The 42,729-nt window shown below is 54.9% G+C and carries 43 protein-coding genes and 1 pseudogene (1 of these 44 cut by a window edge); 15 read left to right on the forward strand and 29 right to left on the reverse strand.

From position 1 onward, the window contains the following. The 5 genes from glgB to EL26_RS01380 form a co-directional block, all read left to right on the forward strand. A protein-coding gene (gene glgB, locus EL26_RS01360; protein WP_038083570.1) for a 1,4-alpha-glucan branching protein GlgB crosses the window boundary here: on the forward strand, positions 1-144 show its 3' end. 1,779 nt of this gene lie to the left of the window's left edge; the window shows 144 of its 1,923 coding nt (coding positions 1,780-1,923); its start codon lies off the left edge, out of view; the stop codon is at positions 142-144. Beyond that, positions 144-1,301, forward strand: coding sequence for a glucose-1-phosphate adenylyltransferase (locus EL26_RS01365; RefSeq protein ID WP_038083571.1), 1,158 nt, complete (start codon positions 144-146; stop codon positions 1,299-1,301). Before glgB ends, EL26_RS01365 begins: the two co-directional genes overlap by 1 nt. Before the next feature lie 28 nt (positions 1,302-1,329). Then, positions 1,330-2,436 (forward strand): glucose-1-phosphate adenylyltransferase subunit GlgD, encoded by a 1,107-nt coding sequence (gene glgD / locus EL26_RS01370; RefSeq protein WP_038083573.1) that lies wholly within the window; start codon positions 1,330-1,332, stop codon positions 2,434-2,436. Positions 2,437-2,452: 16 nt separating this feature from the next. After that, entirely contained in the window at positions 2,453-3,898 is a 1,446-nt protein-coding gene (gene glgA, locus EL26_RS01375) for a glycogen synthase GlgA (RefSeq protein ID WP_038083576.1), read from the forward strand. Between the two features lie 143 nt (positions 3,899-4,041). Further along, entirely contained in the window at positions 4,042-5,040 is a 999-nt protein-coding gene (locus EL26_RS01380) for a glycoside hydrolase family 15 protein (RefSeq protein ID WP_038083581.1), read from the forward strand. A gap of 43 nt (positions 5,041-5,083) precedes the next feature. On the opposite strand, the gene EL26_RS01385 is transcribed toward EL26_RS01380, so the two are convergent. From EL26_RS01385 to EL26_RS26600, 11 genes and pseudogenes are all read right to left on the reverse strand, one after another. After that, positions 5,084-5,755, reverse strand: coding sequence for a nucleotidyltransferase family protein (locus EL26_RS01385; RefSeq protein WP_038083582.1), 672 nt, complete (start codon positions 5,753-5,755; stop codon positions 5,084-5,086). Beyond that, complete coding sequence (locus EL26_RS01390; protein WP_038083583.1) at positions 5,752-6,636, reverse strand: XdhC family protein; 885 nt, start codon at positions 6,634-6,636, stop codon at positions 5,752-5,754. Before EL26_RS01390 ends, EL26_RS01385 begins: the two co-directional genes overlap by 4 nt. A gap of 1 nt (position 6,637) precedes the next feature. Further along, a complete protein-coding gene (locus EL26_RS01395; RefSeq protein WP_038083584.1) occupies positions 6,638-7,129 on the reverse strand; it encodes a (2Fe-2S)-binding protein in 492 nt (163 codons plus the stop codon). Further along, positions 7,126-7,950, reverse strand: a complete 825-nt coding sequence (locus EL26_RS01400; RefSeq protein WP_038083585.1) for an FAD binding domain-containing protein — start codon at positions 7,948-7,950, stop codon at positions 7,126-7,128. The genes EL26_RS01395 and EL26_RS01400 overlap by 4 nt, the downstream gene beginning before the upstream one ends. Further along, positions 7,937-10,270 (reverse strand): xanthine dehydrogenase family protein molybdopterin-binding subunit, encoded by a 2,334-nt coding sequence (locus EL26_RS01405; protein WP_038083587.1) that lies wholly within the window; start codon positions 10,268-10,270, stop codon positions 7,937-7,939. Before EL26_RS01405 ends, EL26_RS01400 begins: the two co-directional genes overlap by 14 nt. 129 nt (positions 10,271-10,399) lie before the next feature. Next, positions 10,400-11,833 carry a GntP family permease gene (locus EL26_RS01410; RefSeq protein ID WP_038083589.1) on the reverse strand — a complete coding sequence of 478 codons (1,434 nt, stop codon included), beginning with the start codon at positions 11,831-11,833 and terminating at the stop codon, positions 10,400-10,402. Between the two features lie 119 nt (positions 11,834-11,952). After that, positions 11,953-12,390: a universal stress protein gene (locus EL26_RS01415; RefSeq protein WP_038083590.1), complete on the reverse strand. Its 438-nt coding sequence runs from the start codon at positions 12,388-12,390 to the stop codon at positions 11,953-11,955. Positions 12,391-12,504: 114 nt separating this feature from the next. Next, positions 12,505-13,779 carry an ATP-binding protein gene (locus EL26_RS01420; RefSeq protein WP_052035846.1) on the reverse strand — a complete coding sequence of 425 codons (1,275 nt, stop codon included), beginning with the start codon at positions 13,777-13,779 and terminating at the stop codon, positions 12,505-12,507. A 126-nt stretch (positions 13,780-13,905) separates the two neighbouring features. Next, entirely contained in the window at positions 13,906-14,385 is a 480-nt protein-coding gene (locus tag EL26_RS01425; protein ID WP_038083592.1) for a DUF6884 domain-containing protein, read from the reverse strand. A gap of 72 nt (positions 14,386-14,457) precedes the next feature. Continuing rightward, positions 14,458-15,240 (reverse strand): methyl-accepting chemotaxis protein, encoded by a 783-nt coding sequence (locus EL26_RS26595; RefSeq protein ID WP_420802046.1) that lies wholly within the window; start codon positions 15,238-15,240, stop codon positions 14,458-14,460. Further along, positions 15,217-15,756, reverse strand: a pseudogene (locus EL26_RS26600) (protoglobin domain-containing protein); the annotation flags it as partial. The pseudogene EL26_RS26600 and the gene EL26_RS26595, both read right to left, overlap by 24 nt. A gap of 154 nt (positions 15,757-15,910) precedes the next feature. On the opposite strand from EL26_RS26600, the gene EL26_RS01435 reads away from it, so the two are divergent. The 3 genes from EL26_RS01435 to EL26_RS01445 all read left to right on the forward strand — a co-directional run bounded on the left by EL26_RS01435 (position 15,911) and on the right by EL26_RS01445 (position 19,458). Then, the gene (locus EL26_RS01435) at positions 15,911-16,996 is read left to right on the forward strand and encodes a GGDEF domain-containing protein (protein WP_161780636.1); all 1,086 of its coding nucleotides are present in this window, start codon (positions 15,911-15,913) and stop codon (positions 16,994-16,996) included. A 121-nt stretch (positions 16,997-17,117) separates the two neighbouring features. Next, positions 17,118-18,596, forward strand: coding sequence for an amidase (locus EL26_RS01440; RefSeq protein WP_038083594.1), 1,479 nt, complete (start codon positions 17,118-17,120; stop codon positions 18,594-18,596). A 241-nt stretch (positions 18,597-18,837) separates the two neighbouring features. Continuing rightward, positions 18,838-19,458, forward strand: coding sequence for a Yip1 family protein (locus EL26_RS01445; protein WP_038083596.1), 621 nt, complete (start codon positions 18,838-18,840; stop codon positions 19,456-19,458). 58 nt (positions 19,459-19,516) lie between these two features. Here EL26_RS01445 and EL26_RS23265 read toward each other — a convergent pair whose 3' ends face one another. From EL26_RS23265 to EL26_RS26380, 3 genes are all read right to left on the reverse strand, one after another. Then, complete coding sequence (locus EL26_RS23265; protein WP_052035849.1) at positions 19,517-20,149, reverse strand: DUF4004 family protein; 633 nt, start codon at positions 20,147-20,149, stop codon at positions 19,517-19,519. A gap of 72 nt (positions 20,150-20,221) precedes the next feature. Further along, complete coding sequence (gene proC / locus EL26_RS01455) at positions 20,222-21,076, reverse strand: pyrroline-5-carboxylate reductase (RefSeq protein WP_052035850.1); 855 nt, start codon at positions 21,074-21,076, stop codon at positions 20,222-20,224. A 498-nt stretch (positions 21,077-21,574) separates the two neighbouring features. Further along, entirely contained in the window at positions 21,575-22,354 is a 780-nt protein-coding gene (locus tag EL26_RS26380) for a M23 family metallopeptidase (protein WP_038083598.1), read from the reverse strand. 123 nt (positions 22,355-22,477) lie between these two features. Here EL26_RS26380 and EL26_RS01465 point away from each other — a divergent pair, with 123 nt between their 5' ends. Next, on the forward strand, positions 22,478-23,707 hold the full coding sequence (locus EL26_RS01465) for an MFS transporter (RefSeq protein WP_038083600.1): 1,230 nt from the start codon (positions 22,478-22,480) through the stop codon (positions 23,705-23,707). Between the two features lie 50 nt (positions 23,708-23,757). On the opposite strand, the gene EL26_RS23270 is transcribed toward EL26_RS01465, so the two are convergent. Next, positions 23,758-24,432 (reverse strand): hypothetical protein, encoded by a 675-nt coding sequence (locus EL26_RS23270; RefSeq protein WP_052035851.1) that lies wholly within the window; start codon positions 24,430-24,432, stop codon positions 23,758-23,760. A 301-nt stretch (positions 24,433-24,733) separates the two neighbouring features. On the opposite strand from EL26_RS23270, the gene EL26_RS01475 reads away from it, so the two are divergent. Then, positions 24,734-26,491, forward strand: coding sequence for a methyl-accepting chemotaxis protein (locus EL26_RS01475; RefSeq protein ID WP_038083602.1), 1,758 nt, complete (start codon positions 24,734-24,736; stop codon positions 26,489-26,491). A gap of 149 nt (positions 26,492-26,640) precedes the next feature. Here the strand turns inward: EL26_RS01475 and rarD are convergent, their stop codons facing one another. The 9 genes from rarD to EL26_RS25980 all read right to left on the reverse strand — a co-directional run bounded on the left by rarD (position 26,641) and on the right by EL26_RS25980 (position 35,765). Continuing rightward, the gene (rarD, locus tag EL26_RS01480; protein WP_038083605.1) at positions 26,641-27,537 is read right to left on the reverse strand and encodes an EamA family transporter RarD; all 897 of its coding nucleotides are present in this window, start codon (positions 27,535-27,537) and stop codon (positions 26,641-26,643) included. A gap of 28 nt (positions 27,538-27,565) precedes the next feature. Continuing rightward, positions 27,566-28,990 (reverse strand): DUF4832 domain-containing protein, encoded by a 1,425-nt coding sequence (locus EL26_RS01485; protein ID WP_052035852.1) that lies wholly within the window; start codon positions 28,988-28,990, stop codon positions 27,566-27,568. Positions 28,991-29,173: 183 nt separating this feature from the next. After that, positions 29,174-29,713: a hypothetical protein gene (locus tag EL26_RS01490; RefSeq protein WP_038083607.1), complete on the reverse strand. Its 540-nt coding sequence runs from the start codon at positions 29,711-29,713 to the stop codon at positions 29,174-29,176. A 12-nt stretch (positions 29,714-29,725) separates the two neighbouring features. Then, the gene (locus EL26_RS23275) at positions 29,726-30,679 is read right to left on the reverse strand and encodes a S8 family serine peptidase (protein ID WP_052035853.1); all 954 of its coding nucleotides are present in this window, start codon (positions 30,677-30,679) and stop codon (positions 29,726-29,728) included. Between the two features lie 10 nt (positions 30,680-30,689). Then, positions 30,690-32,486 (reverse strand): hypothetical protein, encoded by a 1,797-nt coding sequence (locus EL26_RS01500; RefSeq protein WP_038083611.1) that lies wholly within the window; start codon positions 32,484-32,486, stop codon positions 30,690-30,692. Positions 32,487-32,557: 71 nt separating this feature from the next. Then, entirely contained in the window at positions 32,558-33,346 is a 789-nt protein-coding gene (locus EL26_RS01505) for a hypothetical protein (protein ID WP_152559134.1), read from the reverse strand. Positions 33,347-33,577: 231 nt separating this feature from the next. Beyond that, positions 33,578-34,300: an amino acid ABC transporter ATP-binding protein gene (locus EL26_RS01510; RefSeq protein ID WP_038083615.1), complete on the reverse strand. Its 723-nt coding sequence runs from the start codon at positions 34,298-34,300 to the stop codon at positions 33,578-33,580. Continuing rightward, positions 34,293-34,952, reverse strand: coding sequence for an amino acid ABC transporter permease (locus tag EL26_RS25975; protein WP_038083617.1), 660 nt, complete (start codon positions 34,950-34,952; stop codon positions 34,293-34,295). The genes EL26_RS01510 and EL26_RS25975 overlap by 8 nt, the downstream gene beginning before the upstream one ends. A gap of 18 nt (positions 34,953-34,970) precedes the next feature. After that, a complete protein-coding gene (locus EL26_RS25980) occupies positions 34,971-35,765 on the reverse strand; it encodes a transporter substrate-binding domain-containing protein (protein ID WP_202962836.1) in 795 nt (264 codons plus the stop codon). A 406-nt stretch (positions 35,766-36,171) separates the two neighbouring features. On the opposite strand from EL26_RS25980, the gene EL26_RS01525 reads away from it, so the two are divergent. Then, the gene (locus tag EL26_RS01525; protein WP_052035854.1) at positions 36,172-36,723 is read left to right on the forward strand and encodes a DoxX family membrane protein; all 552 of its coding nucleotides are present in this window, start codon (positions 36,172-36,174) and stop codon (positions 36,721-36,723) included. Positions 36,724-36,829: 106 nt separating this feature from the next. Here EL26_RS01525 and EL26_RS01530 read toward each other — a convergent pair whose 3' ends face one another. The 3 genes from EL26_RS01530 to EL26_RS01540 form a co-directional block, all read right to left on the reverse strand. Next, complete coding sequence (locus EL26_RS01530) at positions 36,830-38,233, reverse strand: DHA2 family efflux MFS transporter permease subunit (protein WP_038083620.1); 1,404 nt, start codon at positions 38,231-38,233, stop codon at positions 36,830-36,832. 4 nt (positions 38,234-38,237) lie between these two features. After that, positions 38,238-38,798, reverse strand: a complete 561-nt coding sequence (locus EL26_RS01535) for a TetR/AcrR family transcriptional regulator (protein WP_038083621.1) — start codon at positions 38,796-38,798, stop codon at positions 38,238-38,240. A 220-nt stretch (positions 38,799-39,018) separates the two neighbouring features. Continuing rightward, on the reverse strand, positions 39,019-39,393 hold the full coding sequence (locus EL26_RS01540; RefSeq protein WP_038083622.1) for a DUF4180 domain-containing protein: 375 nt from the start codon (positions 39,391-39,393) through the stop codon (positions 39,019-39,021). A gap of 255 nt (positions 39,394-39,648) precedes the next feature. On the opposite strand from EL26_RS01540, the gene EL26_RS01545 reads away from it, so the two are divergent. Continuing rightward, entirely contained in the window at positions 39,649-40,386 is a 738-nt protein-coding gene (locus EL26_RS01545; RefSeq protein WP_038083623.1) for a hypothetical protein, read from the forward strand. A 36-nt stretch (positions 40,387-40,422) separates the two neighbouring features. After that, positions 40,423-41,082 carry a hypothetical protein gene (locus EL26_RS01550; RefSeq protein WP_038083625.1) on the forward strand — a complete coding sequence of 220 codons (660 nt, stop codon included), beginning with the start codon at positions 40,423-40,425 and terminating at the stop codon, positions 41,080-41,082. Positions 41,083-41,304: 222 nt separating this feature from the next. On the opposite strand, the gene EL26_RS26605 is transcribed toward EL26_RS01550, so the two are convergent. Both EL26_RS26605 and EL26_RS25240 read right to left on the reverse strand, forming a co-directional pair. Beyond that, a complete protein-coding gene (locus tag EL26_RS26605; RefSeq protein WP_420802044.1) occupies positions 41,305-41,427 on the reverse strand; it encodes a CDI toxin immunity protein in 123 nt (40 codons plus the stop codon). A gap of 100 nt (positions 41,428-41,527) precedes the next feature. Continuing rightward, a complete protein-coding gene (locus tag EL26_RS25240) occupies positions 41,528-41,842 on the reverse strand; it encodes a hypothetical protein (protein WP_161780637.1) in 315 nt (104 codons plus the stop codon). A 211-nt stretch (positions 41,843-42,053) separates the two neighbouring features. Between EL26_RS25240 and tnpA the strand changes: the two genes are divergently transcribed. Together tnpA and tnpB are read left to right on the forward strand one after the other, a co-directional pair. After that, positions 42,054-42,359 carry an IS66 family insertion sequence element accessory protein TnpA gene (gene tnpA, locus EL26_RS01555; protein ID WP_038083628.1) on the forward strand — a complete coding sequence of 102 codons (306 nt, stop codon included), beginning with the start codon at positions 42,054-42,056 and terminating at the stop codon, positions 42,357-42,359. Further along, a partial coding sequence (gene tnpB / locus EL26_RS26610) for an IS66 family insertion sequence element accessory protein TnpB (protein WP_152559135.1) occupies positions 42,353-42,729 on the forward strand: 377 nt, incomplete at its 3' end. The genes tnpA and tnpB, both read left to right, overlap by 7 nt.

The following is a 42,729-nucleotide window of genomic DNA, read 5'->3' on the forward strand; positions in this document are numbered from 1 at the left end:
GGTTCGGGCGTGCAAAACCCCGGCGTGTTGACGGCGGTGAAACGCCCGATGCACAACCAGCCGTACTCGCTTTGCATCAACGTCCCTCCGCTTGGAGTGGTCGTGCTCAAGAAGCAGAAAGCACAACGAAAGGGGAAATCGTAATGCAACGCAAGGAAATCATCGCAATGCTGCTCGCCGGCGGCGAAGGCCGCCGCCTCGGGGCCCTCACGAAACATTTGGCCAAGCCGGCCGTTCCCTTTGGCGGGAAATACCGCATTATCGATTTCACCCTCAGCAACTGCTCCAATTCCGGCATCGACACGGTCGGCGTGCTCACGCAATACCAGCCGCTGATCTTGAACTCCTACCTCGGCATCGGCACTTCGTGGGACCTCGACCGCGCCAACGGCGGCGTGACCGTCCTCCCGCCCTACGTCCAGCAAAAGGGCGGCAACTGGTACAAGGGCACCGCCAACGCGATCACCCAAAACATCTACTACATCGAGCGCTACAACCCGCAATACGTGCTCGTCATCTCCGGCGACCACATCTACAAAATGGACTACGACAAGATGCTCCAAGAGCACAAAAAGCGCGGGGCCGAAGCGACGATCGCCCTGATCGAAGTGCCGTGGGAAGAAGCCAGCCGCTTCGGCGTCATGAACGTGGACGAGCGCGACCGGATCACCCAATTCGAAGAAAAACCGAAAAACCCCAAAACCAACCTCGCGTCGATGGGTATTTATATTTTTAACTGGGACGTGCTGAAAAGTTACTTGCTGCGCGACGAAGAGAACCCGTACTCCTCCAACGACTTCGGCAAAGACATCATCCCGCGCATGCTCCAAGAAGAGCGCGACCTCTACGCGCACCGCTTCCAAGGCTATTGGAAGGACGTCGGCACGATCGAATCGCTGTGGGAAGCGAACATGGACTTGCTCGAAGCCTTCCCGACGCTCAACCTGCATGACAACGAGTGGCGCATCTACTCCGTCAACCCGAACCAGCCGCCGCAATACATCGCGCCGCACGCGACCGTCAAACAGTCGCTCGTCAACGAAGGCTGCATGGTGTTTGGCCACGTCGAGCACTCCGTGCTGTTTTACGGCGTGCACGTCGGCGAGCAAGCGGTGGTCCAAGATTCGATCATCATGCCCAACGTCCGCATCGGGCAGAACGTGAAAATCTACAAATCGATCGTGGCGGAAGGCACAGTGATCGGCGACAACTGCGTCATCGGCGTCGAAGGCGAGAACGCACCGATCACGCTGATCGGGGAAGACTCGTTCATCCCCGCCAATGCGCGGATCAAGAACTAGATTTCGGGACAGGGGAGGAACCTTTTTCATGAAAAACGTGATCGGTGTCATCAACCTCGGCAAGCCGCACTCCATGCTCAACGACCTGACCCGCAACCGCTCGATTGCGTCGGTGCCGTTTGGCGGGCGTTACCGCTTGATCGACTTTACGCTCTCCAACATGGCGAACACCGGGATTTCCAAAGTCGCCGTGTTCACGCTGAACAAATCCCGCTCGCTGATGGACCATCTCGGCTCCGGCAAGGAATGGCAGTTGGACCGCAAGATCGGCGGTCTGTTCATACTGCCTCCCGCCATCGACTTCCCGACCCAACAGTATCGCGGCGACCTGCAAAACTTCCACGGCCATATCGACTATTTCAACCGTTCCAAGGAAGAGTATGTGATCGTCTGCCGCAGCCACATGGTCTGCAACCTCAACTACAAAGAAGCGCTGCAGTTCCACATGGACTCCGAAGCGGACATCACGTTGCTCTACAACAGCATCGACCCGGACACGATCGATCTCTCAAACTGCTACCAACTCGACATCGACTCGCACCGACGCGTGCGCGGGATGTCGGGGGACACGCAGACCGGCAACGTCTACATGGAGACGTTCATCATCAACAAATCCCTGCTCGTCGAGATGATCGAACACTGTGTCGAGCAAGAGCAGTACGACTTGACGGAAGACTTGATCGCGCAACACATCGACAAGTTCTCCGTGCACGCGTTCCAGCACAAAGGCCACCTCTCAATCATCAACTGCACGGCGTCGTACTACGAGCAGAGCATGCGCCTGTTGAACCCGGACGTTTGGAAAGAGCTGTTCTTCCAACCGGGGCTCGTCTACACCAAGATCAAGGACGAACCGCCGGCGAAGTACATTGAAACGGCCGACGTGCACAACTCGCTGATCGCCAACGGTTGCATCGTGCAGGGCAACGTGGAGAACTCGATTCTGTTTCGCGGCGTCAAAGTCGCCAAGGGCGCGAAGATCCGCAACTCGATCATCATGCAAGAGTGCGAGATCGGCGAAGACGCGGTCGTGGAGAACATGATTCTCGACAAGGAAGTCTGCATCAAGCGCGGACAATCGCTGGTCGGCAACGCCGCCGAACCGATCGTGATCAACAAGCGCAGCATCATCTGATGCAGGAGGTGACGACATGAACGTGTTGCATGTGGCTTCGGAAGGAGCCCCTTTTATCAAAACAGGCGGGCTGGCCGACGTGATCGGCGCCCTGCCGCATGAACTCGCCCGCCAAGACCTCGACGTGCGGGTGATCTTGCCGAAGTATTCGAAGATCCCGGAACACTACCGCAACCGCATGGTCTTGCACTACGTCCTCACCGTTTCGGTGGGATGGCGCAACCAGTACTGCGGCATCGAAGTCCTGCGCGACAACGGGATTACGTACTACTTCCTCGACAACGAATACTACTTCAAGCGCGACGGCGCGATCTACGGGCACTTGGATGAAGCGGAGCGGTTTGCGTTTTTTGCCCGCGCCGTGTTGATGGCGCTTCCGCACCTCGACGGGTTCCGCCCCGACGTGCTGCACTGCCATGACTGGCAGGCGGGACTCGTGCCGTTTCTCTTGAAAGTCGACTTCCAGCACGACCCGTTCTACCACGGGATCAAGACGGTCTACACCATTCACAACCTGCTCTACCAAGGCGTGTTCCCCCGCTCTGTGCTCGGCGATGTGATCGGGCTTGGCGACGACCACTTGGGCGAGGACGGGCTCGGCTATTACGATTCGCTGAACTACATGAAGGGCGGACTGAACTACGCGGACAAGATCACGACGGTGTCGCAAACGTACGCCCAAGAGATTCAAACCGAGTATTACGGCGCGACGCTCGACGGGCTGCTGCGCAAGCGAAGTCACGACCTCGTCGGGATCGTCAACGGCATCGACTACAACAGCTACAACCCGGAGACGGATGAGAGTCTGCCGGTGAACTACTCGATGAGCGGGACGATTCAAGACGTGCTGCGCGCCAAGGAGCAAAACAAAGTTCGCTTGCAAGAGGAACTCGGCCTGCCGATTCGCGAAGACGCGCCGATGATCGCCGTGATTTCGCGCTTCGTCGAGCAGAAGGGCTTCGATTTGATTTTGGGCGTGCTGCCGGAGTTGCTGGGGATCGACGCGCAATTGATCATCCTCGGCACGGGCGACGCGCACTATGAGCAAGCGTTCCGCGAAGCGGCGTGGTACACGCCGTACCGCGTCTCGGCGCAGATCAAATTTGACGAAGGGTTCGCCCGCCGCCTCTACGCCGCGTCCGACCTGTTCCTCATGCCGTCGAAGTTCGAACCCTGCGGTCTCTCCCAACTGCTGTCGTTGCGCTACGGGTCGGTGCCGATCGTGCGCGAAACCGGCGGGTTGGCGGACACCGTGCAGTCCTACAACGAAGAGACGGGTGAGGGCAACGGTTTCTCCTTCACAAACTACAACGCGCACGACATGCTGTTTACCGTACAGCGCGCCGTCTCGCTCTGGCACGACCGGGATCGCTTTGCGCACCTCGTCGAAAACGGCCGCCGCCGCGATTTCTCCTGGACGGAGTCGGCGAAGCAGTACCGCCATCTCTACCTGCATCTGTAAAAAGACAACCATCGCCGCCTCGGGTGCGGAGATGGTTCTTTTTTTACCGTCGTGTAAGCGTTTGCAATTTAATTCGATTTTACTTTTCCGAATTTCGTGGTAAATTAAAAGACAAGAGCCTGATTCGAGAGGTGAGAGTGACCATGAAAACTCTGCATTCCGTGTTGGAGACGATGAGACTGGACAACGGCGCGTACACCGCATCCACCTCTGAAGAGTACAGCTATGTGTGGATTCGCGACGTGGTCTACTGCGTGCTGCCTTATCTGCAAACGAACTGCACCCGCTACACCGACGCGTTTTATGCGTTGTTCGACTTGTTCCGCCGCTACGAGTGGAAGCTGGACATCCATACACAGCAAAAGCCTGCGTACTTGTACGAACATATCCACGCCCGCTACAACAAAGACCTGACGGAGCGCATGGAGCCGTGGGGCCATGCGCAGAACGACTCGATCGGACTGTTCCTGTGGGGCGTCGGCGAAGGCGTGCGCGTCGGCAAGCGGATGTTCCGCGACGCGGTGGATCGGGCGATCTTGCAGAAGCTGGTCAACTATCTGCAGACGCTCGAGTATTGGGAAGCGTACGACAACGGGATGTGGGAAGAGAACATGGAAGTGCACGCGTCCTCCGTCGGCGCCTGCGTCGCCGGGCTTCGCGCCGTGAAGATGCTGGCGTACGTGCCGGATTGGCTGATCGAGAACGGCGAGCGCACGCTGCGCCAGCTCTTGCCGCGAGAGAGCGTCACCAAGGAATCCGACCTCGCGCTGCTCTCCCTGATCTACCCCTACCAACTGGTCGATCGCAACATGGCGAAGCGCATCCTCTCGAACATCACCGGGCAGTTGGAGCGCACGTTTGGCGTGATTCGGTATAAGCATGACCTGTACTACCGCGACGAGCAAGAAGCGGAGTGGTGTTTCGGCTTCCCGTGGCTTGGCATGTGTTATGCCGTGCTCGGCGAAGACGAGATGGCGCGCGCGTACTGGACCAAGACACAGCGGGTTCTGCCGGAAGACGGCCGCGTGCCGGAGTTGTACATCGGCGGCAAGACCCCGAACGGCAACACCCCGCTGGCGTGGTCGGTGGCGATGACGATGCTGTTAAAGCGCCAGATCACCAAGGAAGAGATTCCGGTTTGACACAGAACGGTTTCAAAAACGAGTCTGACTCGCGTTGGCGGGGTCAGACTCGTTTTGTTTGGTGGAGGAGAGAGTGGTAGTCCTCCGCCGTGTCGACGTCGAAGAACGGCAGCGGGTCGTCGAAGGGCAGCCGCAACCCCTCGCCGGCGCGCAGAAGTTTGCGCGCGCCTTGATCGCCCGAGAGGGCGAGCAGTTCGGGGAAGAGGGTCTGAGAAATGATGCAAGGCGGGCGGGCGATGCCTTCGCAGGAGGCAGCCGCAAACGGGGGCGTCGGGTCGGCGGATTGATAGGCGTCCAGCAGGCGGTTGATCATCTCCACGGTGACCAAGGGCTGGTCGGCGAGCAGGAGGAGGACGGCGGAAGCTCCCCGCGCTTGCGCGGCCCGCACGCCGGCGATGACGGAATGCGATTGGCCGAGGTGGGAGTTCGGGCTGGGTAAGCAGGTGAGCCGGGGACTGGGAGTGGACGCGTGCGGTGCGTTCGATGCGTTCGGTGCGTGCGGTGCGTGAGACATATGAGTCGCGTGCGTTTCAAACTCACTCATCCAGTCGGGAATCCCTTCCTCCCGCGTCACGACCACGATCTCCTCCACCCGCGACTTCATCGCCGCTTGCAACGCCCAACTGCCAAGCGGCTTCCCCTCGAAGGGGAGCAAGAGTTTGCGCCCTTGCAACCGTGTGCTGAGCCCCGCTGCCAAGTACACGCAGACAATCACGCTTCTCCCCTCCCGCGCCCGGCACGGCGCACTTTGATCAACTCCGCCACGATGCTCGCCGCGATCTCCTCCGGCCCTTGCGCGCCGATCGCAAGCCCGACCGGGTTGTGCAGATGCTCCGGAACGTCCTCTCCTTCCAACAGCCTCGACGTGCGGGCGCGCGGCCCCAGTACCCCGAGATACCGCACCTCCTGCCGCAACAACTCCCTCAACAACAGCCGGTCCTGTTGAAAATGGTGCGTCATCAACACCGCATAATCTTGCGACTTCACGTCCGCCCTCCCCACGAGTTCTTCCGCCCGGCCCACGATCAGCCGCTCGGCTTGCGGGAAGTGTTCTTTTTTACAGAAGCCCTCGCGCCAATCGGCGACCGTCACGGAAAAATGGACCTGTGCCGCCGCAATCGCCAACGGGCGGGCGTCGGGTGCCGCGCCGAACAGGAGCAATCGAGGGCGGGGCTCATACACCTGCACATGCTGCCCTCCGTCGTACTCCTTGCAGAGAGTGACCGCAACCCCCTGTTCCAACCTCATGCGCACGTTCGCCAGCTCTCTCCTGCGCGACTCATCCAGCGGTTCCATCAACACCGTCACTTTGCCGTTGCATCCCGGCCCTTGGCCCCACGACAGGTCGTCTTCCGCCCGCAAATCAAACACCGCCGTCTGCGCCGTCCCATGTTCCCAGACAGCGTGCACGCGCTCGGCGAGGTCTTGCTCCAGACAGCCGGCGCTCAACACGCCAAGCGACGACCCGTCGTTCCAGAACGCCATCGCCGCTCCCGCTTTGCGATACGCGGAGCCCTCCACCGCCACGATCGTCGCGAGCATTCCGGGTCGCTTCTTCTCCTCGATCCCCTGCAACAAGCCGAGCCAATCGGCCATCTCAACACTCCTCCCCGTCGTCGAGCACCGACTTCACCGCCGCGTGAATTTCGTGATAGCTCGTGCAGCGGCAGAGGTTCGATTGCAGCCACTCTTTGATCAACTCGTCGTCGGCGTGTCGGTGCTCGGCGCGAACATAGTCGATCAGTCCCTGTGCGTTGCAGATGAACCCCGGCGTGCAAAACCCGCATTGAAACGCCCAGTGCTCCACGAACGATTTTTGGATCTCAGAGCCGCGCAACCCCTCCACCGTCGTGACCGGCTGCTCATGCGCTTCGACCGCCAGCGTCAGGCAGGCGTTGAGCGGAGTTCCGTTCACCAAGACGGTGCACGACCCGCAATCCCCGTTCTCGCATCCGGCTTTTGTGCCTGTCAGCCCCAACTGGTCCCGCAACACATGGAGCAGCGTGTCTGCCGCCCGGACGTGCAACGTGTGCGTCTCATGGTTGACGTGCAGCCGCACCCCGTACCGCCGCCCTGTGAACTCCTTCATCGGCCTCCTCCTTCCAGCGCGCTCATTCCTTCGCGCAACGAGTGGTGCAACAGGTAGTACCGGTAGTCCGCCGAGCCGAGTTGGTCATCGATGACTTGCCCCGGCAGTCGGCGAAGGGCTTCGGCGATCCGTGTCTCAAGCGGAACTCCCGGCGTGTTCAGCGCGTCCTCCATGTCCCACGAGCGAAACGGCGCTTCGCACACGCCGCTGAACGCCGCACGTACGCCCCGCCCGTCGTGGACGAGCGCCAAGCGGACGAGCGGGTAGTCCACTTCGTCCTGTTTCGTTTTTTTGATCGTGACGGAGGGCCAGCGTGCGGCGCTTTGCTCCGTCCAAATTTGCACCAGCAATTCACCCGGCGCCAGTCGCAGTTCGTGCATCGACACCCAAGCGTTGCCCTGCCGCCCCGCCACGACGGCGTAACTGTCGGTGAGCAGAAACGGCAAGACGGTCTCGCGGTAGGGAATCGAAGCGCAGAGGTTGCCGCCCAGCGTGATTTTGTTGCGCGTGGTGTGGTCGGCGGTGTGCCTCGCCACATCGCCGAGCAGGGGAAACAGCCCGCTCTCCGCCACGGCGTTAAGCGTTAGTCCCGCCCCGAACACCAGATGATCGCCCGACCGCCCCAACGCGCCCAATTCCGGGATGCTCTTGATGTCGAGCACCGCATCGGTGACGAGTTGCCCCAAACGTCCGAACGTGATGATCTCCGTCCCGCCGGAGAAATAGATCGGATTGCGCCCCTCCGCTCGCAGCCGTGCATACAACTCCACCGCCTGCCCGACGCTGTCCGGGCGGTAATAGTCAAAGTCAAACGGGATCATGAACCGAGCCGCCCCCTCTCGCCCGCCAGATCGTCTCCGGCAGCAGCGGCAGTTGGAACAATTCCACGCCCGCCGCCACCGAAAGCGCGTTGGCGAGCGCCCCCGCCATGCCGATCGTGCCGTACTCCCCGATCCCGCGCGCCCCGTACGGCCCTTCGTGATACGGCGTCTGCACGAAATCCACCACCATGTCCGGATTCTCGCCAAAGTGCGTGATCTTGTAAAACCGCAGTTGCGGATTCAACACCCGCTCTTGGTTGTCGTACAGAAACGACTCTCGCGTCGCCCAACTGAGCCCCATCGACATGCCTCCCATCATCTGGGTCACCGCGCCCCGATGGTTCACGATCACGCCGCCGTCGATCACCGTGTACGCCCGCAGCACTTGATAGCGGCACTCCACCGGATCAAACTCCACTTCCACGCCCTGCGCCGCCACCGACCATTGCGGACCCGGTCTCCCGTCTCCCGTCTCCGGGTCCAGTCGGGTCAGTTTCACGATGTAGCTGCCCCGACCGATCACTTGCTTGCCGACGGTGAGGCCGTTTTCAGACTCATAGCCCATCGCGATTTCCCTGAAGAGAAACCCTCGCTGTGGATTTCCGCGCACGAACACCCTGCCCTCCGCAAGCTCCAACTCGTCGGGAGAGACTTGCAAAACGAGTGCGGCGTTGTACTTCAACTGCCGGATCGCATCGTCCGCCGCTTCCAGAATGGCGCGCCCCGCCATCATCGTCGACGAGGACGCGACCGTCTTCCAGTGCTCGGGGTTGGTTTTGGTATTGACTTCAAACGACACATGCACGAGGCTCGGGTCGATCGTCAAGCGTTCCGCCGCAATCTGCGCCAGCGCGGTCTTGGTGCCCTGCCCGATTTCCACCACGCCGGTCATCAAGTTGACGCTGCCGCTCTTGTTAAAAATCAACACCGCCCCCGCCCCGGCATCGGTCGGCGTCGAAGAAGTTTTCCACAGTGCGGCGATCCCCTTCGTCCGAATTCTGCCGTTTGGCAACACGACCCTTTGCCCGGACTCCCAATCCATCAACTCGCGCAACCGCAGGATACAAGCGGGAACATTCCCGATGTTGCTCTCATCCAGCAGTACCTGCGTCGGCGTCGTTTCCCCCGGTCCGATCGCGTTGAGCAACCGCAACGCAATCGGGTCCATCCCGAGTTTCTTCGCCAAGAGATCCATCGTCCGCTCGATGGCAAACGTCACCTCCGGGTGGGCAAATCCCCGAAACGACGTGGCGTACGTATGATTGGTGTACACCGCCAGCGAATCGGCCCACACGTTCGGAATGCGGTACGGTCCGGTGCAGTCGTCAATCCCCGCCTTCGCCATCACCGCCGCCATGTCCGCATACGCGCCGCCGTCCCAGAGGAGCGTGATCTGCGCGGCGGTCAACCGCCCGTCCGGCGTCGCCGCCATCTTGATTTGCGCCTCCAACCCGATGTGACACGGCGAAGAGATCATGTCTTCCTCCCGCGAGTTCGACACTTCCACCAACCGCCCGCCGACCGCCCGCGACGCGCAATAGGCGATAAACTCCAACTGCACCGCCCCCTTGGCGCCAAACCCGCCGCCGACAAACGGAACGTGCACCACCACCTGCCCAGGGTCCAATCCGAAATACCGTTCCATAAATCGCTTGATCACATACGGCGCCTGTGTCGACGCCCGAATGTGCACCTCTCCGTCCGGCAGAATCTCCGCCCTTGCCGCACGCGGTTCCATCGCGATGTGATCGCTCGGGCGAAACGCCGTATAGCACTCCACTTTCACAACGCCCGCTTCCCAGCCGCTCTGAAAATCCCCTTTGCGGATCTTCAAGTGGTTCCCGATGTTCATCCCCGGCACCGGATACACATCGCCGTACCGTTTGTATTTCTCCACCTCTTCATGCAGAAGCGGCGCTCCCGGCAGCAGCGCCCGGCTTGGTGAACTCACCACGGGCAACACTTCATACTCAACGTGCACCAACCCCGCCGCCCGCCACGCCGTCTGCTCGTCGTCGGCGATCACCACCGCGACCGGCTCTCCGTAATAGCGCACCTTGCGATACGCGAGCACCGGACGATCCGCCAGCAGCTCCCCCGTCAATTCCTGGCAATCCGCTCCCGTCACGATCCCCCGCACGCCCGGTACAGCGGCCGCCGCAGCCGCGTCAATCGAGCGAATCTTGGCGTGCGCGTGCGGGCTCGTCACCAACTTGCCGTGCAACATGCCCGCAAGCCTTAGGTCGCGCGTATACTTCGCCCGCCCTTCCACTTTGTCAAACGACTCCTTGCGCGGGACGCTCTTGCCCACCGATTCCACAGACCGTTCCTCCTCTCCGCAACCTCTCTCCCCGCTCTATATGCGCCCAAGAATTCGTCCTAGTGCTCTACAAGAAAAAAAGACCGATTCCCGCGCATGGGAACCGGTCTTGCTTGTCTGAAGATGCACTTAGAAAATCGACAGCACGCCCGCCAGCAGGAAAACGGTAAGCGTTTTCACCACGGTGACGGCAAAAATGTCCTTGTACGACTGGCGGTGCGTCAAGCCGGTGATCGCCAGCAACGTGATGACCGCGCCGTTATGCGGCAGAGTGTCCATACCGCCGGACGCCATCGAGGCGATGCGGTGCAACAGTTCCGGTGAGAGGCCGGTCGCGTTGGCGAGGGCGAGGTATTGCTTGCCCATGACATCGAGCGCGATGGAGAGACCGCCGGACGCGGAGCCGGTGATGCCCGCCAACACGTTGACGGCGAGGGCTTCCGAGATCAGCGGGTGCGAGCTCGCGCCGAGAATCGAGTCGCGGATGCCGCTGAAGCCGGGCAGTGTTTTGATGACGTTGCCAAAGCCGACTTCCGATGCGGTGTTGAAGATCGCCAGCAACGCGCCTGCCGCAGCAGCCGTCAAGCCGCCCGCCAACTTGCCTTTGACTTCGCGCGCGTTGATGAGCAACGCGACCACGATACCGGTCGTCAACGCGCCGATCAGCGCCCACGAAGAGACGATGTTCTTGACGTTGTCGATCTTAAACGTCTGCTTGAGCATGCCGGCATCGTACCATTTGTCGACACCCCAGCCGGTGCGGGAGAACACGTAGTTCAGGACGAGCACGACGATCAGCGGCAGCACCGCCACCCAGATGTTCAGGTATTTCGGTTGCTCCGCAGCCGCGCCCTTGCCTTCACCTGTTGCAGCCGCTTCGAGTTGCGCCTGCACCAGTTCCGGTTCGTTGCGGTGTCCGGTGCCGTATCCTTCGCCCAACGCCTTCGCTTGGCGGCGACGGCGTTCCAGCCAGAGCATGCCGAAGGTGAAGACCATCAAACCGCCGACGATGCCCACGACCGGGGCGGCGTACGCATCGGTGCCGAACACGGCGGTCGGGATGATGTTTTGAATCTGCGGAGTGCCCGGCAACGCGTCCATCGTAAACGTGAACGCCCCCAAGGCGATCGTGCCCGGCAACAAGCGTTTCGGGATGTCCGCTTCCCGGAACAGCGCGGCTGCAAACGGATACACGGCAAACGCCACGACGAACAGCGAGACGCCGCCGTAGGTGAGGATGCCGCACGCGAGCACGACCGCGAGGATCGCCCGCTTGGAGCCGATCGCCTTGACGACGTTGTGCGCAATCGAGGACGCCGCTCCGTTCATTTCCATGACTTTACCGAAGATGGCACCCAGCAAGAAGATCGGGAAGTAAGATTTTACATAGTTCGCAGCTTGCGTCATAAATGATTCGCTGTAGCTCGGCATCAGCGCGAGGCCGGAAAGCCCTGCCGCCAACAGCGCAAAAATCGGGGCGAAGATGATGACCGGATATCCGCGGTACGCCACGAACATCAAAAGCCCCAATGAGACCAAAATAGCCAAGATGTCTAAAAACACGCAGGAGTCCCCCTTTCTGCCCTCAACATACCAAGTAGAAGTTACAGAACAGTTGCACAATTGCGCGCGCTCTTGAAAAAAGAAAACCACCGATGCCCTTCACGGACATCGGCGGTTTTTTATCGAACGATCAAAACCGAGCACTTGGCATGATGCAACACTTTTGAAGAGACACTGCCCAACAGAACGGATTCGACGACGCCGTGTCCTTCCGAGCCGAGCACGATCAGGTCGTAGCCGCCCTTGCCCGCTTCTTCCAAGATCACCTCGGCGGCATGCCCGATGACGGCGATTTGAGAGACGCGTTCCTTGTCGGGGAACAGCGCGTAGCTTGCGGAAGCCGGATTCTCCAGCGGTACTTCGGCGTCTTGCGGGGACGTCACATAACCAAACCCGGCGCCGTACGGTTCATAAGCAACCATGCGCACAGGAACCGGATGCGCGTACATCAGCGTGAATTCCGCTTTCGGCGATTCCGCGTAGGCGTTCAGCGCCCACTCCGTCGCTTTGCGAGAGGCTTCAGAACCGTCTAGAGCAACCAAGATTTTGCGAAACATAAGTTTCTCCCCCGTTCTCTCATGAACCAGATGTGTGGATCTGATTTCATTGTACACCTCGAAACGGGGATCTGAAGATCGGGGGATTCCCCCAATTTTTAGAGATGACTCCCCTTATTTCCTTTGCTGTGAATAGGGGATGGAGATCGTCGCTTTCGTTCCTCTGCCTTTCTCGGAGTGAAAGGTCAGCGTGCCTTGCATCGCTTCGACGATGCGGAACGTGACCATGAGACCGAGACCGGTTCCTTTTTCCTTGGTGGAGTAAAACGGTTTGCCGAGGCGCTCCGTCTGCGCCGGGGTCATCCCTTCGCCGTCGTCGATCACGTGGATGCGGACACGGTCTCTGTCACGCAACGCGCGCACCTCGACATACCCTCCGTGGCGAATCGCTTCGACGGAGTTTTTGACGAGGTTGATGATCACTTGCTTAAGTTTGACTTTGTCCGCAAACACGAACAGCGACTCTTGCGCATCAAACCGCAACTCCACCGCCTGCATCGTGGCAAACGAAGTCATAAAGGAAACGATCTGCTGGATTTCATGGCCGACGTCGACATGCTCCAGGTGCTCGAATTCCGGCTTTGCAAAATTTAAATAGTCCGAAATAATAAATTCAGCACGATCCAGTTCGGCGATCGCCGTTCGCATATACCCTTTGTTCACTTCATCCATCGAGGATTGCGACAGTTGAATGAATCCGCGCACGACGGTCAACGGGTTGCGCACTTCATGCGCGATGCTCGCCGCCAGATCGGAAATGATGTTCAGTTTCTCCGATTTGCGAATTTCTTCGCGCATCCGGAAGTTCTCCATAAGGCTCTCGATCAACAACACCGAGAACGTCATCGCAAACACGTACAGACCCGCATACATCCAGTAGAACAAATATCCGCGGCGGATCAGATACTCCACGCTGTCCCGTGCGTCAAACACGTACCAAATCGACGCCATCATGATCAGGAACGTCACAATCGACAAGCCGATGCTGCCGATCACTTTCTGCGACATGCTGTACGTGACGTAACGCTTGCGAAACCACATCGCGCAAGCGAACACCACCACCGCGCACGCCACGACCGCATAGAACGCAATGCCCCCGCCCACGTACAGGCGATACCCGAGCAGCAACACCGTGGCCGATACACCGCTGCGCCATCCCCCGTACAGCACCGCAATCAAATACGGCACCCATCGCAAATCCCACAAAAAATCTTCGCCGAACGCAATTGGAAACAGCATGCACAGATCGCTCGCCACGCCGTACACAAGCCCGAACAACCAGGGGTCCAGACGGGGGCTTTTGGAGGCGATTCGATCCATCAACAGCACATGATACGCAAAAATCGGCGTGAGGATCAGCAACAAATTCAATAGCAAATCCTTGGACAACGCAATTCCCCCAATAGGTAAGCAAGCACAAATTTACGCCGCACATCGTCTCGCACATACGTAGCTCATTATGACAGGAAGGCCATGAGTTGTCATGAAAATTTTAATATTTATTCCTAAACTTTCCTAACGATTCCCTAACTGTTGGAGTTCGCATTGTTGCCTGACCGCTTGATTCAACCGTTGCAGCATATAACCGATGCCCTTGGCGCCTTGCAAAGGCAAGGAAATCCGCGGCGAAATCTCCCATCCGGCAAACAGCTTCTCCACGGCAACGGCGTACTTTTTTCCACCGAGCACCACGACTTCCTCCGCATCCCCCAGCCCGCGCGCCAGCCATTGTTCCCGCAAGCGCGCAACCGTTATCACGGAGCTTGGATCGGAGGTGAACGACACGTCGTAATTCTCCGTCAACCGATCGTCGGGAAACAACACTCCGTGCTTCGCCGACAAAACGATCCAGCGGTCAAAAAAAGCCTCGGCATACCTCTGACTCGCTTTGGCAAACGCCCCGATGTACACGTCTTGCGCCCGCGTCGCTCCCGCCTCCGGATCTTTGTCCCAGATCTTTTTCGCCCCGCAAGGCGTGATGCACACCCGCTTCATCGATCTCTTCCTTTCAAATGATCAAAAACGGACCACGCCGCCGCAGTCCGTTCGTCCATCCCATCTCAAAAATTAAATAGAAACCGCAATCTCCGAGAGTTGGTCGGCCGAAGACGCGACGGCGGCGACCGCCATGTTGATCTCTTCGATCACGTTGGCAAAACTCAGCAAGTCGGAGTCAATCGCGTTGGTTTGGGCTTTTAACTCCTCCATCGACGAGAAGATCTCGTCAAACGAATCCGACAGCACGTCGATCTCCCGCACGCTTTCTTCCACAAGTTCCTTGACGGAGCCAAGGGAGTCGGCGATGTGCAAGATGCCCTGCTTGGTTGCGGCGATCAAGTCGTTGACGCCGGATACCGATTCCTTGGTCTGCTCGGAAAGTTTACGAACTTCGTCGGCGACGATGGCAAATCCCCGGCCCTGTTCCCCGGCGCGCGCCGCTTCAATGGCGGCGTTGAGCGCCAGCAGGTTCGTCTGGTCGGCAATGCCGGAGACGATTTCCACGATCTCTTGGATTCTATCAGAAGCGCTCCGCAGCGTGTGCATCTCGCTCTCGACTTTGCGCATGCGCGCTTCCATCGTACGCATCGCCTGGCGTTGGACACTCAATTGCGTCTTGCCCGCTTGCGAGCCTTGCTCCGTCCGGGCCGCCGTCGCGGCTCCCTGTTGAGCGGAGCGGACGATCTCGCCGGTTTGCGCGGTGACTTCTTGAAGCGCCGAAGAGGTCTGTTCGGTGATCGCCGCCAGTTCTTCCGAAGTCTCGCGGACTTTGCGGCGCAGTTCCGATTTCTTCACTTCTTCTTCGAGGCGTTGGCGCTCCAGTTCCGCTTCGTAGGCTTCCAGCACCAGCATCTGCTCCAAGTTGAGCATCTTGGTGACCGCCAGCAACAAGCGGCTGTAGTCTTCCTTGGTGGTCGTATGTTCAAAAAGCACGCCCGCCATAGACAAAAGCAAGTCTTGGAAGGCACACATGTACCATTTCGGCTGGAGGCCGACGCGGACGTGAACGTGCGCGATGATCTTGCGCTGTTCAATAAACTTACGGTCGATCACGCCGGCGAACATTTCACTGATATGACGGCGCAGCGTACCTTGCAGGCGTTGCACCGTGCTGTGGTCGTTGATGATCTGCATCAGCGACGCTTCTTGCTCTAGATTTTTATAAAACTGTTCGACGATTGCACCGAGATTCTCTGTCACATAAGGCTGCAAGAACCGAATGGCCGCCAAGTCCAGAGGCGTCATCGAAATCATCTGCAGTTGTTTTTCCAGATCGGAGCCGGGCTCCACCGCAATACGGACTTCCGGCAACAAGCTTTCCAGTTCTTGCAACAAGGTGTGTTGAGTTACTTTTTTAAAAAAACCCATTTCGAGACTCCCCCTCACCCTTCATCATACCTGTGTTCTAAGAGGCTTGGCAATACACCTAAACAGGAAAAAAAAGTTGAATTGATTTCCCCGGCTCTGTCAACCTGCCTTTATGATATAGTAGGAGTATTACATGTTTTACGAGGGTGATCCGATGAACCAACCCGCTTGGAACCGCAAACTTCTAAACGGCTACTGGATGGTCGTGTTGTTGTATTTTTTGGCGGGGCTTGCGGGACTGGTGGTAACCATTGTGCAATTTGCGTGGTGGCTGGACTACTATCTCCTGCACCAGTTGCTGATCCCATTGGGCTTGATGGCAGTCGAAGTGGCGGCGCTCGAATTTGGATTTCGCAAGCGCCAAGAGCGGATGGAAGTTTGGTTTCTCCTGACAGCCACCGTGCTGGCGGCGACGATCGTCTGGTTCAACCCGAACTTGCACGGTATGTACGCGCTGTTGGCGCTCTCCACGCTGATGTCGCTGATCTACTTCGAACGTCGTCTGACCCTCTTCTCCGCCCTGCTTGGCATCTTGGCCCTGTTTTTGTTGCAAGTGAACCCGGCTGTTCACGCCAGCATGTCGGCGTATGAGCTGATCGCGATGGTTGCGGCGTTGTTCGGTGCCTATCTGCTGGGGCTTTGCGTGATTTTGCGCGGCGAACAGATTCTCAACCAGTTGAAAAAAGCGATGGAGTCCGAGCGCGACTTGCTCGTCGATAACATCATGTACGATACGATGACCAAGACCGACGCTCTGACCGGACTCTACAACCACAAAACGTTCCACGAATACTTGGACAGCCTGTTGAAACTCGAAGCGGATCAACTGACGATGCAAGTGGCGCTGCTCGACATCGACAATTTTAAGAGCATCAACGACACCTACGGGCATTGGGTCGGCGATCTGGTGCTCAAGCGCATCGCGTTGATGATTCGCGAAGTGGTGACGCCCAACGACTTTGTCGCCCGCTACGGCGGCGAGGAATTTGCGCTGATCTTGACGGACAGCACCGCTGAGCAAGGGCATCGCACGCTCGATGAAATTCGCCGCCGCATCTCGGAAGTGGTGCATGAAGAATTGGACGGCCGCTCTGTCACCGTCTCCATCGGCTTCACCGACCGCGAACCCGGCATGCGCAAGGAAGAGCTGTTCAAGATGGCCGACACGCGCCTCTACACCGCCAAGCGCACCGGCAAAAACAAAGTCGTCGGCGTCCGGCAAGAAACGCCAAATCTGTAGAAATTCACACCTGCGAAAAACCCTCCTGTGCTCAGGGGGTTTTTTTCTGCCCAAACGACCTAGAAACTTCTGGAAATTATGATTATAATAAATTAAAACAAGATGAGGAGTGTGATCATTCATGTCTAAACACAATGAATTTGCTTGGATGAGTGCAACTGAAATGGCGCACTTGATCCGGACCCGCCAAGTGTCTCCGGTCGAGATCATGACCGCGACGTTGGCGCGGATTGAAGAGCTCAACCCGCAGCTCAACGCGTTTGTCACCCTCGTGCCGGAGCAGGCATTGGAAGGAGCCCGCGCCGCGGAAGAAGCGGTGATGCGCGGTCGGCCGATCGGCGCTTTGCACGGCGTGCCGATTGCGATCAAAGACCTCACCCCGACGGCGGGCATTCGCACGACGATGGGCTCGAAACTGTTTGCCGACAACGTTAAGGCTGACGACGCGATCATCGTCAAGCGCTTGAAAGCGGCGGGCACGATCATCGTCGGCAAAACCAACACCCCGGAATTCGGACATAAGGGCACGAGCGACAACTTGCTGTTCCCGACCACCAAGAACCCGTGGAACCTCTCCCGCACGTCCGGCGGGTCGTCCGGCGGCGCGGCGTCTGCGGTGGCGGCCGGTCTGGTTCCGCTTGCCGAGGGCGGAGACGGCGGCGGTTCGGTGCGCATCCCGGCGGCGTTCTGCGGCATTTACGGCTTCATCCCGACGTCGGGCCGATTGCCGTCCGACATCTTGAACCCGTTTGCCGGCACTTCGCCGTTCCTGCGCTTTGGCACGCTGACCCGTTCCGTGGAAGACTCGGCGCACATGTACCAAGCGATGCTCGGCTACTCTGCGAAAGACCCGATCTCGTTTGAAACCCACCCGCACGAAGACGTGCGCTTGACGCTGGAAAACGGCGTGCAAGGTCTGCGCATCGCTTATTCGCCGAACCTCGGCTACAAGCCGATCGACCCGCAAGTCCGCGCGTCGGTGGAAGCGGCGTTGCAAGTGTACCGCGACCTCGGTGCCGTCGTTGAAGAAGTCGATCTCGAACTGGTCGATCCGCTGAAGAACATCGACGAAGAGTGGGCGAAACTGTGGTACGCGATGATCGCGGCGATTTTCGCGGGCGCTCCGAAGGAAGTGCTCGACCAACTCGACCCGGTCGTCGTGCGCATGATTGAACTCGGCAACAACCTCGGCGGCGTGGAATTGACCCTTGCGTCCTATGCGCGCGAGATGATCTACAACCGCCTGAACGCCGTTCACGAGAAGTACGACCTGCTGGTCACTCCGACCACCGCTTGCACGGCGTTCCCGCACGATCTTCCGGCGAGCGGCCCGCTGGCGATCAACGGCCCGACTTCGATTGCAGGCGTTGCGATCGACCCGTTCCTCGGCTGGGCGCTGACTCCGATGATCAACCAAACCGGCCATCCCGCGGCGACCGTTCCGGTCGGCTTCGACGATGCCGGCCTGCCGGTCGGTCTGCAGCTGATCGCGCCGCGCCTCGGCGAGCAAGTTCTCTATCGCGCCGCCCGCGCCTTCGAGCGCTCGCAAGCGCACAACCAGCGCCGCCCGCAAGTGGAAGGCGCACTGCACGTCTACTAAAAAAAGCATCGGCACCGCGTCTCTGTGCTTTTACAAAAAAAAGCTCCGGCACACCATTTTGTGTCGGAGCTTTTTTGCCGCCCATTCAGCGAGCCTGCGGTCACGCGACTTTACTTCAACCGACGAATTCCGAACCATTTAGCGCGCATTTCCACCTCCTTCAAATTTTGTGAATGATTTGTATTAATTTCCATGTTATACTTACTTCGAACTCTTCAATCTTCTTAAGGCAGGTGCTCTTATGAACCGATCTCCTTGGTTCACCATGTGGACGCAACCGCGCGCCACGATGGCCGAATTGTTAGCCGGAAAACCGCAACCCGGCATGGTGGCTTTGCTGGCAATGCTCACCGGAATCAGCGATGCGTACAACAAAGCCTCAACTCGCGGCGTCGGCGAATCGTTCGGGGCTTGGACATGGCTTCCGATCTTGGTTGGCGGCGCGATCGGCGGGTATGTATTGCTCTATTTGGCAGGCTGGCTTTTGACGATGGTTGGCCGTTGGAACGGCGGAACCGGATCGCAAGAAGACGTCCGCCGCGCTTGGGCGTGGTCGTCGATTCCAATGGTCTGGTCGTTGCCGCTGATCTTTGTGGAACTCGGCTTATACGGCAACCAGGTTTTCGCCAAAGACCCGGAACCGTTGTACGGACCAGGTACCCTGATTCCCGTGATCCTGTCTTTGATTGTTTCAATCTTGGACGTCATCGTTGGGATCTGGAGCCTCGTGGTGTTTTTTAAATGTCTGGCGCAAGCGCACTCGTTTTCCACGGGCAAAGCGTTTGCAACCACCGTCTACTCCATGCTTTTGGTCGCGGGCACGGTGTTGTTGTTCGGCATATTGATCGTCGTTATTACGTAAACAAACACGAAAAAAGCCCTCGCCGCATCCGGTACACCCGGGGGTGAGGGCTTTTTTTCTACGACGTGCCGAGGTTGTTGAGGCGCAGGCTGAGGTCTTGGGAGAGTTCTTCGAGGTTCAACTCGACCAGCACTTCGGTGAGCGCGTCCGGCCAAAACCCCGTGCCTTGCTCCACCAAACAAGCGAACTTGCGCCCGAATTTGCGCAGGATCAGCAAGCGATAACTCGTGCCCTTCGCCCGTTCCCGCCAAACGGCGATGCTGTGCAGCAGTTCGTCGAGGAACTCCTCCTCGACTTGGGGAATCCGCGCGACCGCATCGAGCAGCAACAATTCAAAGTAGGAAAACTCCCGCTTCTCCACGATGCGCCGGTAGCGCCGCACCAACAGCCGGCCCGATTCCCACAGATGCTTGGCTTCGCGGGACCGGTACGTCCTTGCCGTGACGTCCGGCGAGAGGATGCCCGCCAACTCCTCCAGCGAGTACTGATCTTTCAACTCCAAGATCAGCCGGATGCGCTCTAAAATGCGCTCCCGTTCAAAAAAAGTCTCTTGGCCCGTGCTCGCCGATTGCTTCTGAAACCACGACTCCGGGATTAAGTTCTGTCGTTTCCATCTGTACAATTGCCCGTATGAGATCCCGGTGAGGGTCAGCAGTTCCTTCTTGGAAATCCAAGGATTGGACTCGCTCATCTCGATCCACTCACTTCCTCATGTAACATTGTTACAAGTTTGATGGTAAAGTGAGCGGCGCCAGATGTCAACTCATTCTGCAGATTGCAGTTCCAAACCCATCTCGCGGCTGCGGCGGGTGGCGGCGTCGACGACGCTGTGCATGACCTGCGAGAACCCCGCTTGCTCCAACACCTGCAAGCCCGCCATCGTCGTGCCATTGGGCGACGTGACTTGGCGGCGCAGTTCGCTTGCCTCAAGCCCCGTTTCCTGCATCATCTTGCCCGCGCCGAACAGCGTTTGCAAAATCAAGCGCCTCGCCGTTTCCGCCGACAGCCCTTGCGCTTCTGCCGCCTGCTGCAAGGCTTCCACCATGTAGTAAAAATACGCCGGTCCGCTGCCGGACACGCCGGTCACGGCGTCCATCTCGTGTTCATCCACGATGCTGACTTCGCCGAGTTGCGCCAACACATCGCACGCCAAGTCCATCGCTTCTGCGTTGCACGTGCGGCCGAAGCAGACCGCCGTCGCCGATTCCAGCACGGCGCAGGCGGTGTTCGGCATCGCCCGGACGACGGCGACACGCGCGCCGACTTGTTTTTCGATCGCGTCGGTTCCGATGCCCGCCGCCAGCGAGAGCAGCACAGCGCCTTTTTTCAAAAAAGGACGCAACCGCCCCGCCACCGCCAGTAAATCGTGCGGTTTGACCGCCAGCACGACGATGTCTGCCGCTTGAATCGCATCGGTCTGCGCCCAGATGTCGTCGACCGTTCGCACGCCGTACATTTCACGCAGCGCAAGCAATTGCTCGCGGCGGCTGCGGTTGGTCACCGTAATTCTCTCCCGTTCCACCGCCCGACCCGCCGTCAACCCGCGGATCATCGCTTTGGCGATCGAACCTGCTCCTATGAGGAGGATGTTGCAGTCTTTCAGATGCCGCTCTGTCATGATCTCCACTCCTCCGTCTCTCTTTTTTGGGTATGGGAACGAAAAAAACCCCCTCGCCCTCCAAGTTCCGTCGAACTTGAAGGACGAGAGGGTCTGTATGTCTCTCTCGCGGTACCACCTTCATTGAGTCGTCTGCCTGTGCACCGGCAGACTCCCCCACTCTTACACAAAACCGATGTAACGGTCGGCACCCGTCCTGCTTTTCACAGGCCGCTCCGGAGGCGGGTTCGGTCTGTTCATCCGGTGGAAGCTCTCAGCCGCTGGCGTCCACTCTCTGCTACGGATTCCTAGACGTACTCACTCCGTCATTGCGATGGAATGTGTTTTGCAATAGTTTGCCACCGAGACGAGGCGGTTGTCAAGGAATTGTTTTTCGGAAGATTCGGGTGTATGATGGGACAAACTGGGGAATTGGGAGGATTTAGAAATTTTTACAGTAGAACTCTTGAAAAAAGACCTTCGCCGCAGGGCCGAGGTCTTTTTCTTCAAGCGGGATCGTTAGGGACAGGTCGGAGCGACTTGTCCGTCTGATCCTGTATAGACGTAGGCGTCCGAAATGTACTGGTTGCTGGTGGAGGAAATTTTATCCCACAGCGTGGTGGTGCCGTACGTACCGGTGACGGACTGGCCTTTTTCTTGGCAGTAGATGGTGACTTTTTGGTTGTCAGCTACAGAGCCGACAATGCTGTAGGTCGTGCTCGGACCGGAACGAACGTTCAGGTCGGCGCCCGCGGTGTTGACGGTGCCGGCAACGCCGCTGGAGGTGCAGGAGTTTTTCGAAGTGTAGTTTTTGGTGCCCCAGTAGAGAATTTCAGCGCCGTTCCAGACGATTTTCTGCGTAACGCCGTTGGAACGCTCTTCAAAATGCAGGTGCGGGCCGGTCGAACCGCCGGTGGAGCCGACAGTACCGATTTTTTGACCCTGTTTGACCGATTGGCCGACCGAGACGGTTTGCGTGTTCAAGTGCGCGTAGTACGTGGTCCAGCCGTTGCCGTGATCGATGACGATGTACTTGCCGTAGCTGGTGCTGCCCAAGTCTTTTACGACCGAAACCGTGCCGGCTGCCGATGCAACAACCGTATCGCCGAGATCGTCGGCGCGGTTGAGGTCGACTGCGTTTGCCGGAGAGTGGTCGGTGCGGGTTTGACCTTCCCAGACTTGTCCACAGGGGAACGGCATCTGGAATGCCGGTGCCGCAGATGCTGCCGACGGGAACATGCTGACGAACATGAGCGCGATGGCGAAAAGCGGAAGCAGATACTTCTTCCAGTTTTTCATGCGTTTTGGCCTCCTCTATCTGTTATTTATCAGAGCTGGGTTTTTATTATATATGAAAAAATGTATATTTTGAATAATTTTTATGAAATTCTCAAAATCTTTATCCCGCGAAGGAGATGAAGTATGAAAAAGACCTTGTATTTGTATGTGAAAGCGTTTTCCGACTTCGGGAGCATGATGGATACGATCGTGCTCAGTTCGTTGATTTTGCAGCTGACGAACTCGCCGTATTGGTTGTCCGGTTTGCTGTTGATGGGCGTGGCGGGCGGAACGGCCTCGGCGCTGCTGTCAGGGGTTTTGGCGGATCGGTACAACCGGCGGTCGCTGATGATCTGGAGCGATGTGCTGCGGGCGGTGACGCTGCTGTTGATTTTGGTGTGGCCGACGCCCCTCGTGATTTTGGCGGTGCGGTTTGTGAACGGGCTGTTGAACTCGTCGTTTCAAGTCGGGTTTCAAAGCGAGATCCCGCGCATGTTCGGCGAACAGCGTTTGGTGGCGGTCAATTCGCGGATTGCGCGGTACCGCTCGATTTCGATGGTGCTCGGGTTTCTCTGCGGCGGGACGTTTGCGGTGCTTCTCGGGTATCGATGGGTCTTGGTGTTGGATGCCCTGTCGTTTGTGATTTCGGCGGTTGTGTTGACGGGGATGAAGTGGGAGCAGAGCGCGCAAAGTTCGCAAAGTTCCACGGGCGGAGTTCGTGCAGAAGCGGAGGTCAAGCGGGAGTCGTTTGGGAGAAACTTCGTGGAAGCGTGGGGGTATTTGCGGGGGAATTCGATCTTGCTGATTGTGATGCTGGTCAGCTTGATCGACACGTTCGGTTCGGCGTCGCATAACTTGGGATTTCCGCTGTTGGCGGCGTTTCTCGACCCGGATCACCAAGCGTTTGTGTACGGCTCGATCTGGGGCATTTGGGGTGTCGGCAATGTGTTGATGACGACGATCATGCCGCGGATTCCGAAACTGCAGGAGCGGTTGGTGCCGTTTTACCTTGGTTGTACGGTGTTGATGTCAGCCGGGTTTATCTCGACACTCAGTTCCCACTCGCTACCGCCCGTGTTGGCGTTTGCGTTTCTGACCGGGATCTTTGATGCCGGTTCTGTGACCGCCAACGGGATGATCGTGCAAAGCGTGGAGAACTCGATTCGCGGGCGGGTGATCGGCGTTTCCACGTTCCTCGGTCAGTTCGGCTTCGGCCTCGGATTTCTCGTCGCCCCTTGGCTGGTGGACGTTGTGGGACTCACGCAGATGGTCTGGGTGCTGCACGGCATCGTGATCGTGACCACGCTCGGGGCGATTGTGCGGTATGCGCGAACGGTGCGCGGGAGGAAGGCGGGGAGGGATTTGCCTGCGTAAGGGATGGGAGGAAAAAAGGAGACTGCCGTGCCGTGCGGCGGTCTCCTTTTTTATGAACTCATCTGCGGTCGTCGGTTGGTTCCTTCCGTGTTGAGAATCAAATCGGGAAAAATCGAGCTGCCGACGCCTATGAGGAGATATTCGAGAAACGTGAGGTTCGTAGCCCCAAACTCTTTCCAGATCCCTATCGATTCGGGGGACCAAGCGGTGGTCCAAAAGTATGTTTGTTCTTTCAAAAGCGGTGCCGCAGAGGGCGTTGACACGAATAAAGTCCGTGCCCATTTCACGTAATTGGCTTCAGGGTCTCTCGCATGACCGGGACACGTTGCGGCGCTCAAGTTGCCGATATGGTACGCGTCACGATCGCCCCACCTGCAAAAAAAACTTTTGGAAGTTTGGATATTGGCGGAGAGATTGCCGGATCTCCCGAACTTTTCAGCTTTTCCGATATACAACGGGAGAACTCTGTCGTCTCGCCGCCAAAACATCATGTAGATCAAGCCGTCATACTTCCCCGTTCTTTCTTTGAAATCTCGCCTCACTTTCTCAGCTTCCCCGATCAAAAGAGATTCCATCTGTTGACTTCTCTTCAACAAAAGCCGTTGGTCATGGCCGTGTGCAGCGGTTTGCACGCGCAGGTAATCATCGGTTTCAAACAACGGAACCCCATGCTCGATCACCCGATGCTCACGGCAAAACGCATCCCAAAATTCCTGCCTGCTCATAGGATGAACTCACTTCTGAAGGGACTCGATCCCACACTGTCATTTTGCATACACAATTTATGAATGTGGCATCTGTAAATCCTATTCTCCTCTACCCATTGGGAATCCGCAACTGAATCGTATGTACACCCAATTCGTTCGCTCCTATAATTTCCGAATGTCGACAAATATCATAAAAAGTAGTATATTTTTCACAGAGTCCTTTATAATTATTGAAGTTGATCGAGGTGATCTCTTACATTCTGTTTCACTTGCCGCTGTCTGAATTTTTTGCGTAGTTTAGAGAAAGGGGTTCCCACGAATGGAACGGAAACGCCAAGGGAAATCGTCTTCGTTGAAAGCCAAACTCATTGCGGTCTGTCTGCTGTTGCTCGCCGTCCCCAGCTTGATCATCGGGGTGCTGGGATACGATTTTGCCAAAAACCAACTTGATGCCGCCGGAGAAAAGCAACTGAAAAATGACGTTCATTTCACAATCGAACTTATCCATGATCTGAACCAAGAAGTGAAAAACGGTCATCTCGCCTTGCCCGAAGCGCAAGAAATGGTCAAACAGAGCATCCTCGGCCCCAAGGATGCCAACGGCAAACGCCCGATCAACCAAAAATTTGACATCGGCGAGTACGGCTACCTCTTCATCTACGACCAGTCCGGAAACGCCGTCGCGCATCCGAACAACGAAGGCAAAAACCTCTGGAATACCCAAACCGCAGACGGCCGGTATGTCCAGCAAGAAATGATCGCCACGGCCAAGTCCGGCGGCGGCTTCACCGCCTACACATGGCCGCTCCCCAACAACCCTGATCAAAACGCGGAAAAAATTACCTACTCCGAACTTGATCCCGAATGGGGTTGGGTCGTTTGCGCAGGCTCCTACCTCCAAGACTTCAACAGCGGCGCACAAGAAATTCTCCACCTCCTCCTCATCACCTTGGGCGTTTCACTTGTTCTGGGCACCGTTCTCGTGCTGCTGTTTGCACGCGGGATCACGCTTCCCCTCGTCCGCATCGCCCGCCAAGCGACCGCTGTCGCCAACGGCGATCTCTCGATGGAGCCTGTCGTTGTCAAAAACCGAGATGAGCGCGGACGCTTGGCGGAAGACTTCAACACGATGGTCGCCACGCTCAAACATCTCGTCACCGAAGTCGGACAAAGCGCCGAACAGATCGCCGCTTCCTCGGAAGAGCTGACCGCCAGCGCTCAACAGACGTCGCACGCCTCCGAGCAGACGGCGATGACGATGCAGCAGTTGGCAGAAGGCACAGACAAGCAAGTGCACACCATCACCGACACCGACCAGACGATCAAAGAGCTTGCGTCCGGCATTCAGCAAATCTCCGCCAGCGCTCAGACCGTTTCGCAGACCGCCATGCATGCGTCCGACACGGCGCAAGAAGGCACCGCCGTCATCCGCAACGCCGTCGATCATATGGAAGTCCTCGGCGAAGATGTCAACCGCCTCACGCACCGCATGAACGGCTTTGCGGAACATGCGCGCAACATCGGCGGCATCGTCAAAGCGATCGCCGGCATCGCGGCACAGACCAACCTCCTCGCGCTCAACGCCGCCATCGAAGCGGCGCGCGCCGGTGAACAGGGGCGCGGATTTGCCGTCGTCGCCGATGAAGTTCGCAAGTTGGCGGAACAGTCCTCGACGTTGGCAAGCCAAATCGGTGAAACGATCTCCACCGTGCAATCGGAAATCCTCAACACCGTCGATGCCGTGCAATCGAGTTCCGCGCACGTGGCGGAGGGCATCCAAGCCGTGTCGGCGGCAGGCGGCTCCTTCCGCCAGATTCAAGCGGCGATCGACGAAGTGGCGATGCAGATTCAAGACGTCTCCTCCGCCGTCCAACAGATGTCGACGGGAGCCGACCACGTTTGCGAAACGGTCGATACGATCAAATACGTGACAGAACAAGCGGCGGCCGGTACGCAGACGGTCTCCGCCACCAGCGAAGAACAACTCGCCTCGATGGAAGAGATCACCTCGTCCGCCAACGCCCTCTCGCAGATGGCCGAAGCTCTCGAAGCCATGATCAAGCACTACAAGCTGTAAAAACAGCTGCAATAAACAGCATGAAAAAAGACCGCTGCCCTCCAACGGGCGCAGCGGTCTTTTTTTACACGGGACGGTTCTGTTTTTACTTCGAGCGCGGCTTGTTCCACCTGTACGAAACCGCGAGCAATGCGGTCACAGAAACCAGGCTATTTCCCGACCGCGGAAACGGAAGCGGGTTTGGAAAGTTTGTTTTTGCGGGTGATTTGCACCGTGTAGAGCACGAGCGCGCTCCAGATGAACGCAAACGAAATCAAGTCGGCGGTCGTGAACGCTTCGTGGTACAGCGCCAAGCCCAGAATCAACGTCAACGTCGGCGAGATGTATTGGAAAAACCCCATCACCGACAGCGGCAGCCGCTTCGCCCCTTCCGCAAACAGCAGCAGCGGCATCGCCGTCGCCACGCCTGCCAGCAAGAGAATCGCGATCTTCCAGCCCGGCAAGATGCCAAACGCCGTCCCGCCGTGCTCAAACCCGAGCAGATAGATCAAAGCGAACGGAAGCACGATCAGGGTTTCCATCGTCAGACCGGCGACGGTGTCCAGTTGCAGTTTTTTCTTGGAGAGGCCGTACAAGCCAAACGACAGCGCCAACGTGAGCGCCACCCACGGGAATTTCCCGTACGTGACCGCCATGATCAAGACGCCGATCAACGCCAAGCCGATCGATCCCCATTGCCACTTCGAAAGCCGTTCGCTGAGGAAGAACACACCGAGGAACACGTTGACCAGCGGGTTGATGTAGTAGCCGAGACTCGCTTCCACCATGTGGTTGTTGTTGACCGCCCAGATGTAGATCACCCAGTTGACGGAGATCAACAGAGCGCTGATCGTGATCGAGAGACGGCTCTTCCAAGTGGGAAAGCTCTCTCGGAGCTGCTTCCATTTCTTCATGACGGTGACGAGGAGGAGGACGAAGACGACAGACCAGATGATGCGGTGGGACAGAATCTCCCACGCGCCGACTTCGGTGAACGTTTTCCAGTAGATGGGCAGCAGGCCCCAGATGATGTAGGACAGTGCTGCGCAGATGTAGCCGATTCTCATGTTTCTCCCCATCTCCTATCTGTATTTCCTAAAACAGCAAGCGCAGCGGCGGTCGTTTCGTCACGACCACTTGCCCCAGTTCATAGCGGCCGTCCGCCCGGCGTCCGTCCATCGCGAAGTCGATGCCCGGTTTTTTCGTATCCGGGTCGAGAATCGCGACGCAGAGCGTGTACGTGCCGGGTTCGAGAGTTTCCGGCACCGGCAGAAATTCCTGCACGTCGTTCTCCCCCGGCAGCCAGCGCGTGATGTCTTGCCCGGTGATCGTCGCGGCTGCCACATGTCCTGCGGTGTCCACCAACGAGAGCTCCAACGGCCATTTGTAATAAAAAGGCGCAACGCCGCGGTTCGCGATCGTCAGCGCGACGGAAAGCAACCCGCCCTGGCGTACTTGCTCCGAGAAGGAGGCGTTGGGGATCGTGAAGCGATACCCCATCGTGTTCAAGAAGCGGTCGAGGTTGGCTTGCTCCGCCGGCGGGAATTTCTCGTCCGCCAGTATGGACGCGCCCATCCACGAGACGTGCGTGTCGCGCGCCTGCTGCAAAACACTCTCGATCTTGTCAGACTTCACCAGCCCCTTCACCGTGTCGGCATCGCCGAACTCGCCTCCGCTGGGGCCTTCTTTCCAGAACTCCGGCACCGCGGGGATGTCCGCTTCCGCCAAGGAAGAACGGTAGCCGTTCTCATACCAGTCCTTGAAATCGTACGTGCTGCGCGCATTTCCGAACATGTCGTTGTACAGCCCGATGCCGTACTCGCCGACGATCGGATACGGGCGGCGCATCAAGAGTTTTTTATCGGGAAACGCGTCGAGGTATTGATGGACGTAGAGATCGGATATTTCTGTTTTCGGAAACGGGATGTATTGCGTGTCGGTTTGCAACGTGTGCCACTCGCCCCAATGCCCGAGGCTCCCCAGCGCGAGAAACGCGATGCGGGGGTCGTGGTCGTAGCGCTCGCCGAGTTTTTTCATCAGTTGTGCGTGTTCTTGGATCAAAATCGGGTTGCTGTAATTGGGAGAGAACCCCTTGCCGAGATCGGCGTCGTAGTACGCGCCGTCACCGTGCATTTCTTGGTAGAGCCACTCCGGAATGTCGATGTGCTTGGTGTCGGAACTGTAATCGAGGACGACGCGCAAGATCACTTTGGCACCGCGTGCGTTCCACTCGTCAAAGTGCAAGCGTTTCTCCACGCCTGCGAAATTGAACTGACCCTTCACAGGCTCCAGTTCCTTCCACGTAACCACACCGTACACCAAGCGGTGCGGTTGCACGTAAGGGCCGTCGTGATCGGCGCCGGGCGCAAGACCCATGAAGGGGTTGTTCAAGACGGCTTGGGTCTCTTGTTTGTGCACGTGCACCACCATCGGTTGCTCCATCCCCGAAATCGGAGTGGTGCCGGTCAAATCGACGGTCAGCAAGAGAGCGGCCGTCAGCAAAATCGTTTTGCGAATCATGAAAAAACCCCCTCACTCCCATAGTACCACGCCCCCGATTTTTCGCATAACGAAACAGCCGACCCCTTGGCGGAATCGGCTGGTTTTTTTAGAGCATTTTTTCCAAAAAGGTGTAGACCGTTGCAAGGATCGGCAACGTGTAGGAGTACATGATGAAACTTAGAGTATGAAGAGTAATTTCGATTACTGATCCGTCATTTCATACAGATTCGCGCCATTTGCGTCCACTACCGAAACACTCTTAAACTTTGTATCTTTGTCAGGAGTTACTGCTTGGATGATATATCCTATCTTATCTGCCTTTGCCGCAGTTTCCGTTTGACCATTCGAAAACTGGACAACGATTTTCTTGGCTGCATTCCTTACTTTTTCATCATTAATAATGACAATTGCATAGGCTTTATCTCCAGCAGAATAAGACACGTGAACGGGTGCAGCATGACCTGGAGTAAATTGCGAAGAAGTATGCCAGCTATTAATTTTCCCGTTACTATCCAAATAAATTCCATACGTGCCTACCTCATAATCTGTTTGGTAAATCACGAGGTAACTATTCTGCAGCGTTGCAATATCTAACGGTCGAATATTATTTTGTTCCAGATATGCGTTGAGTTGGGCTTGCGAAGGCATTCCCGTGTTTAGCTGGGTGACCTTTGCCGCCGAACACCCGCTTAAACAGATTGTCAAGAAAACAGAAAAAATTACAAATCGGAAACGTTTCATGTCAACAACTCCTCATCTAAGCTTGAGTTCTCCCTGCCCTTGTTCCTTACGAGGAACCTTCAACGGATACGTAGCATTCTTGAGGTACTCTTCAACATAGTCTGCATTTTTATCCTTAAACTTCTCCATAAGGTCGGCAACAACACCGGTTACGATAGCTGCCGAAAAAGATGTACCTGACTTTGTCACGAACTTCTCCTTGTTGTCAAATGATCGAATATTAACTCCTAGTGTCACCAGGTCTGGTTTGGAGATTGCACCTGACCCTCTGCTGGAAAAACTCGTAATTCTGTCATCATCAGGAGTTAAAGTTCCATTGCTTAAGACACTGCCAACAGTCAGGACATCATCGAACGTAGCTGGAACCATAATTGTATTCTCATCTGGCCCATTATTTCCAGCAGAACATACAATTAGAATTCCAGCCGTTCGCAACAAATGGATCCACCTTGCCAGCTCTGTCTTATCATCACTCTGATGATCAGGAATCCCTATGGATATATTCACAATGTTGATCGAATACACTTTGCGATTTTCATAAATCCACTGAAGTGCTTCTTTTAAACTACTACTATCAGCTTGTAGATCTTCATCCAGCACTTTTAAAGAGATAAGATTTACATCTGGAGATAAGCCGTGCATTTGATTGTTTCCCGCAATGATGTTCGCAATGAATGTGCCATGTCCATTATCATCGTAGGGTTCGCTCTTGTTGTTCACAAAATCTCGAAACGCTTTTATTTTTGCACGGCTTATATTCTCAGATGGTTGTATTCCTGAATCTATGACTGCAACGGTAACACCATTCCCGGTCAATGATTGAAAGTTTGACGTTGAAAGACCTACATAGTCTCTTACAAGTTGGCCTTCAGCGGTCACCCCTTTCAGGTCTGAATAATTACAACCCGAAAGAAAGCAAGTTATGGCTACTAACAGGAACCGAAAACATCCTTTTGAGACTTTCATATCTGTTTCCTCATCTTCCCGTATAAAAGGTTGTCAATAAACTTCCTTCGTAGAGTGTTCTTAACGTTGTCGCATTTGTTGGAGCTGAATTACTAAATGTTTTTTTCGTAGACTCCCCAGCGATAAGACCTCTTATCTTGCTCTGCTCCTCTTCGGTAAGCGGTCGTTGCTTGGACAGCGCGGACGCTCTTCGGAATGTTAGGGATATCCTTGCTTTTTCTAATTCCGTATCTGTGAAATAACCATTGAGCAATGAAAGAGTTCGATTTTTGATGTCATTAAATTTCACCTGTTCGTTGGAGATCGAAATCAGCTCTAATATGGAGTGTGCCTGTTTGCTATCCAATACGGTCATGTCTGCTTGAACCTTCTCCAAAACCTTATGGGTCAGTTTATTTATATCGCTGGGAACCAACAATCCTAGAAGCTGAATAATTTTAACCCCCAGCACAAGGTCCTCTACAGATTTTACTGTCCCTGCCTGATCCATGTTGGAAAGATATTCAACCACAGCCTTCTCGACAATCTTACTTTCAGGCAAAACCATTTTTTCTTCGTGATAGGATAAAATGAGATAATAGACTTCTCTCAATTTTTGAGAATCCGTAATGGAGCTATTCTCTTCCACTAATACTCGGTAATTTTCTTGAAGAGTTTGGATCATCTTTTTGCGATCATAGTCAAATTTATATGCATTCGCCAACGCAATCCCATAAAAATTATCCTCAACCGAAAACTTAATATATTGGTCTGTTTTGGTGAATTCTGATTCGATTTGGTCGTACAAATAGTTTATCAGTTGTTTCTTGTATGGAAACGCATAATGAAAGTACTGGCAAATTGCAAGAACCTTATCAACATAAGGCGGTTGGATTGCATAGGCATCTGGACCGACACCAAATCCTTCAATCCCATCCCAACCTAGAAACAATTGATTCAGATAATTAGTATTTGCAGGAACCTTCATGTCAAAAAATGAACTGATTTCGATAGTTGTCTTCAGTACGTCGACAGAGCCCCAATCAGTTCCAAGTCCTTTATAGAGTTCAGATATCCAGTAGGAGAACCAAGCATGCCTATCTACATTTGGAAACTCTCTTTTCAAGGAGGCATCTGAAAACCCAAGTTTTTGCAACATAGAAATTATGATACCGCCATTGTTTACGATATTATCTTCCTTGTTTGAAAAAGTAAAAAACTCATCATTGACATACAATTTAAGCAAACCTTTTTTTATTTCCTCCAATTCCTTGGTCTGATTCATATCAATCATGGCATCTAACGCAACCGACGTAGCAAAGATTTTGTTTCTCATATCTTCATCTTTGCTGGTTTCGAAAAAGAGGCCCTCATCCGCATCGTAGTGACTGTTTATTTTTTTATAGTTATCTTCATTGTGAGTCTCCCGATGGAGTTCTTTATTTACGTGAGAAAACAAACCCACATTTTCAATTTCAGATAACCTTGAGTCGAATTCCAGTTTTCGGTATGTATCTTCTTGAAATCTTTTGACTGCTTGATCTTTGATCCCAAGCTTATCAAGAATATCCAAAGCCCAACTGGCGCTATACAGTTCTGGAGTATTCCGAAAGATACTGGAACTGCTGAAAATATCCATTTTAGAACCATGATAATAGCTTTTCTGCAGCAACTTTTGAATCTCACTTGGATTCAAATAATGCGAGTCAACTTGACTGTAATTCATACGCGTATCTGTTTCACGATTCTGCCCCGCAAAGGATACATTTTCAATTGTCATCAAGATACTAAGAACAGCAGACAACATAACAGCATATTTTACTTTCATTTCATTACCCTCTCGATTATACAGAACAGAAGGGAAAGTGAGTTTCACTTTCCCTTCTGTTCTTCTAGTTTCTAAAAGTTCTGAAGGCTGGACGCTTGAGCCAAGTAAGAAGTATTGCCAACACGATAGTTCGCAGTGGTGACATGTTGTTCGTTCGAGATCGAATAACAGTCAACACGCAGCCCGCCATAGTTTGCAGAGAAACTATAATACGTGTTAGGTGTGGTCAACGGATCCCAAGTGATCGTGGCAGATTGACTGGACTTTGTGAATGTTGCACTCCCGCTGCCCGGCCATGAAAAACTTGCGCTTCCCAAGGTTGTACAATTGCAAGAGAAGGTTTCGGTTTGTTGAATTTTGTCTGCATAGTAAGGGTTGGAACCGTAATAAAACGAATCGGAACTGCCGTCCCAAGTTACAGTGTCATCCGTCGTAGAGTCACCTTTCCCGAACCAAACAGAGTCTTTGTGGTGTGCTTTCAACTTTGAGACTCCTGCCACATAAGAAACAGTGCCATTATCAAAGTAGGTCGCTTCCTTCGTATAATAAGCACTTCTTGTGTAGCCTTGTCCAGTAATACCTGCGAGTTGGGCAAGATACGAGTTTTTGTCCAAGTAAGGTGCATTGGTAAACGTGTAATTCCCGTTTTCGTCATGCTGGAGAACTTGGAAGGATTTGTTTTGTTGAACTTTTTCCAGGTTCTTCTTCGCCTTGTCTTTTTGGATGTCTTGATTCAACTTCACGTCAGACTCCGTATATTTTCCTACTTCTTTGCTCTTTACATTGTCGTTGGCAAACGCAGCTGTAGTGAGGCTGAGCCCGAGAGCAAGCGTTACTAGGAATGAAACGAACTTCTTCAAAATGTTCACCTCATTGATGATTTTTATTGAAAGCGGCCGCATTTCAATTATTTACCTGATAAATATAACATGCAAAATTTTGGATGTCCATATGGGTTTTTGACGAAATTAGTCAAATAGTAAGACGTTTTTAGTTTTGCATGACAAACAATAACACATTATAAATATCACTGACTAGGGAGTATTTTTACAATAAAACAGCCGACCCCTTGGCGGAATCGGCTGGTTTTTTTAGAGCATTTTTTCCAAAAAGGTCTTGGCGCGCTCGCTTTTCGGTTGGGTAAAAAATTCCTCGGGCGTCGCATCTTCCACGAGGCGGCCGCCGTCGAGGAAGAGGATGCGGTCTGCCACTTCGCGGGCAAATCCCATCTCGTGCGTGACGATCGCCATCGTGATACCCGTGTGCGCCAGCGACTTCATGACTTCGAGCACTTCTTTGACCATTTCCGGGTCGAGCGCCGACGTCGGTTCGTCAAACAGCATGATCTCCGGCTCCATCGCGAGGCTGCGCGCAATAGCGACGCGCTGCTTTTGACCGCCGGAGAGCCGGGACGGGTAGACGTCCGCTTTGTCGGCGAGCCCGACGCGCGCGAGCAGGTCAAGGGCTTTTTGACGGGCTTGGTCTTTGGGGATTTTTTTGACGTTGATCGGGGCGTAGGCGACGTTCTCCAGCACCGTCATGTTCGGGAACAGGTGGAAGTGCTGGAACACCATGCCGATCTCTTGGCGAATTTTCATCGTGTCGGCTTTCGGCGCGGTGATCTCTTCGCCCTTGATGAAGACGTGCCCCTGCGTCGGGACTTCGAGCAGGTTCAGGCAGCGAAGCAGCGTCGATTTCCCCGACCCGGACGGGCCGATGATCGCGACGACTTCGCCCTTCTTGACCTCGACGGAGATGTTGTGCAGGACGTCGAGTTTGCCAAACGACTTGGAGAGGTTCTGGACGTTAATCACTGCGGCGCAATCTCCTTTCGAGCAGTTTCGCCCCGCCGGTCAAGATCATGACCATCGCGTAGTAGATCACCGCGACGAACAGCAGAGGTTCGAAATAGATGTACTTCTCCGCCGCCACCAAGTTGCCGCGGCGCAACAGGTCGAGCGCGCCGATGGTGGAGACGAGCGCGGTGTCTTTGAGCAGCGCGATGCCTTCGTTGACCATCGCGGGGAGGATGTTTTTGATCGCTTGCGGGAGGATGATGTCCCACATCATCTTGCGGTACGGAACGCCAAGCGAGAGCGCGGCTTCGCGCTGTCCTTTGTCGACCGACATGATGCCGCCGCGAATCGTCTCCGAGATGTACGCCGCCGCGTTCAGCGCGAACGTGATGACGCCGGACTGGATCGGTTCTATGCGGTAGCCGGTCAATTGCGGGACGGCGAAGTGGATCAGCGCCAGCATCACGATCAGCGGCGTGCCGCGAAAGATCGAGGTGTAGAAGACGGCAAATCCGTTGAGAATTTTGTTGTTCGAGATCTTGAACAGGGAGAGGATGACACCCCAGATCAAACCGAACAGCGCAGAGAGCAACATGTATTCCAACGTGACCCCGATCCCTTGCAAGATGAAGGGCATCGAGGGCACGATCTTGCTAAAGTCCAAATTCATGCCCTTCGGTCACCTCGTTTATTTGTTGGTGTCAAACCATTTCTTGATCAGGGTGTCGAGTTCGCCGCTGTCTTTGAGCTTTTTGAGCTCTTTGTTGAAGTCGGCGGTGATTGCCGAGCCTTTCGGGAACGCGATGGCGGAACCGGCCGCTTCCGTTTGCTCGATCGTGTTGAATTCGAGGTCGGTGTTTGCCGCGGTGTAGCCCTTGGCGACGGTGTCTTCGATGATCGCCGCGTCGATGCGGCCCGCTTTCAGCTCTTGGATGATGTCGCCGATTTTGTTCAGGGAGACGATTTGCAAGCCTTCCATCTTCTTGGCTTCCCCTTCTTGGATGGAGCCGAGTTGGACGCCGACTTTCTTGCCTTTGATGTCGGCCGGAGTTTTCAGGTTGGAGCCTTTTTTCGAGACGATCGTTTCTTTCGCTTCATAATAGATGTCGGAGAAGTCGGCGTTTTGCAGGCGCTCCGGCTTCGGGGTCATGCCCGCCATCACGAAGTCCGCTTGCTTCGCTTGCAGCGCCGGGAGCAGACCGTTGAAGTCGACGTCCTTGACTTCGAGATCGTAGCCGAGGTCTTTCGTAATCGCTTTGGCGATGTCGATGTCAAAGCCGACGATTTCGTCCGTGCCGCCGTCCGTTTTGTGCGATTCGTAGGGCGGGTAGTCGGCAGAAGTCATCAGGACGAGTTTCTTGCCGGACGTTTTGGAAGCGTCGCCGGATGCGGAGTTGTCCGAAGCGGAGCCGCAGCCAACGGCGGTCAGCGCAAGAACGGCGGTCATGGAGAGGATGGTGAGTGCTTTGAATTTGGTTTTCATCAGTGGTGTCCCCCTTGGTGCGAATTCTGAGTCGTCTATGCAGTTCCTGCGAACAGGAGCCAGAGTTGCGGTTGAGTAGTTGAAGTGTTGTGATCACCACGGATATTTATACAACTTATTGAATACCTCGTGCAAGATTGAAATTCTTCCAGCTAGCGAACTTAGCAGGGATATGCTCAGAGAAAGTCGTGATTTCTCCGGTTTGGATCGTTGCCGCGGGGAGGATAGACGCAGAACTTTCAGTCGAATATCATCCTTAGAGAAAACTCAGGATTTTCACCGTCAAACATCAGGGAATCCTCCGAGTTCCTTTCATGAAGCCGCGGATTACAATGAAAGTGTCAAGAGGAGATGCCGATCACGAACCGGCGCTCCCCAAGACAGAATCCGTAGGGGGGAACTCATCATGTTCATGCAATGGTTGCGATCCAATAGATACGCCGCACTGCTTCTGACTCTCGTTCGGTTGTACGTGGGTTACGAATTCCTGCACGCCGGCTGGGAAAAAATCTTCGGCGAAAAACCGTTCGACGCCTCGGGTTTTTTGAAAAACGCCATCGCCCATCCGGTGCTCGGCCCGGATAAGACGGAGATCTTCCCGACCTTCACCGCTTTCTTGAAAAACTTCGCCCTGCCGCATGTCGGGATTTTTAACTTCCTGGTTCCGTGGGGCGAGTTGCTGGTGGGTCTCGGTTTGATCCTCGGCGTCCTGACCACCGCTGCCATGTTCTTCGGCGTCCTGATGAACTTCCTGTACCTGATGGCCGGCACCGTTTCGTCGAACCCGTGGGACATCTTCCTCGGCATGTTCATCCTCGCGGCAGGCTACAACGCCGGGATGTTCGGCGGCGACTACTGGGTGATTCCGTGGGTGCGCGGGCTGTTTAAGCGCGGAGGCTCGGGTTCGACGGGCAGTCCGAACGCTCTGAAAGGTGCGGGGCGTCGCGCGAAGGCATAACGCGGAACAGTTTGACTAATAAAAGGAAAGACCTGAGTCCGGGAGAGAGCCGGATTCAGGTCTTTTCGTGTTCTTCGGCGCGGTCGTATTCTCGATGCGAATACGGTCAGTTCGTTTTTTTCACAAAGAAGGACAGCACGACATTGATCAACGCCAAGGCGAAGCTCACCGTCAGCGCTGTAGTCGTTCCGGTTGCAAACGCTTGCGTCGGTTCGTTTGCGACGGTTGCCAAATAACTGTTTTGTTTCGCCGATACGACGGACACCATCACGGCGATCCCGACGGCGCCCATGACTTGTTGGAACGTTCCCGTCAACGCGATGCCGTCCGGGTAGTACCGTTTCGGCAGCGCGTTTAACGTGTTGGTTTGGACAGACGCGATGACCATCCCGATTCCCAACATCATGACGATATGCACCGGGACGAGCATCCACAAGGACGTGTTCACTCCCAATTGAGTAAAACACGCGTACGCGATCGCGATGCAAACGGTCCCCGGCAAAATCACCGCTTTGGGGCCGTACTTGTCAAACAGACGTCCGATGACCGGAGCCAGCACACAGTTGAGCAAACTGCCGGGCAACAGCACAAGCCCCGTGGCAAACGCGGTGATCAGCAACGACACCTGCATGTACATCGGCAAAATGACCAGCAAAGACAACATATTGAAGAACGTGATCGAAGTGATGATCAACCCGACTACGAACATCGGATAGCGAAACGCTTGTAAGTTCAACGTAGGCTGTTCCATCTTGGTCTGCCGAATGCCAAATGCGACCAATCCCAGAGCCCCCAGAACAAGCGAAGTGAGCACCGTAGTGCTCGTCCAGCCGAGTTCCCCCGATACGCTAAACCCGTACACGATGCCCCCAAACCCGATCGTGGAAAGCACGACCGACAGAACATCGATCGACACGTTGCGAACTTCGTTGACGTTTGGCAGATAGATCGATCCAAACACAAGCGAAAACAACAAGAACGGCAACGTCAGCCAAAAAATCCACTGCCACGACAACGTGTCCAAGATCAGCCCCGCCAAGGTCGGCCCCAAAGCCGGACCCGCCAGCATCACCAACCCCATCAAGCCCATTGCGCCCCCGCGCTGTTGCGGCGGAAAGACGGTGAAAATCACGTTTTGGGTCAGCGGCAACGCAATCGCCAACCCCATGGATTGAATGATGCGCGCCACCAACAAAACACCAAATACCGGAGACAGCGCCGCGATGACGGTCCCGATGAGGAACAGCGAAAGAGACGCGAAAAACATTTGTCGCGTGGTAAACTTCTGCATCAAGATCCCCGTCACCGGCACCAAAATACCCAGGGTAAGAAAGTACCCCGTCGCCAACCATTGAATCGTCGTTGCATCGACATGGAACAATCGGCTTAAATCGCCTAATGCGATATTCAGAGCCGTTTCACTAAAAAGCCCGACAAAGCCTGCCACTAAGAGCGCAGTCAATGCCGGGCCGCGTTTGATCCCCGGATTTGTTTGACTCTGGTTGTTCATGGACTCAGAACTCCTTCAGTATAGCAGGCAAGACCTGCAGGATGACTTTAAGCGGCTCGCTTGATTTTTGTGTCGTGCACAGCATGATGCCGCCTTCGATCGAAGCTGTCATCATCAGGGCGATTGCGTTCGCTTTTTCTTCCGTAAAACCGTCTGCCGCTAACTTGCCGCGGTAAATGTCTTGCATCTTGGAAAAAAGGGACGAACAAGCAACTCGAACCGATTCGCTCAGAGCTCCCATCTCGTTGACGATGCTGCTGAACGTATACCCCGTCACCGTTCCTTCCCGTTCAAACTGAGCGATCAGTTTCTCGATCATCCTCTGCACGGCGGTAAGCGTGGACGGGTTCTGCTGGAAGATCTCCACGATATCCGTCGTGATCGCTTCGTTCATCGATTGCAAACAGGCGATGAGCAGTTCTTCTTTCCCGTTTGGAAAATGGTGATAGAGCGCGCCCTTCGTGATGTTGCAGGCTTTCAAGATGTCGTTGAGCCCCACCGCCTTGTATCCATGTTGTTGAAACAGTTTCGTTGCGTTTTCAATCATCAGCGCTTTTGTATCCATTTCTATGTGCACCTCCAACATACCGACCGGTCTGTTTGTATGATACCAAAAAAATTTCTTAGGATGCAAGCAGATTTTCAAAAGAAAAAACCTCCTATCATCGGTATAGGAGGTGACACGACTCTGTGAAGATTCCCGTCGATCTCAATTGAATAAAAAGCCGAACGCATCCGGGGCGAGTTCCTTTTTGTCAACCTCTCGCTTGCCATCTCGAAATTCATCACTGGCCTCCACTCCTGTGCAGGGCCTGCAGAGCGGCCTCCTCATCCTTCAGAAAAAACACCTGACGTCCTTGGTTGCACTCATAGATAAAATCTCGCAAACTCTTGCTGTTGTACGCTTCAAAGTCTCCTACGAGCGCGATTTGTACCCCGTAATTGGTGAATTTCTGCAAAATATCACCGGCGAGCCGGGTCTTTAGATCAAAAAAATCTTCCGCAACATTCGACTGATGGACGATGATCTTGTGGCATTCATGGTCATATCTCAACACAGCCATCAGATCGAGCGCGCTTTGGACATCGCCGAGCAGAATCTCGGAACTTTTTACAATCGCGACTTTGGAATCCCCTTTTTGGTCGATCGTTACGTTCATTCGATTGCCCCCTTGTGACGTAAGAATTTCAGATCATTATAACAGATTTATGATGTGTGCGGCTTCATCAGCGACCTGAGAAGAGCCCAAATCACGTTTGTATAAAACAATGTTTAAAGAAATATTTCATAATTAACGAAAAAATCTATTGAATTATCAATTCGCAGACGATATAGTAGAGCCATCGGAAATTATTTTAAATAAGTAATAGCAATAATGACAAGAAAACTAAATGAAAAAGTGAGGATTTCAACTATGGAGAAAAAATGGTTCGCCGCTTCGCTCGCTCTTCTGCTGACTGCGACCGTGTCCACCGGTACTGCGCATGCAGCGTCTGCAAATGACCAGAAGGGCAATGGAAGCTCCGCCAAGCCTGTCCTTGTGGATCGTTACGAGGCACCGGGTACGCCGAACGCTTCGGTCTCCACGCAAAGAGCTTCGCTTGACGGCGTATCTTGCGTGTGGGACCCGGTGACCGATCCCGGTTACCACACCCAAACTTGCTACAGCAACACAACGTACGATGTGGTCAGCAGCCGCATCTTGCAATATGACGCGTTGCCGCTGACAGACCAGACGCCGCTGATTTCCGTCGCCAAAGGTCAAACCAAGACCCTCAGCACGTCTCAAACCAAATCCAGCACGGTCACGACCAAAACCACCGTATCTCTTCCGGTTCTGAAGGTGATCAACTTGACTCTGACGCGAACGGAAACCGGCACGGTAACGGAAACATACTCCACCACGACGCTGTACACCGGTCCGGACGCTTCGTCCCCGTACAACACCCGCACCTACTGGAGCGCGGTCACGAATGACTTGTACGAATTGACGGTGCAACAAAACGACCACTACATCGTGTACGTCTATGCCAACGACGGTTCCCAATACCCGACCTACTCGTACGTCAAAGATGTAGGAGTTTCCCGAGATGTCGTTCAGGCGTACAAACCGATCATCGTGACCTACTCCACCGATCAAAACGTTTACTAAGATCATCATTTCAAATTGAAAGAGAGGTACTTTCACATGAACGCGCAAAATTTTGTCAACCGGTTCACTCTCCTGACTTTTTCCGCGGCACTCGTACTCGCCGGCACCGGAGCTGCCACGCCGAAATCCGCCTCTGCTGCTTCTGATGAAGTATGCTATTCCCAATGGGAGGGTGAGTCCACGTACGTCACCCGATGCTCGGGAACGAACTATGACGTGGTCGGCAAAACCCTCGTGCAGGCGGATTACACCCCCGTGATGAATCAAAACTTCCTCATCTCGGTTGCCAAGGGTCAAACCCAAACCCTGAGCTCCTCCAAAACGGTCGAGCACAAAATCGAGACGAGCCTCAACGTCAGTCTGAATACGAAGCTGTTCGGCAAGATCAGCCTCGCGACGCTCGGCACGTCCACCGGCACCACGACGACCCTCTACAACACCACAACCGTCTACACCGGCCCGGAGTTGAGCTCCCCCTACAATTCCCGCAAATATTACGCGGGCGAGATCTTCGACCTGTACAACGTCACCATCCATGAGTACAACTACACCACCGAGTACATCGATTTCTACGATTCGAACGGCGCTCTCTTGCACAGCGGCATGCAGACCTACACCTCAACCGATCACGGTACTTATAACGAGCAAGTCAAAGTTCCGCGTCCTGTTGAGTACACGGTGGATGCTTACTACTAGGAGAAAACTCCGATTTCGTCCTTGCGTTTCAACCGCACTTCCTGGTCGAGATTCCCCTCACGGATTTGCTCACCTGCTTGCTTCGCTGTTTTATGAGGCAGCCTACGCGCTCCATGGCTTGTTCGAATTGAACTGTCAAACGATGCCCGAAGAGACCTGCATCTGGTATTTGCCGGACGCAGGTCTTGTTTGTATTTGCAGGTTGTTGATTTTCGGAGAAACTCAACCAAGCAAACCAACTGTTACTTCGCCTTCGTGATAGAATTCAATGACATAATCTTCTTCCACACTCAAAACCCATATATCCGATGACACAGAGAGTACATCATCCCTGTTTAAGATCATGTCAGCTAACTCTGATTTCAGAACTGGAATGGAACGCAGAGTTTGATGGCTTTTTCCCCATTCCCTTCACGATAGTCTTCGATATTAATATGCATTCCTTTTATGGGGTCGTAATCCAATCTCCAGAACACTTTCCATCTGCCGACCTTCTACCAATGACTTTACCATCCCCCTGACTTTTGTCTAAAGTCCCTATTACCGGCTTTGCATCGGGGCCTAAACCGACAAGCTCAAACGCGAGGTTTCTTGCTTGTTCGTATGTCTCCACTTGAGGTAGAGTCACATCACGCCCCACCTCTACGCCAGCGTGTAACCCTCTAGCTATTTCATAGATGTATTTGAGTCCCTTATCTGTTTTGATTGCCTTGCCACCTAACTTAACGAACCCTCCACCAACAACTCCTGCAAGTGACAAGCCTCTCTCAACCCAGGTTAGGTCATCACCTGTTCCTTTTTAGTCAACTGTTTTAGTATCGCAATTCCACATTTTCATTAAGATAAAATTATAGTCAGTTTCGATCTCTTCGTCTAAACAAAAGTAAGCGTAAAACTGCGCCCACCTATTATTTGGATAGCCAAGAGCATGAGATAATCCTTCTCAGAACACATCCGAGGAGGGTTTTTTCATGGCTCAGCCGGAGATCAAAAAGACTTTGGAAGCCCGAATCGCGGATTTTCGAGCCAGCGGTCTAAGCGGTTCCCAATGGTGTGAACAAAATCAAATAGCTACCTCTCAGTTCTATTACTGGAAGCGCAAGCTCATGAACATGACTGCGCCCTCTTCTCAATGGGTAACTCTCCAAGTACAACCTTCCTCGCTTAACGATCCCTCTTTGTTCGTGACCGTTGGCCCAGCGGTTATCGAGGTCAAACCTGGCTTTGACCGTGATCTATTTTCAGATGTCGTGCGTACCCTACAGACCCTATGCTAAGTGATATTCAAGTAGAAAGAGTCTTCCTAGCTTGCGGCAGCACAGACCTCCGCAAGTCGATTGACGGCTTAGCCGCCCTGATCCAAGTCGAGTTTCAGCTTGACCCACTCTCTCCCAGCCTTTTTGTCTTCTGCAATCGTCAGCGTGACAAGCTCAAGATTCTCCACTGGGAACATAACGGATTCTGGCTCTACTATCGCCGCTTAGAGCGTGGGACTTTTCAATGGCCAAACAGCACGACCTCGTCTCCTTTGCAAATTGGGTGGCGCGAGCTACGTTGGCTACTTGACGGGCTTTCTCTTCATCAATCGAGTAGGAGGGGGTGGTTAACCCCCGTCCTCTCACACCACCGTACGTACCGTTCGGTATA

The organism is Tumebacillus flagellatus (assembly GCF_000714935.1).
Lineage (GTDB): Bacteria > Bacillota > Bacilli > Tumebacillales > Tumebacillaceae > Tumebacillus > Tumebacillus flagellatus.

What these genes read in the sequence shown, in the direction of transcription:
- EL26_RS01365 (WP_038083571.1), top strand. Translation starts at nt 144, where the DNA reads ATGCAACGCAAGGAAATCATCGCAATGCTGCTCGCCGGCGGCGAAGGC.
- glgD (WP_038083573.1), top strand. Translation starts at nt 1,330, where the DNA reads ATGAAAAACGTGATCGGTGTCATCAACCTCGGCAAGCCGCACTCCATG.
- glgA (WP_038083576.1), top strand. Translation starts at nt 2,453, where the DNA reads ATGAACGTGTTGCATGTGGCTTCGGAAGGAGCCCCTTTTATCAAAACA.
- EL26_RS01380 (WP_038083581.1), top strand. Translation starts at nt 4,042, where the DNA reads ATGAAAACTCTGCATTCCGTGTTGGAGACGATGAGACTGGACAACGGC.
- EL26_RS01390 (WP_038083583.1), bottom strand. Translation starts at nt 6,636, where the DNA reads ATGGCCGATTGGCTCGGCTTGTTGCAGGGGATCGAGGAGAAGAAGCGA.
- EL26_RS01395 (WP_038083584.1), bottom strand. Translation starts at nt 7,129, where the DNA reads ATGAAGGAGTTCACAGGGCGGCGGTACGGGGTGCGGCTGCACGTCAAC.
- EL26_RS01400 (WP_038083585.1), bottom strand. Translation starts at nt 7,950, where the DNA reads ATGATCCCGTTTGACTTTGACTATTACCGCCCGGACAGCGTCGGGCAG.
- EL26_RS01415 (WP_038083590.1), bottom strand. Translation starts at nt 12,390, where the DNA reads ATGTTTCGCAAAATCTTGGTTGCTCTAGACGGTTCTGAAGCCTCTCGC.
- EL26_RS01425 (WP_038083592.1), bottom strand. Translation starts at nt 14,385, where the DNA reads ATGAAGCGGGTGTGCATCACGCCTTGCGGGGCGAAAAAGATCTGGGAC.
- EL26_RS26595 (WP_420802046.1), bottom strand. Translation starts at nt 15,240, where the DNA reads ATGCTGGTGCTGGAAGCCTACGAAGCGGAACTGGAGCGCCAACGCCTC.
- EL26_RS01435 (WP_161780636.1), top strand. Translation starts at nt 15,911, where the DNA reads ATGAACCAACCCGCTTGGAACCGCAAACTTCTAAACGGCTACTGGATG.
- EL26_RS01440 (WP_038083594.1), top strand. Translation starts at nt 17,118, where the DNA reads ATGTCTAAACACAATGAATTTGCTTGGATGAGTGCAACTGAAATGGCG.
- EL26_RS01445 (WP_038083596.1), top strand. Translation starts at nt 18,838, where the DNA reads ATGAACCGATCTCCTTGGTTCACCATGTGGACGCAACCGCGCGCCACG.
- EL26_RS23265 (WP_052035849.1), bottom strand. Translation starts at nt 20,149, where the DNA reads ATGAGCGAGTCCAATCCTTGGATTTCCAAGAAGGAACTGCTGACCCTC.
- proC (WP_052035850.1), bottom strand. Translation starts at nt 21,076, where the DNA reads ATGACAGAGCGGCATCTGAAAGACTGCAACATCCTCCTCATAGGAGCA.
- EL26_RS26380 (WP_038083598.1), bottom strand. Translation starts at nt 22,354, where the DNA reads ATGAAAAACTGGAAGAAGTATCTGCTTCCGCTTTTCGCCATCGCGCTC.
- EL26_RS01465 (WP_038083600.1), top strand. Translation starts at nt 22,478, where the DNA reads ATGAAAAAGACCTTGTATTTGTATGTGAAAGCGTTTTCCGACTTCGGG.
- EL26_RS23270 (WP_052035851.1), bottom strand. Translation starts at nt 24,432, where the DNA reads ATGAGCAGGCAGGAATTTTGGGATGCGTTTTGCCGTGAGCATCGGGTG.
- EL26_RS01475 (WP_038083602.1), top strand. Translation starts at nt 24,734, where the DNA reads ATGGAACGGAAACGCCAAGGGAAATCGTCTTCGTTGAAAGCCAAACTC.
- rarD (WP_038083605.1), bottom strand. Translation starts at nt 27,537, where the DNA reads ATGAGAATCGGCTACATCTGCGCAGCACTGTCCTACATCATCTGGGGC.
- EL26_RS01485 (WP_052035852.1), bottom strand. Translation starts at nt 28,990, where the DNA reads ATGATTCGCAAAACGATTTTGCTGACGGCCGCTCTCTTGCTGACCGTC.
- EL26_RS01490 (WP_038083607.1), bottom strand. Translation starts at nt 29,713, where the DNA reads ATGAAACGTTTCCGATTTGTAATTTTTTCTGTTTTCTTGACAATCTGT.
- EL26_RS23275 (WP_052035853.1), bottom strand. Translation starts at nt 30,679, where the DNA reads ATGAAAGTCTCAAAAGGATGTTTTCGGTTCCTGTTAGTAGCCATAACT.
- EL26_RS01500 (WP_038083611.1), bottom strand. Translation starts at nt 32,486, where the DNA reads ATGAAAGTAAAATATGCTGTTATGTTGTCTGCTGTTCTTAGTATCTTG.
- EL26_RS25975 (WP_038083617.1), bottom strand. Translation starts at nt 34,952, where the DNA reads ATGAATTTGGACTTTAGCAAGATCGTGCCCTCGATGCCCTTCATCTTG.
- EL26_RS25980 (WP_202962836.1), bottom strand. Translation starts at nt 35,765, where the DNA reads ATGAAAACCAAATTCAAAGCACTCACCATCCTCTCCATGACCGCCGTT.
- EL26_RS01525 (WP_052035854.1), top strand. Translation starts at nt 36,172, where the DNA reads ATGTTCATGCAATGGTTGCGATCCAATAGATACGCCGCACTGCTTCTG.
- EL26_RS01530 (WP_038083620.1), bottom strand. Translation starts at nt 38,233, where the DNA reads ATGAACAACCAGAGTCAAACAAATCCGGGGATCAAACGCGGCCCGGCA.
- EL26_RS01535 (WP_038083621.1), bottom strand. Translation starts at nt 38,798, where the DNA reads ATGGATACAAAAGCGCTGATGATTGAAAACGCAACGAAACTGTTTCAA.
- EL26_RS01540 (WP_038083622.1), bottom strand. Translation starts at nt 39,393, where the DNA reads ATGAACGTAACGATCGACCAAAAAGGGGATTCCAAAGTCGCGATTGTA.
- EL26_RS01545 (WP_038083623.1), top strand. Translation starts at nt 39,649, where the DNA reads ATGGAGAAAAAATGGTTCGCCGCTTCGCTCGCTCTTCTGCTGACTGCG.
- EL26_RS01550 (WP_038083625.1), top strand. Translation starts at nt 40,423, where the DNA reads ATGAACGCGCAAAATTTTGTCAACCGGTTCACTCTCCTGACTTTTTCC.
- EL26_RS26605 (WP_420802044.1), bottom strand. Translation starts at nt 41,427, where the DNA reads ATGATCTTAAACAGGGATGATGTACTCTCTGTGTCATCGGATATATGG.
- tnpA (WP_038083628.1), top strand. Translation starts at nt 42,054, where the DNA reads ATGGCTCAGCCGGAGATCAAAAAGACTTTGGAAGCCCGAATCGCGGAT.